The following is a 41,876-nucleotide window of genomic DNA, read 5'->3' on the forward strand; positions in this document are numbered from 1 at the left end:
GGGCGAGGAGCTCGCCGACCCGCCCGCGCCGGCGTCGGCGGCGCCGCGGGCCGAGGAGCGGGTGGCGGAGGAGGAGGCGGAGGCCGGAGGGGGAGTCGTCGACGAGGACGGGGCCGCCGCGCCGTCGTCGGCGCTCTCCGACTCCATCCGGCGGAAGATGTCAGCCCACTTCCGGTCCACTGAGCCGGGGTCCGCCCTGTACTTGTCGTATATGTCGGCGACCAGCCATTCGTTTCCGGGGAATTCCTCCGCGAGACGGCTGGACGTTAGCTCTGGCACTGTGGATACGCCTCTTCCATATGTGTGTCGGTCGGTTCTGGAGCACCACGACCGTCCAGCTGCAGGAGCCGACGCTCGGCCGCGGTGCGACAGTCCTGCCCGGAGGGAGATCCGACGACGGCTTCATCGCCGTCTCGGGGACATGCGCCCGGCGGGCCGGCGACGCTGTCGGTCACCTGCCGACCAGCATAGTGATTCGACCTGCCGCATCGCCACTGGGCACGGTATCGTGTCCCAGGCCGTGCGACCTGCTCATGAGGCAGGTCCCCGCGGCACGAGCACGACAGATGAAGGGGCGGACGACCCGCGCATGAAGTTCCTCAACGAGCCGACCACCGATCTCACCTACGCCGACGTCTTCCTGGTGCCCTCGCGGTCCGAGGCGATGTCGCGCACCGAGGTCGACATCTCCGCCGACGACGGCACCGGCTCCACCATCCCGCTGGTGTCGGCGAACATGACCGCGGTGACCGGCCGTCGGATGGTCGAGACCATGGCGCGCCGCGGGGGCCTGGGCGTGCTGCCCCAGGACGTCCCGCTGGAGGTCATCCGCCAGGTGGCCCAGTGGGTCAAGTCCTGCCACCCGGTGCTCGAGACCCCGTTGAAGGTCTCGCCGCAGGACACGGTCCTCGACGTGCTGCACCTGCTGGACAAGCGCAGCCACGACGCGGTCTGCGTCGTCGACGAGGACATGCGCCCGGCCGGGGTGGTCCACGCCGAGGACGGCGTCGGCCGGGACCGCTTCTCCTCGGTGGGCTCGGTGATGCGCATGCCGCAGGTCCGCTTCACCACCGCCGAGCTGGGGCTGGAGGCCGACGACGACGGCTCCGCGCTCGCCGAGGGGCTCCGCCAGGCCTTCCTCGCCATGGACGCCGCCGCGGTGGAGTACGCGCCGGTGACCACCGGCGAGGGTGTGCTCGCCGGCGTGCTCACGCCGCGCGGGGCGCTGCGCTCGACGCTGTTCACCCCGCACGTGGACTCCTCGGGCCGTCTGGCGCTGGCCGCGGCGGTGGGGATCAACGGAGACGTCGCCGCCAAGGCCGAATCGCTGCTCGACGCCGAGGTCGACGTGCTCGTCGTGGACACCGCCCACGGGCATCAGCGGCGCATGCTCGACGCGCTGGCCGCGGTCCGCGAGGTGGTCGACGCCCGCGGGGCCGCCGTCCCGGTGGTCGCCGGCAACGTGGTCACCGCCGACGGCGTGCGCGACCTGATCTCCGCCGGGGCCGACATCGTCAAGGTCGGCGTCGGCCCCGGCGCGATGTGCACCACGCGGATGATGACGGCGGTGGGCCGTCCGCAGTTCTCCGCCGTGCTGGAGTGCGCGGCCGCCGCCCGCGAACTGGGCGGCCGCATCTGGGCCGACGGCGGCGTGCGCCACCCGCGCGACATCGCCCTGGCGCTGGCCGCCGGCGCCTCCCAGGTGATGGTCGGCTCCTGGTTCGCCGGCACCTACGAGTCGCCGGGGGACCTGGTCGCCGAGGTCGACGGCCGCCGGTACAAGGAGAGCTACGGGATGGCCTCCTCGCGGGCGGTGCAGAACCGCACCGCCGGGGAGGACGCCTTCTCCCGGGCCCGGAAGGGGCTCTTCGAGGAGGGCATCTCGACGTCGAAGATGTACCTGGACCCGGAGCAGCCCGGGGTGGAGGACCTGCTGGACTCGATCACCTCCGGCGTGCGCTCCTCGATGACCTACGCCGGGGCGGGCGACCTGGCCGCCTTCCGCGAGCGGGCCGTGGCCGGCGTGCAGTCGGCGGCCGGCTACGAGGAGGGCAAGCCGGTCCCGACCACCTGGTGAGGGGCGAGCCGAGGCCGCGCCAGGTGGTGGCGGTCACCCGCGAGGGCCGGTAGAGTGGACGTTCTCATGGAGTATCGACAACCGGGTCCCGTCCCTCGACGCTCGACCCCGCACCGCCCTGTCCTGCCCCACGGCCGCCCGCGCCTGAGTCTGCCGTCGCACGGGGGTCCGCCCGCCGCGGGCGGAGCCGCGTCGCGGCGGGGGCGCCCCGGCGGCGCGCGGAGGTGCACCGCCTGACGTGGAATGGATGCTTCTGGGCGTCGGCCTGCTGCTGATCCTCGGCACGGCCTTCTTCGTCGCCGTCGAATTCTCGCTGGTCGCCCTCGATCAGCCCACCGTCCAACGCGCCGTCGACCGCGGCGATCCCGGGGCCCGGGCGCTGCTGTCCTGCCTGCGCTCGTTGTCGACCCAGCTGTCCACCTGCCAGCTGGGCATCACCGTCACCACGCTGCTCACCGGCTACGTCGTGGAGCCGGCCCTGGGCGAGCTGCTGGCCTCCCCGCTGGCCGCCCTCGGCGTGCCCGACGCCGCCGCAGGGCCGGTCTCGCTGATCGTCGCGATGCTGCTGGCCACACTGGTCTCCATGCTGCTCGGCGAGCTGGTGCCGAAGAACCTGGCCATCGCCGAGGCCGAGCGGCTGGGCCGCGCGCTGGCGGGTCCGCAGCTGGTCGTCACCGCCGTCGCCAAGCCGCTGGTGCTGCTGCTCAACGGCTTCTCCAACCTGGTGCTCCACCGGTTCGGCCTGGAGGTCAAGGAGGAGCTCTCCGGGGCGCGCACTCCCGAGGAGCTCTCCTCGATGGTCCGCCGGTCGGCGAAGCTCGGCACGATGGACGCCGACACCGCCACGGTGCTGGACCGCACGCTGCGCTTCGCCGAGCAGACCGCCGCCGACGCGATGACCCCGCGCCCGCGGATGGCCGCCGTCGAGGCCGAGGCCCCGCTGACCGAGCTGATCGGGATGGCCCGGCGGACCGGCTATTCGCGGTTCCCCGTGCTCGGCGAGTCCGTCGACGAGGTCCGCGGCGTCACCCATGTGAAGAAGGCCGTCGCCGTCCCGCGCGACAAGCGCGAGGGCCTGGTCGCGGCCACCGTGATGTCCGAGGTCACCCGGGTGCCCGAGACCCTCTCGCTGGACGCGCTGCTGCCGGTGCTCCGCGAGGCCTCGCTGCAGATGGCCGTCGTCGTCGACGAGTACGGAGGCACCGCCGGAGTGGTCACCCTGGAGGATCTCATCGAGGAGATCGTCGGTGAGGTCGCGGACGAGCACGACCGGATCGCCCCGGGCGTGCTGCAGTCCGCCGCCGGAGACTGGTTCTTCCCCGGCCTGCTGCGCCCCGACGAGATCAACGCCCAGATCGTCGGGCTCGCCGTGCCCGACGGCGCCGCCTACGAGACCGTCGCCGGGTTCATCGTCGACGCTCTGGGCCGGCTCGCCGCCGTCGGCGACGAGGTCCCGGTCGCGGGCGGCACGCTGCGCGTGGTCGTCGTCGACGGCCGTCGCATCGACCGGGTGCGCTTCATCCCCGACGCCGAGGCGCGCCGGGCCGCGCTCGCCGCCCAGGCGGAGCGCGCCGAACGCGCCGGGCGCACCGAGCTCGCCGACGCCGGGCCGGCGCACCGTGCCGGGGGAGGGGGACGCTGATGGGCGGCGACCTGATGGGCGCGGTGTGGCTGATCGTGCTGCTGGCCGGCAACGCCTTCTTCGTCGGCGGCGAGTTCGCGGTGATGTCGGCACGGCGCAGCCAGATCGAGCCGAAGGCCGAGGCGGGGTCCCGCCGGGCGAAGACCGCGCTGCACGCCATCGAGCACGTCTCGCAGATGCTGGCGGTCGCGCAGCTGGGCATCACCGTGTGCTCGCTGCTGATCCTGCTGATGTCCGAGCCGGCGATCCATCATCTGCTGACCGAGCCGCTGGTCGATCTGGGGCTGCCCGCGTCGGTCGCCGGCACTGCGGCCTTCGCCGTCGCGCTGGTGCTGGTGACCTTCCTGCACGTGACCTTCGGCGAGATGGTGCCGAAGAACTTCGCCGTCTCGGTGGCCGATCGGGCGGTGCTGCTGCTGGCGCCGCCGATGGTCATGCTCTCCCGGATCCTGCATCCGGTGATCCTGCTGCTCAACGTCACGGCGAACCTGGTGCTCCGAGCCTTCGGCGTGACCCCGCGCGACGAGGTCGTCTCGACCTTCACGCTCGAGGACATGCAGTCGATCGTCGCCGAGTCCACCCGCGACGGCACAGTGCACGACGAGGCAGGGGTGATCGCCGGAGCGCTGTCCTTCAGCGAGGTCACCGCCTCCGACGTCATGGTCCCGGTCTCCGAGGTGATCACCGTCCCGGCCGACGTCTCTCCGAAGAAGGTGGAGCGCGCCGTCGGACGCACCGGATTCTCACGCTTCGTGGTGGTCGACGGCGACGACGCGTTCTTCGGCTACGTCCATCTCAAGGACGTGATGAGCCTGCCGGCGAGCCGCTATCGCGAGTCGATCCCGGTGACCGCGATCCGCTCGCTGGGCAACATGACCTGCGGCGACCAGGTCGAGGACTGCCTGGCGCAGATGCAGCGCACCGGGTCGCATCTCGCCCGCGTGATCGACGAGGGCGGCGAGACCCGCGGCATCCTCTTCCTGGAGGACGTGCTCGAGGTGCTCGTCGGCGAGATCCACGACGCCACCCAGTCCCGCGACTCGCGGCGCCGTCACCGGGTGGACGAGGAGCCGCTCGAGGAGGAGCTCGAGGCGGAGTTCGAGGAGGAGCGCGCCGAGCGTGCCGGACCCCGCGGACGGGCGGCCCGGTCCGCATCGGCGGCGGGACGACGGGGTCTCTGACACCCGGCCGAACGAGTTGAGATTTGTTCGCAATAGGGCTGGCGGCGTACGCTGATCCCTGCAGTTGGCGGCCCATACCCCCCCCCCGACCGGGGCTCGGCAGGAGCCTCGGAGTCGGCGGGTCGTCGCCTTCCTCCCGTCCTGAAAGGCTCCGCCATGCCTGGCCCCGTGATCTCCCGCCCCGTCGCGTCGACCCCTCGAGCGCGCCGTCGCCCCGCCCGTCCGGCGGCCGGCGCCGCGGCTCTGGCCCTGCTCCTCGCCGGATGCGGGGGAGCCCAGGGGGCGAGCGACGACGACCGGATGCTGGTGCTGGCCTCCACGGACGTCTACGCGTCGCTGGCCGAGCATGTCGTCGACGGCGCGGCCGACGTCGAGGCCGTCGTCGACGAGCCGGCCCTGGATCCGCACTCCTACGAGGCGACGCCCCAGGATCGGCTGAGCGTCGAGGAGGCGGACGTGCTGATCGCCAACGGCGGCGGCTACGACCCGTTCCTGACGCAGCTGGCCGCGGCGGCCGAGAAGGAGGACGCCGTCGTGCAGGTGATCGACGGCCCCAACGAGCATGCGCATGATGAGTCCGGCGACTCCGGCGGCGAGGACGCGCATGCCGGCCACGAGCACGGCGACGCCGCCGAGGCGCTCGCCGCCAACGAGCACGTCTGGTATGACCTGCCGATGATGAGCGACTTCGTGATGGATCTCGCCGAGGAGCTCGGCGAGCGGTCGCCGGACCACGCCGAGGAGTTCACGCAGAACGCCGAGGACCTCTCCGCCGAGATCGACGCGCTCGACGAGGAGGCCCGCGCCGTCTCCGCCGACGGCCTGCAGACGCTGGCCACCGAGCCGGTCTCGGCGCACCTGCTGGTCCGGATGGGATACGAGGACGTCACCGACCCCGATTTCCTGGGCGCCGTGGAGCACGGCGAGGACGTCTCGCCCCGGCTGCAGCAGCGGGCGCTGGATGCCGCGTCCGGCGGCGAGATCGACCTGCTCGCCTACAACTCGCAGACCGAGACGCACCAGTCCGAGCGCATCCGCACCGCCGCCGAGGAGGCAGGGGTGCGGGTGATGGACTTCCGCGAGACGCTGCCCGACGACATCGACGACTACCTGGAGTGGATGAGCGACACCGTCTCCTCCGTCCGACAGATCGTGGAGGACGGCGATGCGTGAGGCCCCGGTCGTCGCCCTGCACGATGCCGCCGTCGGCTTCGACGGGCGGACGCTGTGGCAGCAGCTGGACCTGCAGCTCGCCCCGGGGGAGTTCCTGGCCGTGCTGGGCCCCAACGGCGCCGGCAAGTCCACGCTGCTGAAGGTGCTGCTGGGACTGCAGAAGCTCGCCGCCGGCACCGCGGAGATCGCCGGGCGGCCGGCGCGCCGCGGCAGCAGTGCGGTGGGCTACATCCCGCAGCAGCACACGCTCCCGGCCGAGACCCCGCTGCGCGGGCGCGACCTCGTCGCCCTGGGGCTCGACGGACACCGCTTCGGCCTGCGCCTCCGCGGCCGGGCCGAGCGCCGCGAGGTCGACCGGCTCCTCGAGGAGGTCGGCGCGACCGAGTATGCCGACATGCCCGTCGGGCTGCTCTCCGGCGGCGAGCAGCAGCGGCTGCGGGCCGCCCAGGCGCTCGCCGGCGATCCGGCGGTGCTGCTCTGCGACGAGCCGCTGCACTCGCTGGACCTGCACCACCAGCAGGCCATCACAGACCTCATCCAGCGCCAGGCCGCCGAGCGCGGGGCCGCCGTCGTCTTCGTGACCCACGAGATCAACCCGGTGATCGACCATGTCGACCGGGTGCTGTACTTCGCCCGCGGCCGGCACCGCATCGGCGCCACACGCGAGGTGATGCGCACCGAGGTGCTCAGCGAGCTCTATGACGCGCCGGTCGACGTGCTCGAGCACCGCGGCCGGCTGGTGGTCATGGGCCAGCACCTCGAGGGGCACCACTGCGCCCCGGAGGAGGAGCGGGCCGCCGCGCCCGAGGCGGAGCCGGCGGAGCCGGGGCACGACGGACGGATCGGAGCACACTGACCATGGAGCAGTTCCTCTCCTCGTTCACGGTCGAGGACTACTGGCGCCTCTTCGACCTGGTGCGCAATTCGGTGATCACCGCCGGCGTGCTGGGCCTGATGGGCGGCCTGGTGGGCGTGTTCATCATGCTGCGCCGGACGGCCCTGGTCGTCCACGGGATCGCCGAGGTCTCCTTCGCCGGAGCGGCCCTCGCGCTGCTGCTGGGCGTCGACGTCGTCGCCGGCTCGGCCGTCGGCGCCGTGGTCCTGGCCCTGCTCATCGGAGGCCTGAGTCTGAAGGACAAGGACACCTCCGGCGTGGCCGGAGTGCTGATGCCGTTCGGGCTCGGACTCGGGATCCTGTTCCTCTCGCTCTACGAGGGGCGATCGGCGAACAAGTTCGGCCTGCTGACCGGCCAGATCGTCGGCGTCGACGACGTGCAGACGCAGACGCTGGTCACCGGCGCGGTGCTGATCATGGCCGTGCTGGTCCTCGTCTGGCGGCCGATGCTCTTCGCCTCGGTCGACCCGCAGCTCGCGCGCGCCCGCGGGGTGCCGGTGAACGCGCTCTCGCTGCTGTTCATGGGGCTGCTCGGCGGCGCGGTGGCGATGTCGGTGCAGGTCGTCGGCGCGCTGCTGGTGCTCTCGCTGCTGGTCGTGCCGGCGGCGGCCGCGCTGAAGGTCACGGCGCGACCGGTGCTGGCGGTGGGGCTGTCGATGCTCATCGGACTGGTCTCCGCCGTCGGCGGCATCATGCTCGCGCTGACCGGCGAGGTGCCGATCAGCCCCTACATCACCACGATCGCCTTCGTGATCTACCTGATCTGCCTGGCGGCGGGCCGCGGTCGCGGCCGGCGGCGGCGTCGGCAGGCCGCGGAGGTGCTCGACGTCGACCGCGAGGACGTCCATCGCGACGGCGGGCGCCGTGCGTCCGGGACTCCGGCGTCGTCGGCGTCGTCGGCGTCGGCCCGAGGCTGACGCGTCGCCGAGTCCGCGCCGATGCGGAGCTGACTCCTCGCGGATCCGGCGCGGCAGGTCCGAGCGGGCGGTCGTGGGACGGCGGGATCAGCCGTGGTCAGATTCGCCGTCGCGGGCGGCCGCGCAGCTGGCGCAGAGTCCGAAGATCTCCAGGGTGTGGTGGACGTCGGTGAAGCTGTGCTCGGCGGCCAGCCGGCCGGTCCAGGCCTCGATGTCCGGGGCCTCGAACTCCACGGTCAGCCCGCATCTGCGGCAGACCAGGTGATGGTGGTGCTCCTCGCGCGCGCACAGCCGGTAGACGGCCTCGGCATCGTCGGGACGCACGACGTCGAGCAGGCCGTCCTCCTGGTGGGACTGCAGCACGCGGTAGACCGTGGCCAGCGAGACCGTCTCGCCGCGCCGCTGCAGGATCCGGTGGAGCTCCTGCGCGCTGACGAAGTCGTCGAGCGAGTTCAGCGCCGCCCAGACGGCGCGCTTCTGGCGCGTCGAACGGCCGCGGACCGGCGGGGCCGGGGAATCGGTGGTCACGGGCGGGGTCATCCTCCCAGGAGTCTCGATCACCGGGGACGAGCGCACTGCGCGGAGGCCCCGGATCGGGCTCGTCCAGGTTATCAGCGCGGCCCCACGGCGGCGGGAGGGCGATTCCGCACTCGCGACGGGGCCGTCGACGGTCGGTCATGTATCGTTAAACCAAGGGGCGCCACCGCTCCTGCGACCCGCCGGACGAGACGAGGAGAACCATGTCCACCACGCTGACCGCCGTCGTCGACCTGGACGTCGAGGGCCCGACCATCAGCCGCCATCTCTACGGCCACTTCGCCGAGCACCTGGGCCGGTGCATCTACGACGGCTTCTGGGTGGGCGAGGACTCGCCGATCGAGAACGTCGAGGGCATCCGCGCCGACATCGTCGAGGCCCTGCGCGGCCTGGACATCCCCAATCTGCGCTGGCCGGGCGGCTGCTTCGCCGACGAGTACCACTGGGCGGACGGCGTCGGTCCGCGCGATCAGCGTCCGCGCATGGTCAATACGCACTGGGGCGACGTCGAGGAGAACAACCACTTCGGCACGCATGAGTTCATGCGGCTCTGCGAGCTGCTCGGCGCCGAGCCCTACATCTCGGCCAACGTCGGCTCCGGCACGGTCCGCGAGACCAGCGACTGGGTGGAGTACCTGACCCGCGACGGCGACTCGCCGATGGCCCGGATGCGTCGGCGGAACGGCCGCGAGGAGCCTTGGCAGGTGGCCTTCTTCGGCATCGGCAACGAGCCCTGGGGGTGCGGCGGGAACCTCACCGCCTCGCAGTACGGGGCGACGGCGCGGCAGCACGCCACCTACGCCCGCGACCACGGGGGCAACCGGCTGCACCGCATCGCGGCCGGCGCCAACGAGGATGACTATGCCTGGACCGAGCAGCTGATGCGCGAGGTCACCTCCGGGCTGCAGGACGCGGAGCCGTCGGACATCTACCAGTCGATCTCCTTCCACTACTACACCCGCTCGGGGCCGTGGATGGACAAGGGCAGCGCCACCGACTTCACCGTCGACGAGTACTGGACCACGATGCGCGCCGCCCAGCGCGTCGAGCGGATCATCGCCGGGCACAAGGCGGTCATGGACGCCTACGACCCGCAGCAGAAGCTGGGGCTGGCGCTCGACGAGTGGGGGAGCTGGTGGAACGTCGAGCCGGGGACGAACCCGGGCTTCCTCCACCAGCAGAACACGATGCGCGACGCGCTGGTCGCCGCGGTGCACTTCGAAGCCTTCCACACCCACGCCGACCGGCTGCGCCTGGCGACCATCGCCCAGACGGTCAACGTGCTCCAGGCCATGGTGCTGACCGACGAGCATCGGATGATCCTCACGCCGACCTACCACGTCTTCGCGATGAGCACCGGCCATCACGACGGCGTCCACCGGACCGTCCATCCGCTGAGCGCGGAGCCGCTGCGCGCCGTCGACGGCGAGACCGTCCGGACGCTGCCGGTCTCGGTCTCCACGCGCGAGGGGCGGATCACCGTCACCGCGGCGAACCTGGATCCCGACCGGCCGGCGACGGCACGCCTGCGGCTGCGCGGCGGAGAGCTCGGCGAGGGGGTGCGTTCGGCGCAGCTGCTGACCGCCGAGCCGGCCGCGCACAACACTGCGGAGGCGCCGGCGGAGGTCGTGCCGCGGGACTTCGACGGCGCGCGCCTTCAGGGCGAGGAGCTGACGCTCGAGCTGCCGCCGTCGTCCTTCGTCGCCGTGGAGCTCTGAGCGGCGTCCACGGAAGGGTGCGGATCCGTGCGAATACGTGCGGAGCTGTTGACCTGTGACGCATCTCACTCGTACTGTTGCGATAAATCTCCGGCGGGAGGTGCCGGAGGATCATCTGCGAGGGAGGAGATGGACGATGAGGAACGACAGCACGCGGACCACGGCCCGCACCCGCCGCGTCGCGGCGCTCGGCGTCGTGACCACGGCGGCGCTGCTGGCGGTCACCGCCTGTTCGGGCGGCTCGGACGCCGCGGAGGACGGCGACGTGACGCTGCGCTTCACCTGGTGGGGCGCCGAGCATCGCAACGAGGTCACCGAAGAGGTCATCGCCCGCTACGAGGAGCAGAACCCCGATGTGACGATCGAGGCGGAGAACTCGCCCTGGGAGGGCTACTGGGACCGGCTGGCCACCCAGTCGGCCGGCAGCGACGCCCCCGACGTCATCCAGATGGACGCCAGCTATCTCAGCGAGTACTCCGCGCGCGGGGCTCTGCTGGACATGGACCAGGTCGACGTCTCCAGCTTCGACGACAACGCGGTGCAGAACGGCACCACCGACGACGGGCTGGTCGGGGTGACCACCGGGATCAACACCATGACGGTGCTCGCCAACCCCGGGCTCTTCGAGCAGGCGGGCATGGAGCTGCCCGAGGACGAGTCCTGGACCTGGGACGACTACCTGGAGATGACCTCCGACCTGCGCGAGGAGCTCCCCGAGGAGGTCTACGGCGACGGCGGGGTGCCGCAGACCGCCGACCTGCAGATCTGGCTGCGCCAGCAGGGCAAGCACCTGGCCACCGCCGACGGCGAGCTCGGCCACAGCGTCGCCGACCTGGAGAAGTACCTGGAGTACCAGCATGACCTGCTCGAGGCCGGCTCCTACCCGTCGGCGACGATCATGCAGGAGGTCTCCGGCATGGCGCCGGGCGAATCGCCCTTCGAGACCGGCGAGCAGGCGGTCGGCCGCTGGTGGTCCAATCAGGTGCCGGCCCTCTCGGAACAGGCCGCGGTGGACTTCGAGCCGCTGCGCTTCCCGTCGCAGAGCGGCAGCTCCGAGGACAACGGACTGTGGTTCAAGTCCACGATGATGTACTCGGTCAGCTCGGCCACCGAGCATCCCGAGGAGGCCCAGGAGTTCGTCGACTTCCTGGTGAACGACGAGGAGGCCGCCGAGATCATCGGCATGGACCGCGGCCTGCCGGCCAGCGAGGGGGCCCGCGAGGTGGTGCTGGACCAGATCGACGGCCAGGAGCAGGTGGTCGCCGACTTCATCGACGAGGTCTCCGACGAGATCGGCGCGGCCGAGCCTGTCCCGCCGGTGGGCTTCAGCCAGCTGCAGGACATCGCCTACCGCTACTGCAACGAGGTCTTCTTCGGGCGCCTGACCCCGGCCGAGGCCGCCGAGCAGATGCACGCCGAGATGCAGGAGGCCCTGGACCAGGGGTGAGTCGTCGCCTCCGCGCGTCGCGGAGGCGGACGCCTGGGCCGGGCGCCGCGCCGTCGACCTCGTCCGCGGGTCGGCGGCGCGGCGCGTGCGGATGGTGCGGGTGGGTGCGGATGCGGGCGGCGGCGGCCGACGTTGCTAGCATGCCGCACAGGAAGGACGCCCCGGCGGGCGCCGACGACGACCAGGAGGTGCGGCCCATGGCGGCGGTGACCATGAGCGACGTCGCCCGGGCGGCCGGCGTCTCGCCGATGACGGTCTCCAACGTGGTCAACGGTCGCCCGGGCGTCAGCGACGCGGTCCGACGGCGCGTCATGGAGACCATCGAGGAGACCGGCTACCGGATCAACGTCGCCGCCCGGAATCTGCGGGCCGGACGCAGCGGCGTGATCGGACTGGCCGTCCCGGAGCTGGACAACCCCTATTTCGGCGAGCTGGCCCGGCGGATCGTCGCCGTCGCCGGCGAGCACGACCTGCGCGTCGCCGTCGAGGAGACCGGTGCGGCGGCCGAGGGGGAGCGCGGGGCCATCCGCAGCTCGAAGCGGCTCGACTACGACGGACTCATCCTCAGCACCGTCGGCCTGGACATGGCCGAGCTGACCACGCTGCCGCAGCTGCCGCTGATGCTGCTGGGGGAGCGGGAGAACCGCTCGGCGGTGGGCCACATCGCCCTGCCCAACGCCGACGGCGCCCAGGCGGCCGCCGCACACCTGATCGACTGCGGCGCGCGGCGGCTGGCGTTCGTCGGCGGCCCGGACGACCGCGAGCCGACCATCCGCAGCATGCGCTGGGCCGGCGTCCGCGCGGCGTCGCGCGCGGCGGGGCTCGGCGACGAGGACCTTCGGCTGGTCGACTGCGAGAGGCTCACCATGGACGCCGGCCGCGAGGTGGGGCGCCGACTGGCCGAGCAGCGCGCCGTGGGCGGCCCCGACGGCGTCGACGGGATCTTCGCACTGACCGACACGCTGGCGGTGGGGCTGATCCGCGGCCTGGTCGACTCAGGGCTGCGGGTGCCCGAGGACGTGCTGGTGGCCGGATTCGACGGCATCGGCGTCGGCGCGCACCTGACGCCGTCGCTGACCACGGTGGAGCCCGACCACGACTGGACGGCGCGCCGGGCGGTGGAGCGGCTGCTGGAGCGCATCGCGGTGAGCGGTCCGCCCGGCGAGGACGAGATCGCTCCCTTCCGCCTGGTGGTGCGCGAGTCCACCGGCGGCTGAGCCGCGTCGCCGCCCCGCCCCGGAGGAGCCCGCCGCGGGTACGATCGGAGCCGGGGCCCGGCCGCATCGCGCCGACGCCGAGCCGGCGTCGCCCCCGCACCGCACGACGACAGGAGCACCCCTCATGAGCACAGTCTTCACCAAGATCCTCCAGGGCGAGCTGCCCGGCCGCTTCGTCTGGCAGGACGAGACCTGCGCGGGCTTCCTGAGCATCAACCCGCTGGCCCACGGGCACACGCTGGTGGTGCCGCGCCGCGAGGTCGACCGGTGGACCGACGCCGACGGCGACCTGGTCGCCCATCTGATGCGCGTCGCCCACCGGATCGGACAGGCCCAGGTCCGGGCCTTCGACTCCGCCCGGGCCGGTCTGACGATCGCCGGCTACGAGATCGACCATCTTCACCTGCACGTGTGGCCGTCGAACTCGATGGACGACTTCGACTTCTCCAGCGCGCTGACGGCCCCGGATCCGGAGATGATGGATGAGGCGGCCGCGACGCTGCGCGCCGCGCTGCGGGTGCTCGGCGAGACCGACCACGTGCCGGACGAGTCCTGATGGTCCTGCCGCCGGGAGGCGGGGCGCGGGCACCGTCGATGGTCGACGTCGCCGAGCAGGCGCGCGTCTCCCACCAGACCGTCTCCCGCGTGCTCAACACCCCCGACGCCGTCCGCCCCGAGACCCGGGAGAAGGTCGAGCGGGCGATGCGCGAGCTGGGGTACCGGCGCAACTCCACCGCGCGGGCGCTGAAGACTCGACGGACCGGACTGATCGGTGTGATCACGCCGGGGCATTCGGCCTTCGGCCCCAACCGGATGACGCTGGCAGTCGAGGAGGCCGCCCGCGAGCACGGCTTCGCGACCGCGCTGAGCGTCGTGCGCGATTCGCGTGCCGAGACCGTGGAGTCCTCCCTGGAGTTCTTCCTCGACCACGGCGTCGACGGGATCGTGGTGCTCGCCCCGATCATCGCGGTGGCCGAGGCGGCGCGGCAGATCGCCGAGACCCGGTCGGTGGTGCTCGTCGCCTCCGGGGCCGAGCCCACCGCCTCGCTGGACGTGGTCGGCATCGACCAGGTCCGCGGCGCCCGCGAGGCGGTGCGCCACCTGCTCGACGTCGGGCGCCGGAGGATCGCCCATGCGGCTGGCCCGGGGGAGTGGTACGACGCCCGCGGGCGCGTGCAGGGCTGGCAGGAGACGCTGGCCGCCGCCGGCGTCGAGGAGGGGCCGCTGCTGCACTGCGCCGGGTGGACCGCCGACGACGGCCACGCAGCCGGGATCGAGCTGGCGCCCCAGATCGCCTCGGGCGCCGTGGACGCGGTCTTCGCGGCCAACGACTACATCGCCCTGGGCATGATGCACGCCTTCTCCGACCACGGACTGCGCGTTCCCGACGATGTCGCAGTGGTCGGCTTCGACGACGTCGACGGCGCCGCGCACCTCAGCCCGCCGCTGACCACCGTCCGCCAGCCCTTCGAAGCCGTGGGCCGGGCGGCGATCACCGAGCTCTTCGGCGCCGGGGGCGGGGAGCACACCACGCTCATCGCTCCGACGCTCATCCGTCGCGCCACCGCCTGAGACGGGTGTCCGGGCCGTCGGCGCGGCTCACCGGCGGGATTCGTCGGGCCGCACCGAGCGCTCGCCTCCGGGCCGCGCGATGTCATCCGGAGAGCGCGTTCCGTGGGGGAGGTCACGGTTCGTCGTATGCTGTCGCAGGTGACTCGACGGGGCCGCGGGGGCCGCCGTCGCCGACAGCGAGGAGCGTGACGTGGCAGACCATACGGCAGACCGGAGAGCTGACCAGGGAGCAGATCTGGAAGCAGGCCGCAGCGCCGAGCACCCGGCGGGAGAGACCAACTGGGCGGGCAATCTGACCTACCGGGCGCGCGAGGTGCGCCGTCCGGAGTCGCTGGACGAGCTGCGCGAGGAGTTCGGTCGCCCCGGTCCGAAGCGGATGGTCGGATCGCGGCACTGCTTCAACGACATCGCCGACACCACCGGCACGCTGATCTCCCTGGAGCGCATGCCCCGGCTGCTGGAGATCGGCGAGGACATGGTGCGCGTCGGCGGCGGAATGCGCTACGGCGACGTCGCCGAGCAGCTCCACGCCCGGGGCCGGGCGCTGTCGAACCTGGCCTCGCTGCCGCACATCTCGGTCGCCGGCGCGGTGGCCACCGGCACCCACGGCTCCGGCGACGCGGTCGGCGGCCTGGCCGCAGCGGTGCGCGCCGTCGAGATCCTCACCCCGGCCGGCGAGCTGCGGCGGCTCGAGCGCGGCGATCAGGCCTTCGACGGCGCAGTGGTCAGCCTCGGCGCGCTCGGCGCCGTCGTCGCCGCCGAGCTGGACACCGAGCCGACCTACGAGGTGGCCCAGACCGTCTACGAGCAGCCGCGCTGGGAGGCGGTCCTCGCCGACCTCGACGCGGCGACGTCGCTGGGCTACAGCGTGAGCATCTTCTCCAGCTGGCGCGACGTCGAGGTGGCCGACCAGATGTGGGTCAAGGCGAAGGTCGAGCCCGACGCGGCCGCGGCGACGGCCGCCGACCCCGCCGTCCTCGAGGCCCTCGGCGTGCGACCTGCGGAGGGTCGTCGGCATCCGGTCCCCGGGGGCGACGTCGAGGCCACCAGCCTGCAGGGCGGCGAACCCGGGCCCTGGCACGAGCGGCTGCCGCACTTCCGGATGAACTTCACCCCGTCGGCCGGCGCCGAGCTGCAGAGCGAGTATCTGGTGCCGCGCCGCGACGCCGTCGAGGCGATCCGCGCGCTGCAGCGGCTGGCCGATCGGATCGCCCCGGTGCTGATGATCGGTGAAGTCCGCACGATGACCGGCGACGATCACTGGCTCAGTCCCGCCCACGGCGGAGACGCCGTCGGCCTGCACTTCACCTGGCACCCTGATCAGCCGGCGGTCGAGGAGATCCTGGCGGAGCTCGAGCGCGAGCTGCCGGCCTCCGCCCGGCCGCACTGGGGCAAGCTCTTCGTCATGGACCCCGCGCGGATCCGCGGCCTCTATCCGCGCTGGGACGACTTCGTCGCGCTGCGCGAGGAGTGCGACCCGCACGGTGCGCTGCGCAACGACTACACCGAGCGCCTGGGGCTCTGACGTCGTCAGGCGCCGAGCACGGCGCCTCCTCAGGCATCGAACGGGGGATCCACTACGGCTGAATCGCCGCATCGGCGACACGGCAGCAGTGGATCCCCCGCTCGCTGTCCGCATCCGATCCTCCGGCGGGCGAGGCGGACTCCGCATCCGGCATGACGCAGGACACGAAGGCATGTGGCGCAGGACACGACGAGATGTTAACGTTAACACTCGGATGTGCTCTGGAACACGCGAAGGAGTCCTGCAGAGATGACCACCACTGACCCCGTCGTGATCGGCATCGACTTCGGCACCCTGTCCGGACGCGCGCTCGTCGTGCGCGTCGGCGACGGCGCCGAGCTCGGCAGCGCCGTCCACGACTATCGGCACGCCGTCATGGACGACACGCTCACCGCGCACCGCGGAGAGCCGCTGCCGCCCGAGTGGGCGCTGCAGGTGCCCCAGGACTACGTCGAGGTGCTCACCACGGCGGTGCCGGCCGCCGTCGAGGCCGCCGGCGTGAGCCCGGAGCAGGTCGTGGGCATCGGCACCGACTTCACCGCCTGCACGATGGTGCCGACCACCGCCGACGGCACCCCGCTGAACGAGCTGGACGCCTACGTCGACCGGCCGCACGCCTACACCAAGCTCTGGAAGCATCACGCCGCCCAGGGGCAGGCCGACCGGATCAACGAGCTGGCCCATTCCCGCGGCGAGGACTGGATCGGCCGCTACGGCGGGTTCATCTCCTCGGAGTGGGAGTTCGCCAAGGGTCTGCAGATCCTGGAGGAGGACCCCGAGCTCTACGCGGCGATCGACCACTGGGTCGAGGCCGCCGACTGGATCGTGTGGCAGCTCGCCGGCCAGTACGTGCGAAACGCCTGCACCGCCGGCTACAAGGGCATCTATCAGGACGGCTCGTACCCGGACGAGGACTTCCTCACCGCGCTGAATCCCGACTTCGGCGGCTTCGTCTCCGAGAAGCTCGACCATCGGATCGGCCAGCTGGGCGAGAACGCCGGCGGCCTCTCCGAGCAGGCCGCCGGCTGGACCGGGCTGCGTCCGGGGATCGCCGTCGCCGTCGGCAACGTCGACGCCCACGTCACCGCCCCCGCCGCCGACGCGGTCGACGCCGGTCAGATGGTCGCGATCATGGGCACCTCGACCTGCCACGTGATGAACGGCGACCGTCTCGCCGAGGTGCCCGGGATGTGCGGGGTCGTCGACGGCGGCATCCTCGCCGGAGCCTGGGGCTACGAGGCCGGCCAGTCCGGCGTCGGCGACATCTTCGGCTGGTACGTCGACAACCAGGTGCCGGCCTCCTGCGCGGAGGAGGCCTCCGCCCGCGGCATCGGCCTGCACGACCTGCTCACCGAGAAGGCCGCCGCCCAGCCGGTCGGCGCCCACGGCCTGGTGGCCCTGGACTGGCATTCCGGCAACCGGTCGGTGCTGGTCGACCACGAGCTCTCCGGGCTGATCGTCGGTCTGACCCTGACCACCCGCCCGGAGGAGGTCTACCGCGCGCTGCTGGAGGCCACCGCCTACGGCACCCGGACCATCATCGAGGCCTTCGGCGACTCCGGAGTGCCGGTCACCGAGCTCGTCGTCGCCGGCGGTCTGCTGAAGAACCGCTTCCTCATGCAGCTCTACTCGGACATCACCCGGCTGCCGATCTCGACGATCGTCTCCGAACAGGGCCCGGCGCTGGGCTCGGCCATCCATGCCGCCGTCGCCGCCGGGCACTATGACGACGTCCGCGCCGCCGGGGCGGCGATGGGCGGGCGCGTCGAGCGGGCCTACACCCCGGATCCGGCCGCCGCCGACGCCTATGACGAGCTCTTCGCCGAGTACACGCGCCTGCACGACCACTTCGGCCGCGGCGGCGACGACATGATGCGCCGGCTGAAGGCGATCCGCCGCCGTGCGCACGCCCAGCAGCTCGCCGAGCAGTCGGATGAGCAGTCCGCCGAGACCGCCGCCGCGGAAGGAGACCGCGCATGATCCGCCTGTCCGCCCTGCCCGAGCCGGTCCGCGAGGCGGTCGCCGCCACGCGCGAGCGCGTCGCCGCGCTGCACGCCGAGCTGCCCCGCAACGAGCTGGTCGTCTGGACCGCCGGCAACGTCTCCGAGCGGGTGCCGACCGTCGAGGCCGCGCGGCTCGGCGCCGGGGAGGAGCAGCCCGCGCTCTTCGTCATCAAGCCCTCCGGGGTCTCCTACGACGAGCTCGCCGCCGACACCATGGTCGTCTGCACGCTGGACGGCGAGAAGATCGACGACTGCACGCCGGAGAAGCTCACGCCGTCGTCGGACACCGCCGCCCACGCCTACGTCTACCGGCACATGGACGAGGCCGGGGGAGTGGTCCACACCCATTCGACCTACGCCACCGCCTGGGCCGTACGCAGCGAGCCCATCCCGTGCGTGCTGACGATGATGGCCGACGAGTTCGGCGGCGACATCCCCGTGGGGCCCTTCGCGCTCATCGGCGACGACTCCATCGGCCGCGGCATCGTCGAGACGCTGCGCACGTCGCGCTCGCCGGCGGTGCTGATGGCCCAGCACGGCCCCTTCACCGTCGGGGCCGACGCCCGGCAGGCCGTCAAGGCCGCCGTGATGTGCGAGGAGGTCGCCCGCACTGTGCACGTCGCCCGCCAGCTGGGCGAGCCGCCGCGCATCGACCAGGGGCAGATCGACTCCCTCTTCGACCGCTACCAGAACGTCTACGGCCAGAAAGGCGCATGATGACCACGACGCTGAGCAATCCCTACGCCGGCCGGAAGGTCTGGTTCCTGACCGGCTCGCAGGGCCTCTACGGCGAGGACACCCTGCAGCAGGTCGCCGACCAGTCCCGGCACGTCGCCGAGACCCTGGATGCCGCCGAGGCGATCCCGGCGACCGTCGAGCACCGCCCGGTGCTCACCGATCGCGAAGCCATCCATGCCGAGGTGCTGGCGGCCAACGCCGACCCGGACTGCCTGGGCGTGATCGTCTGGATGCACACCTTCTCACCGGCGAGGATGTGGATCCGTGGGCTCGAGGCGCTGACCAAGCCGCTGCTGCACTTCCACACGCAGGCGAACCGCGAGCTGCCCTGGTCCGAGATCGACATGGACTTCATGAACCTCAACCAGGCCGCCCACGGCGACCGCGAGTTCGCCTATATGGCCGCTCGCACGTCGACGCCGCGCAAGACGGTGGTCGGCCACGCCGCCGACGAGCGGGTCCGGGCCAAGGTCGGCACCTGGGTGCGGGCCGCGGCCGGCTGGGACACGCTGCAGAACCTGCGGCTCTGCCGATTCGGCGACACCATGCGCAACGTCGCGGTCACCGAGGGCGACAAGACCGAGGCCGAGATCGCTCTGGGCACCACGGTCAACGCCTGGGCGGTCAACGATCTGGTCGAGCGGGTCGAAGCGGTGCCGCAGGACGAGGTGGATCGCCTGCTGGCCGAGTACGAGGAGCTCTACGACATCGCCGAGGAGCTGCGTGACGGCGGCTCGCGCCGTGAGTCGCTGGAGTACGCCGCCCGGCAGGAGGCCGGCATGCGTTCCTTCCTCGTCGAGGGCGGCTTCGAGGCCTTCACCACGAACTTCGAGGACCTCGGCGGGCTGCGCCAGCTGCCCGGCCTGGCCGTGCAGCGGCTGATGGCCGAGGGCTACGGCTTCGGCGCCGAGGGCGACTGGAAGACCGCCCTGCTCGTCCGTGCGGCGAAGGTCATGGGTCACGGCCTGGACGGCGGCGCCTCGCTGATGGAGGACTACACCTATGAGATGACGCCGGGGAAGGAGAAGATCCTCGGTGCGCACATGCTCGAGATCTGCCCGTCGCTGACCACGTCGAGGCCCCGGCTGGAGATCCACCCGCTGGGCATCGGCGACCGCGAGGACCCGGTGCGCCTGGTCTTCGACACTGATCCCGGCGAGGCGGTCGTGGTGGCGATGACCGATCTGCGCGAGCGGTTCCGGCTGACCGCCAACGCCGTCGACGTCGTCGGCCCCGACCAGGAGCTGCCGAATCTGCCGGTGGCCCGCGCGGTCTGGGAGCCGCGGCCCGACTTCGCCACCTCGGCGGAGTGCTGGCTGACCGCCGGCGCGGCGCACCACACGGTGATGAGCACCGCTGTCGGAGTGGAGGCCTTCGCCGATCTCGCCGAGATCGCCGGGGTGGAGCTGGCGGTCATCGACGAGTCCACCAGCACGCGCGGCTTCGCGCAGGAGCTGCGCCTCAACGCCGCCTATCACCGACTCGCCCAGGGGATGTGACCTGGATTACGGTGACCCGTGACACTATGTGTCACGGCACCGACCGGGACACGATCCCCGGCCCCGGCGGCCGCCGCGCCGGCTCCTCTCCGCACCACCGTCGACGCACGGGAGGGGAGCGGCGCGGCCGTCGGGTCGCCGCCGATCCGGCGGCGCATTCGCACCGTCCGTCCGGAGCTCCGGACGGAGACGTCAAGGAGGACATGATGAGGATCAGGAATCTCACCGCACTGGGCGCCTCGGCGGCGCTCGTCTTCTCGGTCGCCGGCTGCGCCGGCGGCGGAGCCGGCAGCGGCGACGACGGCGGGGGAGACGAAGCCCCCGAGGACATGAGCGTCGGCGTGGCCATGCCCACGCAGACCTACGAGCGCTGGCTCAAGGACGGCGACAACATCGAGGCCGGCCTGGAGGACCTCGGCTACGATGTCGAGCTGCAGTACGCCGACGACGACATCCCCACCCAGTCGCAGCAGATCGACCAGATGATCACCCAGGGCGTGGACGCGCTGATCGTCGCCGCCATCGACGGCAGCGCCCTCACCGCCCAGCTGGACGCCGCGGAGGCAGCCGACATCCCGGTCATCTCCTACGACCGGCTGCTGACCGACAGCGAGAACGTCGACTTCTACGTCACCTTCGACAACTACAACGTCGGCGTGAACCAGGCCAACGCCCTGCTCTACGGCCTGGGCATCCTGGACCAGGACTTCGAGCCGGCCGAGGACGCCCCGGAGGATCCGCTGAACATCGAGCTCTTCGCCGGCTCGCTGGACGACAGCAACTCCCACCACTTCTGGGACGGCGCCATCGACACGCTGCAGCCCTACCTCGACGACGGCACCCTGCAGGTCCCCTCGGGGCAGACGGACATCGAGCAGGCCGCGACCCAGCGCTGGGAGCAGGAGACCGCCCAGACTCGCATGGAGAACCTGCTGACCACGCACTACAACGCGGGCGAGCAGATCGACGGAGTGCTCGCACCCGCCGACCCGCTGTCCCGCGGCATCATCACCGCGCTGCGCAGCGACGGACGCGGCGAGACCATCGAGGACGGGCTGCCGATCGTCACCGGCCAGGACGCCGAGATCGCCTCGGTGAAGCTGATCGCCGACGGCGTGCAGCACTCGACGATCTTCAAGGACACCCGCGACCTCGCCGACCAGGCGGTCGAGGCGGCCGACACCTATCTGCAGGGCGGCGAGCCGGAGCCGAACGACACCGAGACCTACGACAACGGGGCCAAGGTCGTTCCCTCCTACCTCCTCGAGGTCCAGATGGTGCTGGAGGAGAACTACGAGGAGATCCTCGTCGACTCCGGCTACTACACCGAGGAACAGGTCGACTCCGGCCAGATGTGACCGCCGCTCGACCGTCGCCGCTCCGGGCCCGCACCGCCGACACCACGGTGCGGGCCCGGAGGGGCGGGCCGCGCGGCGCCGCTGTCCGCGACGTGCGGTCCGGCTCGACGTCACCCTCTCCCGACACTCACCCTCGACACTCACCCCTCCCTGACGGCGGACCCGCGGCGATGGTCGGCGGGCCGCCGAGGCCTGGCCTGAGGAGGCCCCATGACCACAGCAGAGGACCACATCCTGCGGATGCGGTCGATCACCAAGACCTTCCCCGGAGTGAAGGCCCTCTCCGACGTGACCCTGCAGGTGCGCCGCGGCGAGATCCACGGCATCTGCGGCGAGAACGGCGCGGGCAAGTCCACGCTGATGAAGGTGCTCTCGGGCGTGTACCCGGACTCCAGCTTCGACGGCGACATCACCTTCGACGGCGAACAGGTCCGCTTCGGCTCGATCAGCGACTCCGAGGACCGCGGCATCGTCATCATCCACCAGGAGCTGGCGCTGGTGCCGCATCTGTCCATCGCCGAGAACATCTTCCTCGGCAACGAGCAGGGCGCCGGCGGCCTCGTCGACTGGCACCGGACCAACGCCGCGGCCGCCGAGCTGCTGGCCGAGGTCGGACTGGACGAGAATCCGGTCACTCCGGTCGGCCGGCTCGGCGTCGGCAAGCAGCAGCTCGTCGAGATCGCCAAGGCGTTGTCGAAGAACGTGAAGCTGCTCATCCTGGACGAGCCGACGGCGGCGCTGAACGACGACGACTCCGAGCACCTGCTCGGCCTCATCCGCAATCTGCGCGAGACCGGCGTGACCTGCATCATCATCTCGCACAAGCTCGGCGAGATCGCCTCGATCTCCGACGCGGTCACCGTGATCCGCGACGGCACCACGATCGAGACGATGCGGACCGACGAGGAGCCCGACCAGCAGGCGCTCACCGCCCGGATCATCCACGGGATGGTCGGCCGCGAGATGGGCAGCATGTACCCCGACCGCGACGTCGAGATCGGCGAGGAGGTCTTCCGGCTGATCGACTGGCACGTCGGCCACCCCGAGCAGCGCGACCGCACCGTCGTCGACGGCGCCTCGCTGCATGTCCGTGCCGGGGAGGTCGTCGGCATCGCCGGGCTGATGGGCGCCGGCCGCACCGAGCTGGCGATGAGCGTCTTCGGCCGCTCCTACGGCCGCGACATCTCCGGCACGGTCGAGATGCACGGGAAGCCGGTGACCATCCGCGGGGTCTCCGACGCCATCGACCACGGCATCGCCTACGTCAGCGAGGACCGCAAGACGTACGGGCTCAACCTGATCGACGACATCCGGCGCAACATCAGCGCCGCGTCGCTGACGAAGCTGGCCACCGCCGGCTGGGTGAACGCCAACGAGGAGATCGCCGTCGCCCAGGAATACCGGGGGTCGCTGAACATCAAGGCACCCTCGGTGCTCTCCACCGTCGGACAGCTCTCCGGCGGCAACCAGCAGAAGGTCGTGCTGAGCAAGTGGCTCTACACCGAGCCCGAGCTGCTCATCCTCGACGAGCCCACCCGCGGCGTCGACGTCGGCGCCAAGCAGGAGATCTACACCATCATCAACCGCCTGGCGGCCGACGGGAAGGCGATCCTGGTGATCTCCTCCGAGCTGCCCGAGGTGCTGGGCGTCTGCGACCGCGTCTACGCCCTCTCGTCCGGACGCATCACCGGCGAGATGGCCGCGGCCGACGCCACCCAGGAGGGACTGATGGAACTCATGACCAAGGAGACAGACTGATGGCCGGCACCTCGAACATCCTCGAGCTGCTCACGCGCAATCTGCGCCAGAGCGGCATCTACATCGCCTTCGTGTTCATCGTGCTGCTGTTCACGGCGCTGACCGGAGGCACGCTGCTCAGCCCGGGCAACCTGACGAACCTGGTGCTGCAGTACTCCTACATCCTGATCCTGGCGATCGGGATGGTGATGATCATCGTCGCCGGGCACATCGACCTCTCGGTCGGCTCGGTGGTCGCGCTGACCGGCGCCGTCGCGGCGGTGGTCACGATCAGCAACGGTCTGCCCTGGTGGCTCGGCGTCGTCGCGGCGCTGGCCACCGGCGCGCTGGTCGGGGTCTGGCAGGGCTTCTGGGTCGCCGTCGTCGGCATCCCGGCGTTCATCGTCTCGCTGGCGGGCATGCTGATCTTCCGCGGCCTGACCTACCTGACGCTGGACAACGTCTCGCTCTCGCCGTTCCCGAGCGAGTACCAGTTCATCGCCGGCGGCTTCTTCAACGGACTGCTCGGCGGCCCCGGCTACGACGTCTTCACCCTCGTGCTCGCCGCCGCGGCCGCACTGGCCTTCGCCTATAAGGAATGGCGCGCGCGCAGCCGGAAGATCCAGTACCGCCAGCCGGTGGAGGCGCTGTGGCTCTTCGTGCTGAAGGTCCTCGCCGTCGGCGCGGTGCTGATGGCCTTCGCCTGGCAGCTGGCCAACAGCCGCGGCATGCCCTTCGTGCTGCTCATCCTGGCCGCGCTGGTGCTGATCTACGCCTTCGTCACCCAGCAGACGGTCTTCGGCCGGCACATCTACGCGATGGGCGGAAACCTGCAGGCCGCGAAGCTCTCCGGCGTGAAGACCAAGCGGGTGAACTTCCTGCTCTTCGTCAACATGGGAGTGCTCGCCGCCGTGGCCGGCATCGTCTATTCCTCGCGCATGAACGGCGCCCAGCCGGGCGCCGGAGAGATGTTCGAGCTCGACGCCATCGCCGCGGCCTTCATCGGCGGTGCGGCCGTCACCGGCGGCGTCGGGCGCGTGCAGGGTGCCATCGTCGGCGGCCTGATCATGGCGGTGATGTCCAACGGCATGCAGATCATGGGCATCGACCAGTCCACGCAGAGCGTCGTCCGCGGCGTGGTGCTGGTGCTGGCCGTCGCCTTCGACGTCTGGAGCAAGAAGCGGGCCGGGACGGCGAGCTGACCCGCTCCGCGGCCCCGACGACGGCGGCCCCGCCCCTCCCCGCCCCTCCCCGGTGCTCCGGGGAGGGGCGGGGCCGCCGTCGTCGGGGCCTGGTGCGGTCAGCGGGAGGCCTGCTTCAACGCCCGGCGGATCCGTTTGGCCGAGACCGGCTGGGCGGTGCCCAGCTGCTGGGCGAAGAGGTTCACCCGGAACTCCTCGAGCATCCAGCTGACTGCGCGCAGCGACTCCGGCACCGGCCGCTGCGCCGGCACGGCCTCCACGGCGGCATCGTATTCATCCTCGAGCTGCTGGACCATGGCTCTGTCCGTGGCGTCCTTGGACAGCGACTGGCCGGCCTCGAGCCGGTCGAGGCGCATCAGCATCGCCCGCAGGTAGCGGGGCAGATGCCGCACCTGTGCCGCCCCCGGCGGAGGAGACGAAGCCGGCAGGGGCCAGCTGCTCCAGCTGGGCCTGCATATCGCTGACCGCCTCGCGCAGCGCCGGAGAGCTCGCCGCCTGCAGCCGGGAGGCGACGTCGGCGCGCAGCGTGAGCACCTGGGCGACGACGTCGGTCAGCGCCAGGACCTGCTCGATGAGCTCGGCGCGGGCGTGCCGGGAGACCTGCTCGAACTCCGCGGCGGTGAACGGCGGGTCCTCGCCGAGCAGATGGTCCAGGGCGGCGGTGGTGCAGTCGACCACCAGCGAATCCACCGTCCCGTGCGGGGCCTGCCCGAAGGCCAGTCGCTCACGGGTGCTCAGATGATCGACCACGTAGCGCTGCGGCGAGGGGAGCACCTCGCGCAGCAGGGTGACGACGCCGCGCCGATGGATGCGAGCCTGGTCCTCCTCGGAATCCTGCACGCTGCAGAACACGCCGCTCCGTCCCTCGGGCTCGGGCTGCAGGGCGGGGTATCCGGTGACCTCGTGGCCGGACACCACGGTGCTGATCCGCCGTGGCAGATCGCCGAAGGTCCACTCGGTCTGCTCGCGCTGGGTCGGCACCGCCGAGCCTGCGGAGTCTGCGGAGCCCGCCGCGCCGGACGCCGCCGGCGGACGGCCGCCGTCCTGCGCGGCCCGCTGCGTCCCCGTCCGGCCCGGCCGTCCCTTCTCGGTCTTCCGGTCCGTACGCCCCGACCCGGCCGCGGCGTCGCCGGCGGAGCCGCCGGATCCGGCGGATCCGGCGGATCCGGCCAGAGACCGGGTGATGGCCTCGCGGGTCTGGTCGGCGAAGCGCAGCTGCAGCTCCTCGAGATCCTGCGAGGCGTCCAGCACCCGGCCCTTGTCGCTGATCACCGCCACGGTGAGGCGCAGATGCTCGGGCAGCGCGTCGAGGTCGAAGACCGAGGCATCCACCGGGATGCCGCGCAGGTCCTGCAGCACCGCCGCCAGCGCCTCGGGCAGCGGCTCGGCGCCGACGGCGTGCTGGGCCTCCAGCCGCTCGCGAGCGGTCGCGGCGACATCCGGGGCCGGCACGAAGTTCTTGCGGATCTGCTTGGGCATCGACCGGATCAGCTGGGTGATCAGCTCAGTGCGCAGCCCGGGGATCAGCCAGTCCAGCGCCTCGCGGCGCAGCTGATTGAGGAAGACCACCGGCACGCGCACCGTCACGCCGTCGGCCGTGCCCGAGCGGGCCCCGCCTGTCGAGGAGCCGGAGGAGCTGGTCCAGGAGCTCGAGCCCGTCGGGTCGAACTCGTACTGCAGCTCGAGCCTCAGCCCGTCGACGTCGAGCGTCTCCGGGAAAGCCTCGACGTCGACGTCCTCGGCGGACTCGGCGAGCAGCTGCTCCTCGGAGAGGTCCAGCAGCTCCGGCGTCTCGTGACGCTGCTTCTTCCACCAGGCGTCGAAGTGCCGCTGCGAGACGACATGCTCGGGGACCCGGGCGTCGAAGAAGGCGACGAGCTCGTCGTCGGAGGCCAGCAGGTCCTTCCTCCGCGTGCGGTTCTGCAGCTCCTCGATCTCCTCGACGCGACGGCGATTGCGCGCGTCGAAGTGGTGCCGGGTGCGCCAGTCGCCCTCGACGAGCGCACGCTGGATGAACACGCGGCGGCTGAGCTCGGGGTCGACCCGTCCGTAGAGCACCGTGCGGTCCGCGACCACCGGCACGCCGAAGAGGGTCTTCCGCTGGGCGGCGACGACCGCGCCCCTCGCCGCGGACCAGTGGGGCTCGCCGTAGCTGGTCTTGATCAGCTGCTCGCCGGCCTCCTCGACCCAGGCGGGATCGATGCGGGCGACCATCCGCGCCCACAGCCGCGAGGTCTCCACCAGCTCGGCGGCCATCACCAGGTCGTGGCCCTTCTTGAACAGCGCCGACCCCGGGAAGATCGCGAACCGGGTGCCGCGGGCCCCCTGATAGTCCCGAGTGCGCGGGTCGCGCAGGCCGATCTGGCTGAGCAGCCCGACCAGCAGCGAGCGGTGCACCGGCTCGTGGCGGGCCACCGGATCCACGGTGAGCTCACGGGCGCGGGGGAGCGCCGGACGGTCGCCGTCCTCCCGGCCGCCGCGGGGCTTCCTCCCGCCGCGCCGGCCGTTCCTCCGGCCGCCGGAGCCGCCGCCGGATCCGCCGCCGGATCCACCGTCGTCGGCGGCCAGCTCGGCGCGCCGGGCGATGTCGAGCAGCTGGCCGACCAGGTCCTGCCACTCGCGGACGCGCAGATAGTTCAGGTGCTCGCGGCGGCACATCTTCCGGAACTGGTTTCCGGAGAGCTCCTGCTGCTGCTCGACCAGGTAGCGCCACAGGTTCAGCAGCGCGGAGAAGTCGGAGTCCTCGTCGGCGAAGCGGGCGTGCCTCGCATCGGCCTGCTGGCGCTGCTCGAACGGTCGTTCGCGCGGATCCTGGACCGACAGCGCGGCCACCAGCACAGTGACTTCGGCCAGGCAGCCGCGTCGGGCGGCCTCGACCATCATCCGGCCCAGCCGCGGATCCACCGGCAGATCGGCCAGCGTGCGGCCGATGCGGGTGATGGTGCCCTTCCGCGGTGCGCCGTCGCCGCCGGAGTGCAGCGCTCCCAGCTCGGTGAGCAGCCGCACCGCATCGGTGACGGCCTTCGAATCCGGCGGTTGGACGAAGGGGAAGTCCAGCAGCTCGTCGGGGGTCTCGGTGATCCCCATCGAGGACATCTGCAGCAGGACCGAGGCCAGCGAGGTGCGCAGGATCTCCGGATCGGTGAACTCCGGGCGGGACTCGAAGTCGGCCTGCGAGTACAGGCGGATCGCGATGCCGTCGCTGGTGCGCCCGCAGCGGCCGGCGCGCTGATTCGCCGAGGCCTGCGAGATCGGCTCGATGGGCAGCCGCTGGACCTTGGTCCGCGTGGAGTAGCGCGAGATGCGGGCGGTGCCGGTGTCGATGACGTATTTGATGCCGGGCACCGTCAGCGAGGTCTCGGCGACGTTGGTGGCCAGCACGATGCGCCGGCGCCCGCCGGGGGAGAAGACCCGCTTCTGTTCGGCCATCGACAGCCGACCGAAGAGCGGCAGGATCTCGGAGCCGGCCAGCCGCCGGTCGGCGGCGACGACGTCGGCCAGCGCATCGGCGGCGTCGCGGATCTCGCGCTCGCCGGGGAAGAAGATGAGCATGTCGCCGTCGGGCTCGGCGGCGAGCTCGCGCACCGCGTCGCCGACGGCCTCCATCAGATCGCGCTCGCGGCCGGTGTCGGCGTGGTCGTCGGCGGCGTCCTCGCCCTCGCCGCCGGCCGCACCGGTCGCGTCCTCCGCAGGATCGTCCTCGTCGGGCCGCAGCGGCCGGTACCGGACCTCCACCGGGTAGGTGCGGCCGGAGACCTCGACGATCGGCACCGTCGGCTCGTCGGGGTCCTCGCTGAAGTGCGCGGCGAAGCGCTCCGGGTCGATCGTCGCCGAGGTGACCACGACCTTCAGGTCCGGCCGGCGGGGGAGGATCGACTTCAGATAGCCCAGGATCACGTCGATGGTCAGGCTGCGCTCATGCGCCTCGTCGATGATGATCGCCGAGTACTTGCGCAGCATGGGGTCCCGCTGGATCTCCGCGAGCAGGATGCCGTCGGTCATCAGCTTCACCGAGGTGTCGGAGGAGACCTCGGAGGTGAAGCGCACCTGATAGCCGACGTCGCGGCCCAGCGGCGTGCCGATCTCCTCGGCCAGTCGCTCGGCCACTGTGCGCGCGGCCAGGCGCCGCGGCTGGGTGTGGCCGACGATGCCGTCGCCGTGGGCGCCCAGCTCCAGCAGCATCTTCGGCAGCTGGGTCGTCTTGCCCGATCCGGTCTCGCCGGCGACGACGACCACCTGGTGGGAGCGCAGGGCCTCCAGGATGGTCTCGCGCTCACCGGTGACCGGCAGGATGTCGGGGTAGTTCAGCGTCTCGGCGGTGAACTCGTGCACGGCGGCGGCGGAGTCAGTCATGGCGTGGTCCAGCATATCGGCCGCCGCGCGGGAGGAACTGCTGGCCGATTCCTCGAGGCTCGAGGGTGCGGTGCTCGACGACTCGACGACCCTGCCGTGGGGCTGTGGTCGGCGTCACGGACTCTCGATTATGCATGCGTCTCCTCTCGTGTATAAGATGGATTCCGTTGTTCGGCGGAGAGGCCGGAACGGCGAGCGGCCGGAAGGCCGTGAGTCGAGTTCCGAGCAGCTCGTCGGAGCGATGCTCGCGCGAGTGGCGGAATAGGTAGACGCGCTGGCTTCAGGTGCCAGTGCCTTCACGGGCGTGGGGGTTCAAGTCCCCCCTCGCGCACGAGCCGCAGAAGCCCCGGATCGATCCCCAGCGGATCGGTCCGGGGCTTCTTTCGTGCGCCCGGGTCGTCGATCGGCCGTCATGGCTTCGGCCCATTCTGCGGCTCCATCCCGAGCGCCCCGGCGGGGATCACCTTCTGTGAGCGTTGACACACCAGCGGGCCTCAAATAGTCTCACCGGAAGACAAAACGTGTGGCACATCACTCCAGGGTGAGTCCGCAGGTTCTGTCTGATCGGATCATTCGACTCAGGAGGTTCCCATGCCATCGGCCATCTACCGACGGGCCGCCGCGGCGGTGCTCTGCGCCTCGGCGCTGACCCTGACCATGGGCGGCGCCGCCGACGCGGCGCCGGGTGCAGGTCAGGGGGCGAACGGCGTCGGCGTCGACCAGCGCTCGGAGAACGCCCCGGAGCATGCCGGCACGCCCGGTCGTCCGGAGCACGCCGGCGCACCCGGCCGGCCCGACCACGCCGGGGGCGGTCAGACCTGCCAGTTCGGCTCCGCCGACGGGGCCGGGGATCCGGCGCGCGACAGTCTGGCCGGCGTGGCCCCCGAGAGCATGGTCATCGGCAACATCGCCGCCGGGGGAGGTCACCACACCGACGCCGACTATCCGGATCCCTTCCCGGACGACCCCGAGTATCGCGACGTGCTGGCCGCCGATTTCAGCTCGGTGACGCCGGAGAACTACCTGAAATGGGAAACGCTGCGTCCTGCCGAGGGCGAGTATGACTTCGAGCAGGCGGACGCCGTCGTCGCCTGGGCGCAGGAGAACGGCCTCGACGTGCGCGGCCACGCGCTGCTCTGGCACTCGCAGAACCCCGACTGGCTCGAGGACGGCGACTACGGCGCCGAGGAGCTGCGCGCCATCCTGGAGGACCACGTGCGCACTGTGGTCAGCCGCTACGCCGGCTGCATCGACCAGTGGGACGTGGCCAACGAGATCTTCACCGGCGAGGGCGAGCTGCGCACCGAGGAGAACATCTGGCTGCGCGAGCTCGGCCCGGAGATCCTCGACGACATCTTCCGCTGGGCCCATGAGGAGGACCCCGAGGCGACGTTGTTCTACAACGACTACAACGCCGAGGGGCTCAACGCGAAGACCGACGCCTACCACCAGCTCGTCGTCGAGCAGCTCGAGCGCGGCGTCCCGGTCGGCGGCTTCGGCGCCCAGTCGCACCTGAGCATGCAGTACGGCTTCGACGACTCGCTCCAGGCCAACATGGAGCGCTTCGACGCCCTCGGCGTGAAGACCGCGATCACCGAGATCGACGTGCGCGGCGAGGTCGGCGAGGACGGGCGGATGAGCCCCGAGGACAGGGCCGGCGCCGCCGAACGCTACGCGCAGGTCCTGGACGCCTGCCTGGCGGTGGAGGGCTGCACCTCCTTCACCGTCTGGGGCACGCTCGACGAGCACAGCTGGGTCCCGGGCACCTTCCCCGGCGAGGGTGACGCGCTGATCATGGAGGGCGACTACGAGCGCAAGCCCTCCTACTGCACGCTGCAGCGCGCGCTGGTCGAGCACACCGAGGGGGCCGCGGCCTGGGAGCAGGACGGGGCCTTCTCCGAGTGCCGCGGCATCCTGGACGAGGCCGGCGTCTGACCGGTCCGGTCCGAGGCGCGGCGACGGGCGGTCGCCGACTCCGACGGCATCCCGAGCGGGAAGCCCTGGTCACGGTGCTCGATCATGGAGGCCGGGCGCGGCGTGGACTCAGTCGGCGGCGCGCCCGGCCTCCATGCGTCGCTTGACGTCGGCGGCGTAGGCGTCGACGTACTCCTGCCCCGACAGCCGCATGATCTGGTACATGATCTCGTCGGCGACCGCCCGCTGGGCGAACCGGTCGTCGACGTGGTCGTAGTGCGCCTCGAAGGTCATCGGCTCACCGATGATGACGCCCACGCGACGTCCCGGGGTGGGCACCTTCCGGCCGATCGGCTGGACCTTGTCGGTGCCGATCATCGCCACCGGGATCACCGGGACGCGGGTCTTCAGCGCCAGCCGCGCGACGCCGAGCTTGCCCCGATGCAGCCGGCCGTCCGGGCTGCGCGTGCCCTCCGGGTAGATGCCCAGCAGGGCGCCCTCGTGCAGCGCCCGCTCGCCGGCGTTCAGCGAGTCCTGGCTGGCGCGGCCCCCGGAGCGGTCCATCGGGATCTGTCCGGTGATGTCGAAGAACGTGCGGGTCAGCCAGCCGCTCGCGCCGGAGCCGACGAAGTAGTCCTTCTTCGCCAGGAAGCGCACCGGCCGCGGCACGACGACGGGCAGGAAGACCGAGTCGGAGAAGGACAGGTGGTTCGAGGCCAGGATCGCCGGCCCGTCGTCCGGGATGTGGTCGAGGCCCTTCACCCACGGGCGGAACAGGGCCCTGGCCAGCGGCCCCACGGCGAAGGTCTTGGCGACGTAGTAGAACACGGGCGTGCGGATCCTTCCTTCGGCGGGCAGATCGGCGAGCGGATCGGGGAGGGGGCGTGCGCGGCGGTCCGGGAGGGTGTCCCGACCGGCGCATCGGGCGGTGAGGCGGGCGACTGGTGCCCGGTCGACGAGTCGCCGGTCGGGCACCACTCTACGGTCTGGCCGTCCGACGCGGCAGGGTCGGCTCACAGCGCGGTGCGGGGCCCGCCGCCACGAGGGCCGGGCCGTAGGCTGGGCCTCATGATGGAGGACGTCGGAATGCCCGCCGGGCCGCCGTGCCCGGCGCGCCGGGCGGTCCCGCACGAGGGCGCCGTCGCGCCCGACGGCGTGCTGCTGCTCCACGGCTTCACCTCGGCGCCGTCGACCATGGCCCCTGTGGCGGAGGCGCTGGAGCAGGCCGGCTTCGTCGTCGAGACTCCGCTGCTGCCCGGACACGGCACCGCGTGGCGCGACCTGGCCTCCACTCCGCGGGCGGCGCTGACCGACGCCGCGCTGGCCGGCTGGGACGGACTCGCCCGGCGCTGCCGCACCGTCGGAGTGGCGGGCATCTCGATGGGCGGGGCACTGGCCCTGCAGGTCGCCGCCCGCCGGCCCGTCACCGCGGCGGCGGTGATCAACCCCGCCCTGCGGCTGCGCCCCGGTCAGGGGGGCGCCGCCCGTCTTCTGTGGCGGCTGCTGCCGAGCATCGGATCCATCGCCGGCGACATCGCCCGCGACGGGGTCCGCGAGGAGGCGTACCCGCGCACGCCGGTGCGCGGCGTCGCGGAGCTGGACCGGCTCGCCGCCGAGGTCCGCGCCGAGCTGGGGTCCGTCGAGGCGCCGGTGCTGCTGCTCCGCTCGGCGCAGGACGGTGTCCTTCCGCGTGCGGCGGCGGCTAGTCTGGGGGAGAGGCTGACCGGCGGGAGTCTGCGCGAGATCGTGCTCCGCCGGTCCCGGCACGTGGCCACGCTGGACCACGACGCCGAACGGGTGGCCGCGGAGATCCGCGGCTTCCTGGCCGGGGCCGCCGACCGGCGCGTCCCGCGGAACGACGAGACAGCAGAGGTGGAGGACCGATGAGCCCGCACCGTGATGACGAGCCCAGCCCCGTGTTCGACCGACACGGCGGATCTCGCCCCGTCGGCGGCCGGGGGCCGCGCGACTGGAGCGTCGACGAGGGGGCCCTCGACGAGATCGACGACTTCACCCCGCCGAACCCGAAGAATCCGCTGGCCGGCGCTCGGCCCGGCGTCGTGCTCGGCGCGCTGATGGCCCTCGGCGGGATCGTCGGCGTGCTGATCGCCGCGTGGGTCCCCGGCGCCGCGCCGTCCTGGCTGGCCCCGGCGCTGATCGCCGTCGCGGTGCTCGGCCTGGTCGTGCTGTTCCTGCAGATGCCGCGCAGCCGCGGCGGCGGATCCGGGGACGGCGCCCAGGTCTGACCGGCCGGGGCCGGAGGGTCGGGGCGGGGGTCGGCCGGGAGCATCCGGCCCCTGCGTGCCGCCGACGCGGGGCCGCGTGGACAGCAGGACGAACGGACATTACTGTGGAGTAGACAGTGTGAGGCAGAGCACACGACCCGGCCTCGCCCGCGGGTCGTCCGACCGAGCATCCGACAGAGGAGTCGCGCCGTGAAGGAACACGTCGTCCCGTCCCGGGCCGCCGCGCCCGCAGACCTGAACATCACGGATCTGCTGGAGCGTCAGGTCGCCCGCGACCCCGACAACAGCCTCTTCGCCCGGCAGCTGACTCCGGGCGAATGGACCGAGATCTCGGCGCGCGAGTTCCGCGACGACGTCGTCGCCCTGGCCGCCGGACTCGTCGCACGCGGCGTGGAGCCCGGCGACTCGGTGGCGATCATGTCGCCGACCCGCTACGAGTGGACGCTGCTGGACTTCGCCATCTGGTACGCCGGGGCGGTGACCGTCCCGATCTACGAGACCTCCTCGCCGGCCCAGGTGGCCTGGATCGTGCAGGACGCCGCCGTCTCGCTGGTGCTCGTCGAGGGCGAGTCCCACGCCGGCGTCGTCGACCGCGCCGTCGAGCAGGAGAAGCTCACCGGAGTGCGAGAGGTGCTGAGCATCGACGCCGGGCACCTGGACGCGCTGCGCGCCGACGGGCGGAGAGTCGAGGCCGGAGTCGTGGAGGAGCGGCGCTCGCGGGCGGGGCTGGACGACACCGCCACGCTGATCTACACCTCCGGGACGACCGGTCGGCCGAAGGGCTGCGTGCTGAGCCACGGCAACTTCGCCGAGCTCTCCCTGGAGGCCATGCATCGGCTCGGCGACGTGATCAACCCGGAGAAGTCGACGGTGATGTTCATCCCGCTGGCGCACGTCTTCGCGCGGTTCATCTCCGTGCTGGCGGTGGCCTCGGGTGCGACGGTCGGCCACACCGCCGACATCAAGCAGCTGGTCGATGATCTGGGGACCTTCCGCCCGACGTTCCTGCTGGCGGTGCCGAGGCTCTTCGAGAAGATCTACAATCGCGCACTGACCAAGGCCCAGGACGAGGGCAAGGGGGAGATCTTCGAGAAGGCCGCCCAGACGGCGGTCGACTGGTCGCGGGCGCGGCAGGCCGGCCGCGTCCCGCTGACCCTGGCGCTGAAGCACCGGCTGTTCTCCGCGCTGGTCTACTCCAAGCTGCGCCGCCGCATGGGCGGCCGCGTCACCCATGCGGTCTCCGGCGGCAGCCCGCTGGGCGAGCGGCTGGGGCACTTCTTCCACGGCATCGGGCTCTCCATCATGGAGGGCTACGGCCTCACCGAGACCACCGCGCCGTTGACCGTCAACGTCCCCGACGACCTGCGCATCGGCACCGTCGGCCCACCGCTGCCCGGCTGCGGGGTGCGGATCGCCGACGACGGCGAGGTGCTCGGCAAGGGCGTCTGCGTCTTCCACGGCTACCACGGCCGGCCGGACCTGGACGCCGAGGCCTTCACCGACGACGGCTGGTTCCGCACCGGCGACCTGGGGCATCTGGACGAGCATGGCTGTCTGGTGATCACCGGGCGGAAGAAGGAGATCCTGGTGACCGCCGGCGGCAAGAACGTCTCGCCGGCGCCGCTGGAGGACGCGCTGCGCTCCGACGCGCTGATCAGCCAGGCGGTGGTGGTCGGCGACGAGCGTCCTTTCGTCGCCGCGCTGCTCACACTGGACGAGGAGACCCTGCCCGGCTTCCTGGAGCGCCACGGCCTGGATCCGCAGATCCCGGCGGCCGAGGCCGCCGGTCTCGACACGGTCCGGCAGGCCGCCCAGGAGGCGGTGGACCGGGCCAACGAGGGTGTCTCGAAGGCCGAGTCGATCCGGGCCTTCCGGGTGCTGGGGCAGGACTTCACCGTCGAGACGGGGCATCTGACGCCGTCGATGAAGCTGCGCCGACCGGTGGTCATGGAGGACTGCGCCGAGGAGATCGAGGCGCTCTACGCCGAGGCGAAGCAGAACCGTGACTCGGGGGCGCCTCGGAGGGGTCTGCGAGCTGATCCGCCGGCTCGCGCCCCGGATGCTCCCGCAGGGGCGTCCAGATGGCGGACGGCCCTGCGGGAGCATTGGTCAGCCTCCGCGCCGCCCCGTAGTCTGGTGTCGTGACTGCAACGCCTGAGAACCCCGCCGAGACCCCGTTGACCGCGCCCGGAGAGATCCTGCACACCGGTGCCGCGGACTATCCCGGGCTCGACGAGTGGCGCCGCCTGCCGCTGAGCCAGCAGCCCGCCTGGCACTCCCACCCGGAGTTCGAGTCCTCGGTGGCGGAGCTCTCGGCGAATCCGCCGCTGGTCTTCGCCGGCGAGGTGGACAAGCTCAAGCGCCGGCTGGCCCGCGTGGCCCAGGGCGAGGCCTTCCTGCTGCAGGGCGGCGACTGCGCCGAGAGCTTCGACGGCGCCACCGCCGACAAGATCAGCGCCCGGGTCAAGACGCTGCTGCAGATGGCCGTGGTGCTGACCTACGGCGCCTCGCTGCCGGTGGTGAAGATGGGCCGGATGGCCGGCCAGTTCGCCAAGCCGCGCTCCTCCGACGAGGAGACCCGCGACGGCGTCACCCTGCCCAGCTTCCGCGGTGAGATCGTCAACGGCTTCGACTTCACCCGGGAGTCTCGCGAACCGGACCCGCGCCGCATGGTGAAGGCCTACAACACCTCCGCGTCCACGCTGAACCTGGTCCGCGCCTTCACCGAAGGCGGCTTCGCCGACCTGCGCGCCGTCCAGCAGTGGAACAAGGGCTTCATGGAGAACCCCGCCCACGCCCGCTACGAGCAGATCGCCGGCGAGATCGATCGGGCCGTGCGCTTCATGGAGGCCTGCGGTGTGGAGTTCGAAGGGCTGAAGCGCACTGAGTTCTACGCCGCCCACGAGGCGCTGCTGCTCGACTACGAGCGTGCGCTGACCCGCATCGATTCGCGCACCGGGGAGCCGTACATCACCTCCGGGCACTTCCTCTGGGCCGGCGAACGGACCCGGGATCTCGACGGCGCCCACATCGACTACCTCTCGCGGGTGCACAACCCCATCGGGGTGAAGCTGGGGCCGAAGACGACGCCGGAGGAGGCGCTGGCGCTGATCGACAAGCTGGACCCGCACCGCGAGCCGGGCCGGCTGACCTTCATCACGCGCATGGGAGCGGCCAACATCCGCGAGAAGCTGCCGCCGCTGGTCGAGGCCGTCCGCGACTCCGGCGCGCAGGTCGTCTGGGTCACCGACCCCATGCACGGCAACACGATCACCGCGAAGAACGGCTACAAGACCCGGCGCTTCGACGACGTCATGGACGAGGTCCGGGGCTTCTTCGAGGTCCACCGGGCGCTGGGCACCTACCCGGGCGGGCTGCACGTGGAGATGACCGGCGACGACGTCGCCGAATGCCTGGGCGGCTCGGACGTGATCGACGAGTCCGCCTTCGACGGCCGCTACGAGTCGCTGGTCGATCCGCGGCTGAACCATAAGCAGTCGCTGGAGATGGCCTTCCTGGTGGCCGAGGCGCTCAGCCGCCGCTGAGCCTCCCGGCAGGCCCGTCAGGCCCCGACGACTCCCGGCCCCTCCGCGGCGAGCCTCGCTCCGAGGCTCGCCGCGGACGTCTCTGTCGCGCCGTCGGCGGCGGCCGCGCCCTCCGGGGGCCCGGCGTCGCCGCCCAGACTCGGCACGATCTCCGGGCTGAGCCCGAGGTACCAGGCCAGCAGGATCAGCAGCGCCGTCCCGATGAGCAGCAGCGCCACGGTGAGCCAGCTGCGTGTGGCCGTGGGCCGTGCCAGCGCGACCGTCGGACGCTGCCGCTCGCGTCGTTCGACGGCGTGCGGATCGCGACGGCGGAGCTTCTCCGCGGCGCGATCGCCCCATGGACCCAGCGGGCCGACACCGGGGCGCCGCCGCGGTCCGCGGCGCGGCGAGGCGCCCTGCGCGGAGAACTCCCCGGTGTCCTCGCCGGGACCCGTCGCCCCGTCGGGGCGCGTTCCCCGCGCCGAGTCCGGCGAGACGGCGGCGGCGAACGGCTCGTCGTGATGCCTCTCCGGTCCGCATGCCGGCCGGGAGGCCGAGAGGGCCTCCGTGGGCTGCGCGTCGCTCGCGGCGACTTCGGAGGGCGCCGACTCGGCGGCGAGCGTGTCGGGGTCCATCCGGAAGGCGTCGGTGGGGACCTCGGCGACGGTCTGCCGGTCCTCCTCGGCGGCGTCGTCGGCGCCGGAGCGGGCAGTCAGCAGCGCGGCGGCGACGTCGTCGTCCCAGGCCGCGGCGTCCTCCGTGGTGGGGAAGTCCTCGCCGGTGCCCAGCACTGTGGTCGCGTCCAGGTCGCTCGCGGCGGGGGCGGGTGCGTGCGTCGTCTCAGCCGCGGCCTCGGCGTCTTCGGCGGCGACGGCCTCCTCCGCCCCGTCCGGATCCGGTCGACCGGCCTCCTGCGGCGTGCCGGCACCCTCGGCTCCTCCGGCCGAGCGGACTGCTGGGCGGGGGATGGGACGCTGTCGAGCTGCTCGTCGTCGAGCTCGGCGGCGAGGCGGTGCATCAGCTCGAGCATGGCGTCGGCATGGGCCGGTCGGTCCGCCGCGCGGGGGCGTGTGGCCGCATGCACCAGCGCATCGAGGCCCGGGGGCAGTCCGGGCACCGCCTCCGAGGGCGGCGGCACCTCCGAGTTCACGTGCTGGAAGGCCACGCGCACCGGGGATTCGCCGATGTAGGGCTGGACGCCGGTGAGCATCTCGTAGAGCAGGATGCCCACGGCATAGATGTCGGCGCGCTCGTCGGCGCCCTCGCCGGAGAGCAGCTCCGGAGAGATGTAGGCGACGGTGCCCATCAGCGTGCTGGTGCCCGAGTGGTGCGTCGCCGCGCGGGCGAGGCCGAAGTCGGCGAGCTTGATGCGCCCGTCGTGGGAGACGAGGACGTTCTCCGGCTTGATGTCGCGGTGCACCAGCCCCGCCCGGTGGGCGGCGGCCAGGCCCTGCAGGATCGCCTCGGCGTACGTCAGCGCCAGCCGCGGCGTCATCGGTCCGCGCTTGAGCAGCGTGCGCAGCGTCGCGCCGGGCACATGCTCCATCACCAGATAGGCGGTCTCGCGCGTCTGCCCCTGGTCGAGGATCCTCACCACGTTGTCGTGCGAGATCAGCGCGGCGTTGCGCGCCTCCTGCTCGAAGCGGTCGACGACTTTGCGGTCCTCGGCCATGTGCGGGAAGAGCACCTTCAGCGCGACGTCGCGATCCAGGCGGGTGTCATGGGCCAGGTAGACCGTGGACATGCCACCGCGCGCCACGCGGTCGCGGACGGCGTAGCGGCCGTCGACGGTCGCCCCGATCCAGGGGTCGGAGTGTTCGGTGCTCACGCCGACCAGGGTAGCGAACCCGGCCGGACGCGAGCCGCAGGCGCACCTCGCGGTCAGCGGCTGCGCCGGACCAGCCGGTCGGCGACCGCCTGGAGATCGGCGACGACGTCGGCGGCCGCGCCCGACGAGGGCAGCCGGTCGGTGCCCGCGCGGCCGGCGGCGACCAGCTCGGCGATCGAGGCCTCGACCGCCTCCACCGCGCCGGCGGCGATGAGGATCTCGCGGGCGCGCTCGACGTCGGCGGTCGTCAGGCGGGGGTCGCCGAGCATCGCCCCCAGCTCGCGCGCCTGCTGCGCGGAGGCGCCGAAGAGTCCGTGGGCGATGAGCTCGGTGCGCTTTCCCTCGCGCAGATCATCGCCGACCGGCTTGCCGGTGGTCTCCGGGTCGCCGAAGACGCCGAGCAGATCGTCGCGCAGCTGGAAGGCCTCGCCGGTCGGCAGCGCGGCCGCGGCCAGCGACTCGCGCAGCGCCGCGGGCGCTCCGGCCAGGGCCGCGCCGAGGACCAGCGGATGCTCGGTGGAGTAGCGGGCCGACTTGTGGCGCAGCACCCGGCGGGCCCGATCGAGGGCCTCTCCCGCGGAGGCCGCGGGGGTGCGGACCTCGTCGAGGACGTCGAGATACTGTCCGGCGATGACCTCGGTGTGCATCCGGTGGAAGCGCAGCCGTGCCTCGCGTCGGGCGTCGTTCGGCGCCCTCGCCGGAGAGCTCGGCCGCGGCGGCGTCCTGCGCCTCGCCGAAGGCCTGCCCGGCCCAGGACAGCGCCAGGTCGCCGGCGAGGATCGCGGCGCTGACGCCGAAGTGGCCGGCCTCGCCGCGATGGTCGGCGCTGCGGTGCAGCTGTTCGAACCGGCGGTGCGCGCTGGGAGCCCCGCGCCGGGTGTCGGAGCGGTCGATCACATCGTCATGGATCAGCGCGGCGGCCTGGAAGAGCTCCAGCGCGACGCCGAGCCGCACCGGCGCCTCGGCGTCGGGGGAGCCGCCGGCGGCCCGCCAGCCGATCCAGGCGAGCACGGCGCGCAGCTTCTTGCCGCCGCGGGTGAGCTCGGTCAGCTGCTCGACCAGCGGGGAGCCCGCGGGGGAGACGGCGTCGATCTCCTCCGCCCGGGCGGCCAGGAACGTCGCGCAGGCCTGAGAGACCCGGTCGATCTGGCGTCGCTGCCCCGTGTCGGCGGATGAGGCGCCGTCCGGGGCTTCGACCGGCGCCGCGGGGGTCCCTGGGTCGGGGCTGGTCATGCTTGCTCCTCCTGTGCGTCGACGGCCGCCCCCCCAGCCTAGCCGAGGGCGCCGTCGGCCGTGTCTCCGCCGGCCGGTATCGTGGTCCCCATGGCAGGCAGCACAGGGGCGTCGTCGGGCGGCGGTGCGCCGGGTCGGGTGATCGCCCACGTCGACATGGACGCCTACTTCGTCGAGGTCGAGCTGCTCGAGCGCCCGGAGCTGCGCGGGCGCAAGCTCATCGTCGCCCAGGAGAGCGGCCGTTCGGTGGTGCTCTCGGCCTCCTACGAGGCGCGCGACGACGGGGTCCGCTCGGCCATGCCGCTGGCCCGCGCCCGGCGGCTCAGTCCGGAGGCGCTGGTGCTGCCGCCGCATCAGGGGCGCTATCGCGAGATCTCGACGTCCCTCATGGGGCTCTTCGCCGAGGTGACCGACACCGTCGAGCAGCTCAGCGTCGACGAGGCCTTCCTCGACATCACCGGCGCCCGGCGCCGGCTCGGCGAACCCGAGGAGATCGGCCGGCACATCCGGGCCGAAGTCCGTGCGCGCTTCGGTCTGCCGTGCAGCGTGGGCATCGCCGACCGGAAGTTCATCGCCAAGATCGCCTCGACCCGGGCCAAGCCCGACGGCCTGCTGCTGGTCCCGCCGCGCCATCGGCTCGCGTTCCTGCACAGCCTGCCGGTGCGGGCGCTCTGGGGCGTGGGGGCGAGGACCGCCGAGGCGCTGGAGCGCCTCGGCATCACCACCGTCGAGCAGCTCGCCGAGACGCCGGCGGAGATGCTGCGCGCCCGTTTCGGCGCCGTCGGAGACCAGCTGCACGCGCTCGCCCGCGGCGAGGACGACCGGGGCGTGCAGACCTCCCGCGAGGAGAAGAGCATCGGCGCCGAGGAGACGTTCGCCGAGGACGTCGACTCCCGCCAGGAGCTGCTGGCCGAACTGCTCCGGCTCAGCCACCGGGTCGCCTCCCGGCTGCGCGCCGGGGGGCATGCCGCCGGCCGGGTCAGCCTCAAGCTGCGCTATCGCGACTTCGAGACGCTGACCCGCAGCGTCACGCTGCGCCACAGCACGCAGTCGGCGCTGGTGCTGCATCGGCAGGCGGCGGGGCTGCTGGACGGCCTCGGCGTGCTCGCCCAGCCGGTGCGGCTGATCGGCCTTCGCGCCGAGGCGCTCAGCGGCGACGTCGCCGGTCTGCAGCTGAGCTTCGACCGGACCGAGACCAACTGGATCGACGCCGAGGAGGCTCTGGACGCCGTCGTCGCCCGCTACCCGGGCGGAGTGGCGCCGGCCTCGCTGCTCCGCCGTCCGACGTCGCGGAGGAACGGTGCGGGTGACGGCGCGGGCGACGGCGCGGGCGAGAGCGACCCCGGGGGAGTCGGCGCGGAGCCCGGGGCGGAGCGCGACCACGGCTAGGTGGGCGCGCCGATCAGACGGTAGAATGAGGATCCAGGCGGAAAGACTGCTTGGGCGAGGCGCCGAGGGCGCCCGGGAGATCGGCCGGCAACTGCAAGGAGCCCACGATGGCACTCTCAGAGAGAGAACAGCGCATGCTGAAGGAGCTGGAGGAGCAGCTCCAGACCGAGGACCCCGGTTTCGCGACGTCCATGCAGGACGCGCCCACCGGCACGGTCGACGTCCGTCGGCTGGTGCTGGGTCTGCTCGTGGCCGTGGTCGGCCTCGTCGTGCTGATCCTCGGCATCTACAACCAGTGGATCCCGGTGGGCGTCGGCGGCTTCCTGATCATGGGCGGCGGCGTGTACTTCGCCACCACCGGCGGCACCTCCTCCGGCCGCGGCTCCTCCTCGGGCGGCGACGGCGGCTCCGGCGGGGGCGGCGGAGGCGGCGGCCCGCGCGGCACGGCGCCGAGTCCCTCCGGCAGCTTCATGAGCGGACTCGAGCAGCGCTGGGAGGAGCGCCGGCGCCAGGAGTGACCAGCGGCCCTCCGGTCCGCTCCGCCGACTCCCCAGACCTCTCCGAAGGCCCCCGCGGTCGCTGATCTGCAGCGACTGCGGGGGCCTTCGTCGTGCTCGGGCGGCGGTGCCGCGCATCCTCCCTCCCCATCCCTCCACTCCGCTCGCCGCCGGCCTCGGGTCCCCGGGACTCCCGAGCGGCGCCGGGGCGCGGCGCCGGCTCGCCGCGATCCCCGCGATCCGTGTCCTGGCGCGGGACGACGGGCGTCGGCGCGCCCCTGCCGCCGTCGGCGCGGCGCCGGTCCGGCCATGTGGCGCCCTGCCGTGCCGCCAGATTCCCTCCACCGTCCTCCCCACGGCGCCCCACGGCACTCCACCGAAGAAGCCCCAGGTCAGCGAGCTGACCCAGGGGTCGCTGGGGATGGTTCCGCGAGATCCCGGGCGAATCATGGTT

General features: G+C 72.2%; 33 protein-coding genes, 1 tRNA gene and 1 pseudogene. 26 read left to right on the forward strand and 9 right to left on the reverse strand.

The annotated features are described in order from the left end of the window. On the reverse strand, positions 1-279 hold a 279-nt coding region (locus tag GU5_RS16960), incomplete at its 3' end, for a hypothetical protein (protein ID WP_139084279.1). Positions 280-589: 310 nt separating this feature from the next. Between GU5_RS16960 and GU5_RS0102465 the strand changes: the two genes are divergently transcribed. The 6 genes from GU5_RS0102465 to GU5_RS13630 all read left to right on the forward strand — a co-directional run bounded on the left by GU5_RS0102465 (position 590) and on the right by GU5_RS13630 (position 7,885). Next, a complete protein-coding gene (locus GU5_RS0102465; RefSeq protein ID WP_010523997.1) occupies positions 590-2,077 on the forward strand; it encodes a GuaB1 family IMP dehydrogenase-related protein in 1,488 nt (495 codons plus the stop codon). Between the two features lie 238 nt (positions 2,078-2,315). Then, a complete protein-coding gene (locus tag GU5_RS0102470; protein WP_010523998.1) occupies positions 2,316-3,719 on the forward strand; it encodes a hemolysin family protein in 1,404 nt (467 codons plus the stop codon). Next, positions 3,719-4,900, forward strand: a complete 1,182-nt coding sequence (locus GU5_RS0102475; protein ID WP_010523999.1) for a hemolysin family protein — start codon at positions 3,719-3,721, stop codon at positions 4,898-4,900. The genes GU5_RS0102470 and GU5_RS0102475 overlap by 1 nt, the downstream gene beginning before the upstream one ends. A 156-nt stretch (positions 4,901-5,056) precedes the next feature. Then, positions 5,057-6,073: a metal ABC transporter solute-binding protein, Zn/Mn family gene (locus tag GU5_RS13620; protein WP_083830279.1), complete on the forward strand. Its 1,017-nt coding sequence runs from the start codon at positions 5,057-5,059 to the stop codon at positions 6,071-6,073. After that, positions 6,066-6,929: a metal ABC transporter ATP-binding protein gene (locus GU5_RS13625; protein WP_010524001.1), complete on the forward strand. Its 864-nt coding sequence runs from the start codon at positions 6,066-6,068 to the stop codon at positions 6,927-6,929. The genes GU5_RS13620 and GU5_RS13625 overlap by 8 nt, the downstream gene beginning before the upstream one ends. Positions 6,930-6,931: 2 nt before the next feature. After that, the gene (locus GU5_RS13630) at positions 6,932-7,885 is read left to right on the forward strand and encodes a metal ABC transporter permease (protein ID WP_010524002.1); all 954 of its coding nucleotides are present in this window, start codon (positions 6,932-6,934) and stop codon (positions 7,883-7,885) included. 87 nt (positions 7,886-7,972) lie between these two features. Here the strand turns inward: GU5_RS13630 and GU5_RS0102495 are convergent, their stop codons facing one another. Beyond that, the gene (locus tag GU5_RS0102495; protein ID WP_010524003.1) at positions 7,973-8,413 is read right to left on the reverse strand and encodes a Fur family transcriptional regulator; all 441 of its coding nucleotides are present in this window, start codon (positions 8,411-8,413) and stop codon (positions 7,973-7,975) included. Between the two features lie 212 nt (positions 8,414-8,625). On the opposite strand from GU5_RS0102495, the gene GU5_RS0102500 reads away from it, so the two are divergent. The 12 genes from GU5_RS0102500 to mmsB all read left to right on the forward strand — a co-directional run bounded on the left by GU5_RS0102500 (position 8,626) and on the right by mmsB (position 24,438). Then, entirely contained in the window at positions 8,626-10,140 is a 1,515-nt protein-coding gene (locus GU5_RS0102500) for an alpha-N-arabinofuranosidase (RefSeq protein ID WP_010524004.1), read from the forward strand. A gap of 136 nt (positions 10,141-10,276) precedes the next feature. Further along, positions 10,277-11,587, forward strand: a complete 1,311-nt coding sequence (locus GU5_RS0102505; RefSeq protein WP_010524005.1) for an ABC transporter substrate-binding protein — start codon at positions 10,277-10,279, stop codon at positions 11,585-11,587. Between the two features lie 140 nt (positions 11,588-11,727). Then, positions 11,728-12,804, forward strand: coding sequence for a LacI family DNA-binding transcriptional regulator (locus tag GU5_RS0102510; protein ID WP_010524006.1), 1,077 nt, complete (start codon positions 11,728-11,730; stop codon positions 12,802-12,804). A gap of 124 nt (positions 12,805-12,928) precedes the next feature. Beyond that, positions 12,929-13,360 carry an HIT family protein gene (locus tag GU5_RS0102515; protein ID WP_010524007.1) on the forward strand — a complete coding sequence of 144 codons (432 nt, stop codon included), beginning with the start codon at positions 12,929-12,931 and terminating at the stop codon, positions 13,358-13,360. Next, positions 13,360-14,376, forward strand: coding sequence for a LacI family DNA-binding transcriptional regulator (locus GU5_RS0102520; protein WP_010524008.1), 1,017 nt, complete (start codon positions 13,360-13,362; stop codon positions 14,374-14,376). Before GU5_RS0102515 ends, GU5_RS0102520 begins: the two co-directional genes overlap by 1 nt. 190 nt (positions 14,377-14,566) lie before the next feature. Further along, on the forward strand, positions 14,567-15,901 hold the full coding sequence (locus tag GU5_RS0102525) for a D-arabinono-1,4-lactone oxidase (protein ID WP_010524009.1): 1,335 nt from the start codon (positions 14,567-14,569) through the stop codon (positions 15,899-15,901). 249 nt (positions 15,902-16,150) lie between these two features. Next, positions 16,151-17,881, forward strand: a complete 1,731-nt coding sequence (gene araB, locus GU5_RS0102530) for a ribulokinase (protein WP_010524010.1) — start codon at positions 16,151-16,153, stop codon at positions 17,879-17,881. Beyond that, positions 17,878-18,621, forward strand: coding sequence for an L-ribulose-5-phosphate 4-epimerase (locus tag GU5_RS0102535; RefSeq protein WP_010524011.1), 744 nt, complete (start codon positions 17,878-17,880; stop codon positions 18,619-18,621). Before araB ends, GU5_RS0102535 begins: the two co-directional genes overlap by 4 nt. Continuing rightward, positions 18,621-20,141: an L-arabinose isomerase gene (gene araA / locus GU5_RS0102540; protein WP_010524012.1), complete on the forward strand. Its 1,521-nt coding sequence runs from the start codon at positions 18,621-18,623 to the stop codon at positions 20,139-20,141. Before GU5_RS0102535 ends, araA begins: the two co-directional genes overlap by 1 nt. Positions 20,142-20,347: 206 nt before the next feature. After that, a complete protein-coding gene (chvE, locus tag GU5_RS0102545; protein WP_029513952.1) occupies positions 20,348-21,499 on the forward strand; it encodes a multiple monosaccharide ABC transporter substrate-binding protein in 1,152 nt (383 codons plus the stop codon). A 210-nt stretch (positions 21,500-21,709) separates the two neighbouring features. Further along, positions 21,710-23,257, forward strand: coding sequence for a multiple monosaccharide ABC transporter ATP-binding protein (gene mmsA / locus GU5_RS0102550; RefSeq protein WP_010524014.1), 1,548 nt, complete (start codon positions 21,710-21,712; stop codon positions 23,255-23,257). Next, a complete protein-coding gene (mmsB, locus tag GU5_RS0102555) occupies positions 23,257-24,438 on the forward strand; it encodes a multiple monosaccharide ABC transporter permease (protein ID WP_010524015.1) in 1,182 nt (393 codons plus the stop codon). Before mmsA ends, mmsB begins: the two co-directional genes overlap by 1 nt. Positions 24,439-24,536: 98 nt before the next feature. Here the strand turns inward: mmsB and GU5_RS16590 are convergent, their stop codons facing one another. Both GU5_RS16590 and hrpA read right to left on the reverse strand, forming a co-directional pair. Next, positions 24,537-24,800 (reverse strand): DUF3418 domain-containing protein, encoded by a 264-nt coding sequence (locus GU5_RS16590; RefSeq protein ID WP_083830280.1) that lies wholly within the window; start codon positions 24,798-24,800, stop codon positions 24,537-24,539. Next, complete coding sequence (hrpA, locus tag GU5_RS13640; RefSeq protein ID WP_139084281.1) at positions 24,712-28,791, reverse strand: ATP-dependent RNA helicase HrpA; 4,080 nt, start codon at positions 28,789-28,791, stop codon at positions 24,712-24,714. Before hrpA ends, GU5_RS16590 begins: the two co-directional genes overlap by 89 nt. A gap of 247 nt (positions 28,792-29,038) precedes the next feature. On the opposite strand from hrpA, the gene GU5_RS0102565 reads away from it, so the two are divergent. Together GU5_RS0102565 and GU5_RS13645 are read left to right on the forward strand one after the other, a co-directional pair. Next, positions 29,039-29,122 (forward strand) — tRNA-Leu (locus tag GU5_RS0102565). A gap of 260 nt (positions 29,123-29,382) precedes the next feature. Next, a complete protein-coding gene (locus GU5_RS13645) occupies positions 29,383-30,726 on the forward strand; it encodes an endo-1,4-beta-xylanase (protein ID WP_010524018.1) in 1,344 nt (447 codons plus the stop codon). 108 nt (positions 30,727-30,834) lie between these two features. On the opposite strand, the gene GU5_RS0102575 is transcribed toward GU5_RS13645, so the two are convergent. Then, positions 30,835-31,533 (reverse strand): 1-acyl-sn-glycerol-3-phosphate acyltransferase, encoded by a 699-nt coding sequence (locus tag GU5_RS0102575; RefSeq protein WP_010524019.1) that lies wholly within the window; start codon positions 31,531-31,533, stop codon positions 30,835-30,837. A 240-nt stretch (positions 31,534-31,773) separates the two neighbouring features. On the opposite strand from GU5_RS0102575, the gene GU5_RS13650 reads away from it, so the two are divergent. From GU5_RS13650 to GU5_RS0102595, 4 genes are all read left to right on the forward strand, one after another. Continuing rightward, positions 31,774-32,592: a carboxylesterase gene (locus GU5_RS13650; RefSeq protein WP_050806558.1), complete on the forward strand. Its 819-nt coding sequence runs from the start codon at positions 31,774-31,776 to the stop codon at positions 32,590-32,592. Continuing rightward, the gene (locus GU5_RS0102585; protein ID WP_139084282.1) at positions 32,589-32,951 is read left to right on the forward strand and encodes a hypothetical protein; all 363 of its coding nucleotides are present in this window, start codon (positions 32,589-32,591) and stop codon (positions 32,949-32,951) included. The genes GU5_RS13650 and GU5_RS0102585 overlap by 4 nt, the downstream gene beginning before the upstream one ends. A 189-nt stretch (positions 32,952-33,140) precedes the next feature. Further along, entirely contained in the window at positions 33,141-35,096 is a 1,956-nt protein-coding gene (locus GU5_RS0102590) for a long-chain fatty acid--CoA ligase (protein ID WP_010524022.1), read from the forward strand. 32 nt (positions 35,097-35,128) lie between these two features. Next, on the forward strand, positions 35,129-36,496 hold the full coding sequence (locus GU5_RS0102595; protein WP_010524023.1) for a class II 3-deoxy-7-phosphoheptulonate synthase: 1,368 nt from the start codon (positions 35,129-35,131) through the stop codon (positions 36,494-36,496). Between the two features lie 17 nt (positions 36,497-36,513). On the opposite strand, the gene GU5_RS0102600 is transcribed toward GU5_RS0102595, so the two are convergent. The 4 genes and pseudogenes from GU5_RS0102600 to GU5_RS17760 all read right to left on the reverse strand — a co-directional run. Continuing rightward, the gene (locus GU5_RS0102600; RefSeq protein ID WP_010524024.1) at positions 36,514-37,266 is read right to left on the reverse strand and encodes a hypothetical protein; all 753 of its coding nucleotides are present in this window, start codon (positions 37,264-37,266) and stop codon (positions 36,514-36,516) included. Further along, the gene (locus tag GU5_RS13655; protein ID WP_010524025.1) at positions 37,188-38,303 is read right to left on the reverse strand and encodes a protein kinase; all 1,116 of its coding nucleotides are present in this window, start codon (positions 38,301-38,303) and stop codon (positions 37,188-37,190) included. Before GU5_RS13655 ends, GU5_RS0102600 begins: the two co-directional genes overlap by 79 nt. Before the next feature lie 53 nt (positions 38,304-38,356). Next, entirely contained in the window at positions 38,357-38,950 is a 594-nt protein-coding gene (locus GU5_RS17755) for a polyprenyl synthetase family protein (protein WP_050806559.1), read from the reverse strand. A gap of 118 nt (positions 38,951-39,068) precedes the next feature. Further along, positions 39,069-39,536 (reverse strand): annotated as a pseudogene (locus GU5_RS17760) (polyprenyl synthetase family protein); the annotation flags it as partial. Between the two features lie 90 nt (positions 39,537-39,626). On the opposite strand from GU5_RS17760, the gene dinB reads away from it, so the two are divergent. Beyond that, positions 39,627-40,925 (forward strand): DNA polymerase IV, encoded by a 1,299-nt coding sequence (dinB, locus tag GU5_RS13665; protein WP_050806561.1) that lies wholly within the window; start codon positions 39,627-39,629, stop codon positions 40,923-40,925. A gap of 107 nt (positions 40,926-41,032) precedes the next feature. Then, a complete protein-coding gene (locus GU5_RS0102620; RefSeq protein ID WP_029513953.1) occupies positions 41,033-41,443 on the forward strand; it encodes a DUF3040 domain-containing protein in 411 nt (136 codons plus the stop codon). Positions 41,444-41,876: the final 433 nt, after the last annotated feature.

Source organism: Nesterenkonia sp. F (assembly GCF_000220985.1).
Classification (GTDB): domain Bacteria; phylum Actinomycetota; class Actinomycetes; order Actinomycetales; family Micrococcaceae; genus Nesterenkonia.

What these genes read in the sequence shown, in the direction of transcription:
- GU5_RS0102465 (WP_010523997.1), top strand. Translation starts at nt 590, where the DNA reads ATGAAGTTCCTCAACGAGCCGACCACCGATCTCACCTACGCCGACGTC.
- GU5_RS0102475 (WP_010523999.1), top strand. Translation starts at nt 3,719, where the DNA reads ATGGGCGGCGACCTGATGGGCGCGGTGTGGCTGATCGTGCTGCTGGCC.
- GU5_RS13620 (WP_083830279.1), top strand. Translation starts at nt 5,057, where the DNA reads ATGCCTGGCCCCGTGATCTCCCGCCCCGTCGCGTCGACCCCTCGAGCG.
- GU5_RS13625 (WP_010524001.1), top strand. Translation starts at nt 6,066, where the DNA reads ATGCGTGAGGCCCCGGTCGTCGCCCTGCACGATGCCGCCGTCGGCTTC.
- GU5_RS13630 (WP_010524002.1), top strand. Translation starts at nt 6,932, where the DNA reads ATGGAGCAGTTCCTCTCCTCGTTCACGGTCGAGGACTACTGGCGCCTC.
- GU5_RS0102500 (WP_010524004.1), top strand. Translation starts at nt 8,626, where the DNA reads ATGTCCACCACGCTGACCGCCGTCGTCGACCTGGACGTCGAGGGCCCG.
- GU5_RS0102505 (WP_010524005.1), top strand. Translation starts at nt 10,277, where the DNA reads ATGAGGAACGACAGCACGCGGACCACGGCCCGCACCCGCCGCGTCGCG.
- GU5_RS0102510 (WP_010524006.1), top strand. Translation starts at nt 11,728, where the DNA reads ATGCCGCACAGGAAGGACGCCCCGGCGGGCGCCGACGACGACCAGGAG.
- GU5_RS0102515 (WP_010524007.1), top strand. Translation starts at nt 12,929, where the DNA reads ATGAGCACAGTCTTCACCAAGATCCTCCAGGGCGAGCTGCCCGGCCGC.
- GU5_RS0102520 (WP_010524008.1), top strand. Translation starts at nt 13,360, where the DNA reads ATGGTCCTGCCGCCGGGAGGCGGGGCGCGGGCACCGTCGATGGTCGAC.
- araB (WP_010524010.1), top strand. Translation starts at nt 16,151, where the DNA reads ATGACCACCACTGACCCCGTCGTGATCGGCATCGACTTCGGCACCCTG.
- GU5_RS0102535 (WP_010524011.1), top strand. Translation starts at nt 17,878, where the DNA reads ATGATCCGCCTGTCCGCCCTGCCCGAGCCGGTCCGCGAGGCGGTCGCC.
- araA (WP_010524012.1), top strand. Translation starts at nt 18,621, where the DNA reads ATGACCACGACGCTGAGCAATCCCTACGCCGGCCGGAAGGTCTGGTTC.
- chvE (WP_029513952.1), top strand. Translation starts at nt 20,348, where the DNA reads ATGAGGATCAGGAATCTCACCGCACTGGGCGCCTCGGCGGCGCTCGTC.
- mmsA (WP_010524014.1), top strand. Translation starts at nt 21,710, where the DNA reads ATGACCACAGCAGAGGACCACATCCTGCGGATGCGGTCGATCACCAAG.
- mmsB (WP_010524015.1), top strand. Translation starts at nt 23,257, where the DNA reads ATGGCCGGCACCTCGAACATCCTCGAGCTGCTCACGCGCAATCTGCGC.
- GU5_RS16590 (WP_083830280.1), bottom strand. Translation starts at nt 24,800, where the DNA reads ATGCTGATGCGCCTCGACCGGCTCGAGGCCGGCCAGTCGCTGTCCAAG.
- hrpA (WP_139084281.1), bottom strand. Translation starts at nt 28,791, where the DNA reads ATGACTGACTCCGCCGCCGCCGTGCACGAGTTCACCGCCGAGACGCTG.
- GU5_RS13645 (WP_010524018.1), top strand. Translation starts at nt 29,383, where the DNA reads ATGCCATCGGCCATCTACCGACGGGCCGCCGCGGCGGTGCTCTGCGCC.
- GU5_RS13650 (WP_050806558.1), top strand. Translation starts at nt 31,774, where the DNA reads ATGATGGAGGACGTCGGAATGCCCGCCGGGCCGCCGTGCCCGGCGCGC.
- GU5_RS0102585 (WP_139084282.1), top strand. Translation starts at nt 32,589, where the DNA reads ATGAGCCCGCACCGTGATGACGAGCCCAGCCCCGTGTTCGACCGACAC.
- GU5_RS17755 (WP_050806559.1), bottom strand. Translation starts at nt 38,950, where the DNA reads ATGCACACCGAGGTCATCGCCGGACAGTATCTCGACGTCCTCGACGAG.
- dinB (WP_050806561.1), top strand. Translation starts at nt 39,627, where the DNA reads ATGGCAGGCAGCACAGGGGCGTCGTCGGGCGGCGGTGCGCCGGGTCGG.
- GU5_RS0102620 (WP_029513953.1), top strand. Translation starts at nt 41,033, where the DNA reads ATGGCACTCTCAGAGAGAGAACAGCGCATGCTGAAGGAGCTGGAGGAG.